The organism is Gardnerella sp. C0026F2 (assembly GCF_056590715.1).
Genome location: NZ_JBWPWR010000003.1, coordinates 1 through 57671, shown reverse-complemented (window position 1 = coordinate 57671; position 57671 = coordinate 1). Strand labels below are relative to the sequence as shown.

Here is a 57671-nt window from a genome sequence, read left to right as displayed (position 1 = left end):
ACTTCATCGGTGTGAACTACACGACCATCAGCGTCAGCAAGTGGAATACGCCAGTTTGGATACTCTGTACTAGTTCCAGGCTGATTCTGCGAACGCTTCTCGCCGACAGCGTCAACCAAAGCAACCTGTAAAAGCAAAGATGGGGAAGTGAGCATAATTGCATGCATAGCTTCCACAATCTCTTGTACATGACCTTCAACATCCTCAGCAGCGTCTTTGCTAATCCAGCCGTTCTCAAGAAGCATCTTCATCATTGCATCGCGTTCAGCTTGAGCAGCCTCCTGGAACGTTTCTACGGAGTCTGTAAGCAAGTGAAGCTGTTCGCGAAGCTTTACATGCTCAAACGCAAGATAACCAGCTGTAGGTGGCATATCGTGCGTAGTAACGGAAGCAAGCGCATACTCTCGATATGTAGACGGATTAGCGAAAATAATTTGCTTCTTTCCAGCCTTCTTAGTAGCGGCTTCAGCTTCGTCGTCGTGGATGAACCACTCAACAACAGTGCCAAGCACGCCATGAGATGCAAGAACCTTAGAAACATACTTCGGCACAGTGCCCAAATCTTCGCCAATAACAACGCCGCCTGCGCGAGTTGCTTCAATAGTGAGAACTGCGAGCATTGCATCTACGTTGTAGTACACATAGGCGCCGTTTCTAGCGCTTTGTCCTTGTGGAATCCACCACAAGCGGAACAATCCAAGAACATGATCAATACGAGCAGCTCCTGCATGCAAGAACACGTTATGAACCATGTCTCGGTAAGCAATATAGCCAGTTTCATCCAAATAATTTGGATCGAATGGAGGTTGACCCCAATCCTGACCTTGCTGGTTGTAGAAATCAGGAGGAGCGCCAACGCTTACGCCATTAGCAAATCGTTCCGGACTCCACCAAACGTCAGCACCGTAGCCGTGTACGCCAACTGCCATGTCTTGCATAAGACCAATTGCCATACCAGCAGCTTTAGCTTCAGCATGAGCTGCAGCAACTTGCTCATCAGCAATCCACTGAAGCCAACGATGGAACTCAAATAAGTCAGCATGTTCACGCTTAAGTCGTTCAATTTGCGGAGTGCCTTTACCAGTAGTATCAAACCACAAATTCTCACCCCAAGGAGCACCCCAAACCTCAAACGCAACACACCAAGTTGCAAAAGCATCAAGATCTTCACCAGAACGATGCTTAAATTCACTAAACTCGCGTTCGCGCTCGGCAGAACGAGGCTGCTTGAAAATAATACGCAACGCAGGAAGCTTGGCATCCCATGCAGCGTTGATATCTATAGGATTTGGATTGTTGTTTTGAGGTGCAATAGACTCATACAATTGCTCTACTTTAGCGAGATCCTCTCCGCTTAATTCAGCATATTCCGGAATATCTTGCGGACGAATATAAGTAACATTCAAGAACCTACGAGACTCAGGCAAGTATGGTGAAGGCTCAAGAGGTGTTACTGGAGCGCACGCATGAATTGGATTAATCAGCATAAAATCAGCCTTGCCGATTTCTCCAGCATCCTTAAGTAGTCGACGCAAATCGCCATAATCGCCAATTCCCCAAGAATCTTTTGAACGCACAGAATACATTTGCGTCATGAATCCCCAACGGTGCTTTTGCTTAACGCTTTCAGGCAATGGAATACGCGCAGGTGCGGCAATCAATGTGACATCGGCGTGTTGAGCCGTCTCGCCATTCGCTCTGATTACTTTAGCATGCAAAGTGTGATAGCCCATTGGCAAATCATCCGGAAGCTCAATGAACAAATCTCCATTGTTTTCGGATTGAATATCGCCTAACGAGCCTTCATAATCTGTTCCATCTTCGAGTGTAAGAGAAATATGAATTTGCTCTTTTTGGGCATCTCCTGCGTGAATTGGTACGCAAGTTTTTGCACCATTAAACGAAACAACAGTTGGTGGCAATAATTCGCCAGAGCGTTTGCGTTGAACCTTCTCGTATGAAATTGCAATATTGTCTTGAGTATCGGCAGGCATGCCTAATGCATCAAGTACTCCAACTAATGCTTCATCTGTAATTTCTGTGTAGCTTCCTTGCTGATCAATATAAAAAGTTGCAACGCCGCACGCCTTAGCAAGCTTAATAAGTGGGCGTGCAAGACGTTCCGCGCTTTCTTCCATAGGCTTATCAGCATCAGCTTTGCTAGTAGCTGTTGTTGTCATGGTTCTCCTTCTACTTTGTAATTTGGCACATTTCTAACATCGTCGTAAGCGTGCCAAATGTGCAACTATGGCGATAGTGCGTAAATCAATACATCTCTGGATTGAAATACACCCTGCCTGTCAATTATATAAATACCTGACATCGTTTGCAAATTAGCGTTGCGACATATTTGCTAGTTTTTATAAGTAATTGCAACTAAACGCAAGTGTTGTTATTACTCACGTTTAGTTGCAATCGTCTGATAGTCTGTTATTTTTTTTACTTACTAAAACGCAATTACTTGTTGCTAAGCACAACAAAAGTTCTGGTAGGTAAGTGTAGGGTAGCAGCACTTTTTTCGGTTGTAATATTTACCTCGGTGTCAGACTGTTCTCCAGTCCACTTAGCAAAATAATCACTTGAATTAAGTACGCAATGCCACTCTTGAGCCTTTGCACTATGAATAGCAGGTAGCTGAATAGTTGCATCTTCATGATACATAGGATTTGCGCAAACAATTAAATTATTGCCAATGCGCGTAGCCAAAACAGTATGGTTAGACGTTTCAAGTTGTTTGCGTTTGCCGTCATACAATGAGCTATATTCAGCACGAAGCTTTATAAGTGCACGATACCATTGAACAAGCGGATTGAAACGTTCAGCGCGCGCCCAGTCGAGCTGGTTCATTAGTACACCGCGATTATAAGAATTATCGCAACCGTGCTTAGTTCGCCCAAACTCTTCTCCGCTTAGCATAAATGGCGTGCCTGCAGAGCACAAAACAATTCCAGCTGCAAACATATTAGCGTTCAAAATATCCGCAACTTGTTTCGTATCTTGAGCGTCAAACTCAAAATCGCTAACATTCTCGTGCATAGAAATGCAAAGCTTATCCCACAAAGTCAAATCGTCGTGAGCAGAAGTATATTGAACAATTTGTCCAACTTCTTTGCCTGCAGAAGGAGTATCACGCCATGCATCAAGAGTTTGACGAGCCGCATCCGAGCACCAGAACTCATTGCCATTTACATACCCGCGGTCGAGATGGTTCATGACGTTTCCTTTGAGAGAATCGCGAGACTCGTCACTAAACCAGCCTATGCGCTCATTAAGAGTACCTCTGCCGTCTTTATCTCCCATCGGAACTTTCTCATCAACAGCAGGATGTGATGCTCCCCACGGTTCTCCATACATAACAATATCTTTACCGCCAGGAAGCTCATCTAATGCAGCTCGTGCCTGATTTAAGGTTTCAGTATCAGTCAATCCCATAAGATCAAAACGGAAGCCATCAATGTGATAGCAGCGTGCCCAATGCAGCAAAGATTCAATAATAAACCTGCGGAACATAGGATGTTCAGAAGCCATTTCATTTCCACATCCAGAACCGTTAGCAAAAGATCCGTCAGAGCCTCGCCTGCAGAAATATCCAGGAGCCATGCATTCGAAAGCGTTTTCTGCGGACTTGTACATGTGGTTATAAACAACATCCATAATTACGCGTTGGCCATTAGCATGTAATGCCGCAATCATTGCCTTGCATTCGCGAATTCGCGCAGTGCCGTCGTAAGGATTGCTAGAATAAGCGCCTTCAGGAACGTTGTAAGCGTGAGGATCATAACCCCAGTTGTATAGAGAATCTAATTCTTCTGCAGAAGCACCGTTTTTGCGCGCATTGTCGATTGCGGATTCGTCAACTGTTGCAAAATCGTAAATAGGTTCGAGCTGTACGTGAGTGATACCAAGCTGCTTTAAATAATCTAAGCCAGTAGGGAAGTTGCATTCAGAAGAATCTGGATTTTGCAAAGATGTATGTTCATCAGTAAAAGCGAGATACTGTCCTCTATGTTCTGGCTTAAAGCCTCCATTAGGATTGCTGCTGAAATCTGCAACATGTGTTTCCCACACAACCATTGCATGGCGCACAAACTTAGGAGACTTATCTTTATGCCAATTGGCAGGAGATACTCGCTCATCGTCTATTACAAGGCTGCGCTCGCCATTTACGCCGCTTGCTACGCCCCAAGGGTCGCTTGTACGATTTACTGTGCCATCTTGGAAAGTAACAAGATAATCGTAGTACATGCCGTCTAAACGCTTGCGGAAATTAATTCGCCAAGCTCCATCATGTAGTGGTTTCAACTCATGCGTTTGAGTTGGCTCACTGTTATTTCCAGTTTCAAAAAGTCTTAGCGTTACGTTCTGTGCAGTTGGTGCCCATACAGTAAATGTTGTAGATTTAGCGTTCAAAGTAAATCCAAGAGGTCCTTCGTATACAGGCCATGTTGCCGAAGATGGAGTCGTCATATATGGTATCCTTCTTCTTTCGCTATTTTGCGAATCGTCTAAATTTTCTAAATTATTTAATCGTATTAGTAATTATACAGTTTTTAAATTTTATTATTCACTTATTGTTCTGTTATCAAGTTTTTTACGTTTTGCGGCACTATTTGGCTAAACACGGTAGGGTTTATGCGATAGCCATTATCGTATTAAGTCAAACGGCGAGTGTGTTAAGTTATTTTTTATTTTTATGTGTTCGTGTTGTCTAGTGAAAAAGAAGGCTGAAACGCTCGAAAGCGTATCAGCCTTCAGTAGATTTATATCCTGTAACTTATCAGCCTTTAACGGAGCCAGACATGGACTCTTCGTAGAAGCGCTGCATAACGATAAACAGGATTGAGATTGGTATGGAAACGCACACAGCGCCAGCGGAGAATCGTGCGAACCAGTGATTAATATACTCTTTCTGAAGCATTTGCCATAAGCCTACAGCAACAGTGTAATTATCTGCAGTTCGCGCAATAGTCTTGACTAAAACGAAGTCAACCCATGGACCTAAGAAGCTTGTAATAGCTTGGAAGACAATCATAGGCTTGCAGATTGGAAGAATAATCTTATAGAACACCTGCCAAGTTGTGCAGCCGTCCAAGTATGCAGCTTCATCCAAAGACTTTGGAATAGTATCCATGTAGCCCTTCATAACGTAGAAGCCCATACCACTACCGGCGGAGTACACGATAATTAAGGAGATGAGTATTACGCTACCGTTTGTTAAGCCAAATGCTTTCAAGATGAAGTAAATAGCGATAACAGCCATGATGGATGGGAACATACCCAAAATCAAAGCAATATTCATGAATGTCTTACGACCGCGGAAGCGCAGACGAGACATGCAGAATGCCACTACGAGTACGAAGAACAGTGAGATAATGCACACGAAAATTGACACAATCAAAGTGTTGAGGAACATTCGTGGGAAATCAAATGTTTCGCGCTGAGTGAACAGTTGAATATAGTTATTAAATGAGTACTCGGTAGGGAAGAATGTCTTCTGATATGGGGCTGTGTTCTTGTTGAAACTTTCCAAGAATATCCAAACGATTGGCATAAGCCAAACAATAGACATGAGAATCAGGAACAAGTGCGCTGCAAAATCTCCGACGCGACGACGAACTCGTTGATCGCGCCACATTGGAACGCTACGCGTGCTATGCACTGACTGATCTTTTTGTTCAGGTGCAGATTGCGTAACTTTATCTTTATTACTCACCGGAATCCCTCCTCATTCTTGTAAGATCCAGAGTTGCGATACGTAATCAGTGCTACGACAGCAAGAACAATGAATGTCATAATGCCAATCACAGCACCCATGCTGTAGTCGCTCTTGTCTACAGTCAGCTTGTAGAGCCATGTAATAAGCAAATCAGTCTTACCTGCTGAAGATGTGAGTGATGACGGATCGCCTCCTGACAAGAGGTAAATAACGTTGAAGTTGTTTACGTTGCCCGTGAAAGTTGTAATTAAGTAAGGTGTCATTACGAAGAAGATATATGGCATTGTGACGTTCATGAAACGCTGCCACCAACTTGCTCCATCGAGCTCTGCGGCTTCGTAAAGTTCTGCAGGAACGTTTTGCAAAATACCTGTAATCTGCATGATGGTATACGGGATACCAACCCAAAGATTGATGAGAATCACCGTTACTCGTGCCCATGTTGCGTCTTGGAAGAACGGTAATGGAGAATGGATCCATCCCGAAGCTAAGAGTAAACGATTAATAGCACCTTCACGTTGAAGCATACTATGCATAACGAGTAATGAAACAAACTGTGGAACTGCAACAGTTAGCGAGAAGCAAGTGCGCCATAAGCCCTTGAAGCGGGTAGTGCGTCTATTGATAATCATAGCCATGAACATTCCGAAGAAGAAGTTCAAGAATGTTGCGAAGAAAGCCCACACTAAAGTCCAAACTAACACGTCTATGAAAACTTTAGCATTAATTAAGCTATTCGAATTACCAATATCGAAGAAATTCTGTAATCCTACCCAGTTAAACAGTGGAACATGCTTGCTATCATAGTTGGTGAAGGCCATAGAGATCATGAAGATTAATGGCAAAATCGTAAAGAGCACAATTCCAATGGTTGGTATAGTCATAAAACCAACATGAGCATTCTGATCAAGTAAAGACTTTAAATCTTCGTAGAAATTAGCGGGCTTCTTACCTTTTGCAACAGTATCTTGCGCTTTATAAGCACTGCGTAAAGACAGAGTAGCTAAGAAAATTAGTAAGCAAATAGCAGCAAGAGACATAACGCAGTAAAGGAGAATCTCCACAGAGCTGTCACCCTCTGTATAATGCCAAAAACCTCTGATTTTAATCTTTGTTGCCTTAAGAGTGCCTAAAGTCGTAATCTTTGGTAAATATTCGACACCAGTAGTAGCTAAGAAGTAGATTACAGCTATTTCAGTTACTAAGAAAATAACACCTTTAGTGAACTGTCGGCGTGCTAAATTACCGAAGCCGAAAATGATGATAGAGAGCCAAGAGTAAATGTCAGCACTTTTTGCTGCTTTTTGCAATGAGTATGGTGACGGTGCAAAGCGTTCAGAATTCGGTGTATTCCGACGCTTCAATCGTTTCATGGATGCTGTGCCAAACATGACATGCCTTTCCTATAAACAATGAGTGCATTTCGAGAAGAAATAAAACGCCCCGCCCCTATTCACAATAGTGTGGGGAGCGGGGCGTTTTATTTTTACGTAAGTTGTGTAGCACTACTTACGCTTTTCAGATAATTGATACTATGAGGAAGCTTACTTCTTAAGAGCTTCATCGAAGCTCTTCTGGAAGTCTGCAGTCTTTGCTGCAGCATTGCTTTCATTAATTTCCTTGTTTGCAAGAGCGGAACCGAAGTTCTTAGACGGATCCCAGTATGCACTCATTTCAGGAATATTTGGCTGTACGACGGAAGTCTTAGCAATGGTTTCCATCTGAGCAGTAGCACCTGCATCATCTTTAACGGTATCTGCAAGAGTCTTGTCGGAAGGAATTACGCTCTGAAGCTCATAAGCTTTCTTCTGGGATTCCTTAGATCCAAGGAAGGCAGCAAACTTAGCAGCCATTTCTGGAGCCTTGGAATTCGGGTTATAGCCAACGGCCTTAGAACCAACGAAGGACTTCATTTGCAATTCGCCAGCTTCAGTCTTGAACTTAGGAAGAGCTGCGGCAGCGTAATTATCGCCTAATGCCTTCTTTACGTCTGCTTCATCCCAAGAACCGGAGAAGTAAGCATCGACAGTGCCATCCTTGATGCCAGCTAAGCCTGCACCATTGCCATCCATGACAAAGTTCTTATTCTGAATGAACTTTGCAATGTACTTGGTAACAGCAGCTGCCTTATCGCCGAGCTTAATACCAGCCTTTGCATCGCGACCATTATCACCGAAGAACTTCAGGTTGCCATCGAGGTAGAAACCGGCGAGGTACCAGCCGCCGCCAATATCGAATGCAACCTTGCCCTTCTCAAGCATCTTGTCGAGGGACTTAACGTCATCAGCAGAGAACTTGGACTTGTTGTAGTACATGAACCAAGTGTTGCTGGTATAAGGAACGCCATACATCTTGCCGTCCTGAGCAGTGACGGACTTAACCAAAGCGTCCTCATTCTGCTCCTTAACCTGCTTTACAGCGTCATCGCCTAATTCGCCAATAGCACCAGCTTTTACTAACTCACCAATCTGATCGTTAGGGAAGAGATAAACATCAGCAGCTGCTTTAGGATCCTGCTTTACAGTTGTTGCAGCATCTGGAGGAGCAACTACAGAATTCTTGAAGCTAACTTCTGGGTGATCCTTCTTGAATTCCTTCTCCATGGTGTCAATCCAGCCGCCGGCTTTCTGATCTTCAGAAGCAGACCATACAGTAAGCTTTACTGGAGCTGCCTTGCCATCAGAACTATTGTTAGTGCTAGAACCGCAAGCTGCAAATCCAAACAAAGTAGCAACTGCAAGACCTGCACCCAGCATCTTCTTAATATTCGTCATCCTTGACCTCCTATATCATGCCAAAAACTGGCATATCATTTGGTGGCGTAGTAACGGACTCCGTTGTGACGCAACATCGCGATTGCTGCGTAGAGCAGCGTCACAAGTCTCACAAATCCGTTCGTAAGCACTGTGTAGTATACACGGATATCATGTCGTTTGCAAATGAGTGGCGGGTTAGTCTGTATATTTTGCCCTATAAATTTTTTCAAGTGGTTGCGTGTAAACTAAGTAGCACAACGCGAGAAGGGTGAAATAATGGCATTATACGATCATGCTCAGTGGCTTAAAGACGCGGTTTTTTACGAAATTTATCCGCAAAGTTTTTGCGATTCCAATTGTGATGGCATAGGCGATATTCAGGGAATTATTGAAAAATTAGATTATGTAAAATCGCTTGGCTGCAACGCAATCTGGCTTAATCCTTGTTATGATTCGCCTTTTAAAGATGCGGGCTATGACGTGCGCGACTACAAAAAAGTAGCTGCGCGTTACGGAACTAACGAAGATTTAAAGCAACTTTTTAGTGAAGCTCACAATCGAGGTATCCGCATATTACTTGACTTAGTGCCGGGGCACACGAGTGAAGAGCACGAGTGGTTTAAGAAAAGCTCGAAAGTTGAAGAAAATGAGTTCAGCAAGCGATATATTTGGACAGACAGTGCGTTTAGTGGCTATTCTATGCCGTTTATTGGGGGTGAAACTGAGCGTGATGCCACCTATATTCTGAACTTCTTTAAATGCCAGCCTGCATTAAATTACGGTTTTGCGCATAGGGATCGAGCTTGGCAATCTTCTCCTGATTCTAAAGAGGCTGCTGAAACTCGCGCTGCAATGGTTGATGTTATGCGTTTTTGGCTTTCGCTCGGCGCTGACGGCTTCCGTGTTGATATGGCTGATTCGCTTGTAAAAAACGATGACAATAATGGCGAAGGAAGTCTTGGAAAAGACAATACGATTCGCGCATGGCAAGAAATGCTTGGAACTGTAAAAGAAGAGTATCCGCATGCTGCTTTTGTTTCCGAATGGGGTAGGCCACGTCAGGCTCTTGCTGCCGGATTCGACATGGACTTCTATTTGAATTGGCGCTGGGATGGAAATCCTAACGGCTACGCACGTTTAGCTCGTGATGTTGATAACGCTTTAGATAACAATCCTGAGCATGATCACAGCTACTTTAATTCGCACGGCGGAGGCAGTATTTGCCCATTTTTAGACGATTATTGCCCACAATATGAGTCAACTTGCAATCAAGGTTACTTTAGTTTCATCACGTGCAATCACGATACGCCGCGTTTAGCTCCGCGTCTTGACGATCGTGAGCGTCGTGTGGCTTTCGGCATGATACTCACTATGCCAGGCGTGCCATTTGTATATTACGGCGACGAAATTGGCATGAAATATCGCGATATTCCAACAAAAGAAGGCGGTTACGCTCGTACTGGTACTCGTACGCCAATGCAATGGGATGATGCAAAGAATTTTGGCTTCTCGACGGCTGCAAAATCTAAATTATACTTGCCTGTTGAAGCTCGAGTAGACGGAAGAACTTGCGCAAATTCTCGAAAACAAGCAGTGGAAAGTGGTGAAATTCCAACTGTTTCTGCGCAAATTAATTGCGAAGATTCCTTCCTTTCGTGGGTGCGCTCGCTTATTGCGCTTCGCCATAGTCGCAAATCTTTGCAAGCTGACGCGTCTTGGAGAGTTTTGTATGCTCCGGTTGACGGCCGCGGCTTTGCTTACGAACGTTGCGCAAAAGATGACGCAGGAGAATCAGCTGCAGAACGAAGCATTGTTATTATGAACCCAGGTGTAAATAGTGAAACAGTTTCATTAGAAGCATTAGCGAATCTTACGCAAGAATCTGCTTACAATCCATTACTTAAAATCGGAGAAATATCAGTTAATGGTGATTGCTTAACGCTTGGCACTCAAAGTTTTGCAGTGTTTGGAATGTAAATTGTAGTGTACAAGTCAAGTAGATACGCAACTGCGGATAAAGTTTATATAAACTAGGTATGCGCAAATAAACAAGGACGTGTAATGAGTATTAATAGCGGTAAAGCAATAATGCGTGATAGTGATAACACAAATAAGGAAATGCTTGACGCAAACGGCAAACCAATTCGTGCTGACCGTAACATAAAAACTGGAATCACGCTCAATAAGCTCAAAATGCTCGGTGCTTTTATGCTTATGCTAGGCGCATTTAGCAACACAGTAATTGCGCGAATGTTTGGCGGAGCAGTAACCAATAATATGTTTGCATTGACAATCATATTAGTTTGCGAATTTATAAGCTGGACTGCAGTGCCATGGTATGCGTGGATACTAGTGCGCGGATACCATAACACTCATAATTTGAATCTTTACATGTTAAGATTGCTGATTTTGGCAGTAATTTGCGAAGTTCCATACGATTTGGTGAATTCAAAATGTTTGTTCGACATGCGTTCGCAAAATCCTGTATTTGCAATGGTTATCGCACTATTCGTACTTTCGGGTATAGATACAATTAGGGAGCGTTTAAGCGGATTTAGTAAAGGTTTTGCTATTACCGTGCTTATCATTGCGGGTCTTCTTTGGAATTTGATCGGAAAAGTTTTTGTGCAGCATGGAATTTTCTTCGGCGGTGTAACTTTGCTTATTTTCGTACTTCTTTTTGAATTATTAAAAAAGCGCGAAATTACTATGGAGATGACTGCAGGAATGTTCGGTGCTATGTCGATGCTTGCACCTGGTATTGGTGTGGCTGTGTTGCATTATCGTAGCGCTTATGGTGATGGTCCTAAAAACTCGACGACATTCCGTTGTGTTATGTATGCGTGGTATCCGCTAATGTTGATCATTGCGTCAGCGTTTGCAGTATACATTCATTAAAGTTATAAGTTGTAAGCAAACAAAATAATACATAAAATAATACGTAAAATTGTTAATAAGCAAAGTCGCAGGTAACAACAGAGGTGTGCAATAGTATGGACTCTTCCAAGTTGGGAATTTTTTATAAGTACGCAACTGATTCAAATGCAAAGGCGCAGGATAGTCAGGTAATTAAAGGCGAAAAGTGGCGAATTACAGTTATTACAGATTCGCTGTTGCGCCTTGAGTGGAGTGACGATGGAGAGTTTGTTGACAATCCTACGCAAACTGTGATTTGTCGCAATTTTGCTCAGAATAGCGCGGATGCTCAGCCGCAATTTAGTGCGCATAAAAATGCAAACGGATGGCTGGAAGTAGAAACTGAAAAGCTCCACCTTACTTATAATTGCGAAGCTTTTAGCAAAGAAGGCTTAAGTATTGTTGTGCGCGGAGTGCCATGTACTCAATTTAATACGTGGCATTATGGTGACGACTGCCCGGGAAATCTTCTTGGAACTTTTAGAACTTTGGATCAGGCGAACGGACCTGTAAAACTTGGTAAAGGAATACTTTCGCGCGACGGATGGTCTATTTTAGACGATTCTGTAACTTGCGAAATTGCGCCGGATGAGGAAATAAATGGAAAACCAAACCCGTATGGGGCTTGGGTTAAGTCGCGTGCGCAAAAAGTTAGCGAACAAAATGGCAGATATAAAGACTTGTATTTCTTCGGCTATGGACACCACTACATTCAAGCAATTCAAGACTTTTATAAGCTCACAGGTGCTCAGCCGCTGCTTCCACGTTTTGCGCTAAGCAATTGGTGGAGCAGATACTACAGTTACAATCAAGACGAATATTTGCAATTGCATAATCGTTTTAAGCGCGAAGGCATACCTTTCAGTGCAGCTGTTATTGACATGGATTGGCATGTTACGGATGTTGATGCAAAATATGGTTCCGGTTGGACTGGTTACACGTGGAATGAGGAACTTTTCCCGGATCATCGCGCTTTTTTGCGTAAACTTAACGCTGCTGGATTGGCTCCAACTTTGAACTTGCATCCGCGCGACGGCGTGCGTGCGTTTGAAAAAGATTATCCGCAAGTTGCGCGAGATATGGGAATTGATCCTGCAAGCGGTAAAGCTGTGGAATTTGATTTAACAAATCCGCAATTTGTTGAAGCTTACTTCAATATGCACCATCGCATGGAAGATGAAGGCGTGCGATTTTGGTGGATTGACTGGCAGCAGGGAGGTGTGACGCGCGAGCCTGGCTTGGATCCGCTTTGGATGCTGAACCACATGCATTATGAGGATGCTGCGCGCGACGGCCGCTGGCCGCTTACATTCTCTCGTTATGCTGGCCCTGGTTCGCATCGCTACCCAGTTGGATTCTCGGGAGATACCGTCACTACTTGGGATTCGCTTGCGTTCCAAACTTACTTCACTTCTACGGCTTCCAATATTGGTTACGGATGGTGGAGTCATGATATTGGCGGACACATGCTTGGCGTTCGCAATAACGAGTTGGAAGCGCGATGGTATGCTTTCGGTGCGTTTAGTCCTATTAATCGTCTTCACTCGACTTGCTCGCCATTTGCTGGAAAAGAGCCGTGGAATTTCCCTAAGGAAACTCGTGAAGCAATGGTGAAAATGCTTCGTTTGCGTGCAGAACTTTTGCCATACGTTTATACGATGAATTATCGAGCGGCTTTTGATGGCAGACCGATTATTGAGCCAATGTACTGGCAGTCGCCGGAAGTTGGCATGGCTTACGAAATTCCTAACGAATACCGTTTTGGAAGTGAGCTTATAATAGCGCCGATTGTTTCGCCTAACGATGCTGCTACTTTGCGCGGATGTGCTGGAGTTTGGTTGCCGGAAGGTGATTGGTACGATTTGTTTGACGGGCGCAGGTACGTGTCTCGCGGATGGAATGGTCGCAGATTTGAAGCGTGGCGCTCGCTTGACCGCGTGCCTGCTTTTGCGCGTGCTGGAGCAATTGTGCCTCTGCAAGTTTTGCCGGAAGTTGCAGATTGCGAGCGTAGTGCTGAGGCTGCGGAATCTGTTAATAGCATTGAAAATCCTCGTAGTTTGCGCGTGCTCGCCTTCCCTGGAGCTGACGGCGAGTTCGTAATGCGAGAAGATAACGGTGACTTTGCTGCAGCGTCTGCTGGAAACACTGCCGACATACGTATGAATTTTGTGTGGCGAGACGGAAATGGCTCTTCGCAATTTATTATTTCTGGTGTAGAAGGTGCGGAAACTGCCGTAGAATCTGTGCCGCAAAAACGCAACTGGAACGTTGTATTTAGAGGAGTTGCTTGCGCAGATTTTGCGAAAGTGCGCGTATTTGTAGGAAGCCGAGAGCTTAATGCAAGCGATTTTGCAATTTCTTACGAAGGTGAAGAGTCGACTTTGAGCTTAACTGTTTCTGTAAAAGACGTGCCAGCTCGTTCGGAAGTTCGCGTAATTGTTGACGGCGGATTGCAAATCGCTGTCGACCCTAAAGTCGGCGACGCTTACAGATTCCTGCTTCAAGCGCAAGTGCCGTACCGAGGTAAGGAAATGGCTTTTGACGCAGTGCGTGAGGCTGGTGGAAGTGCAAGCGCTATTGCTGCAATCTCAACTCTTGAATACGAAAACGAATCGGAAGCAGAAAAGTATCGCAACAATGTTGATATGCTTAACGCTTACGCAACTGATCAGCTATCTGTAGTTAAGTGGGCGCAATGGCGTTGCACACTGCCTGTTTCTGTAAAGCATGCGCTTGAGGAGATTTTGCTGCGCTCGGTTGAGTGATTTCATCTGCGTTTGCAATATCCTCGAAACTTGCGTTAGTGTCTCAAAATCGCAATCAAGAGACACTAACGCAGTATGAAATCTGCACTAGTGTCTCAAAACAAACAGAATGAGACACTAACGCAGAACGCGTACTGCGTCAGTAGCAAAATTGCTTAGTTTTACAGCTTGACATATCGGATAAATTAACAGATTTTCTGTAGAAGTGTTAAAATGCTGCACGGTAGTGTGACGAAAATCACATAATTTCGTTACGTCTATCTGTAGCGTTTGTAATATCGCTAAAGTTGGCAATATTACAGTGCTTTACAATCGCAGTTTTGAAAGTCAAAGCTACGAAACGCGGGAGCTTGTTCTATACAGGCTGAGAGGGCGAAAGCCGACCGTAAACCTGATGCGGGTAATGCCGCCGTAGGGAAGGAGTATTATGCGAAATATTCGTATTATTGGTGCAGGTATTATTGGTTTAGCAACAGCTTGGAGACTTACGGAAGCTGGCGTAAAAGTTAGCATAATTGATCCAGATCCAGTCTCTGGCGCTTCTCACCATGCTGCCGGCATGCTAGCTCCTACCGCAGAAATGCAATATCAGCAAGAAGCGTTGTATCCTCTTATGTTTGAGTCTGCAACTATGTATAAGGAATTGGTTGATTCGGTTGCAAAGTACACCGATAAGCCAACCGGCTACTTAGAGTGCGGCTCTTATGTAATCGGTGGTGACGCTGCAGACAACGAGCACGTGAACGAGTTGCTAAACTTGCAGCACCGTTATGGTCGTAGAGCTGAGCATATTTCTGTGAGTAAGCTTCGTGAAATTGAGCCTGCGCTTTCGCCAACTATTGCTGGCGCTGTAAGCGTGCCGGACGACCATCAAATAAACCCTCGTCTTTTCACTGCAGCAATGATTGATGCACTTGAAAAGCGCGGTGTTGTTGTTGAGCGTCGTGCAAGCACTCCAGACGATTTGGGTCCAGACACAGTTTTGGCATCCGGTTTGGGTGCTAAGGACATGCTTCCTCAGCTTAAGCTTCGTGCTGTGTGGGGTGACATGATTCGTATGACTATTCCGGAGCCTTTGCGTCCAATTTTGAGCTCTGTGGTTCGTGGATTTGTGCACGACCGTCCAGTTTATTTGGTGCCTCGTGCTAAGGAAACAGGCGAGCTTGTGCTCGGCGCTACTTCTCGCGAAGACGACCGCGATATTCCAAAGGTCGGTGGCGTGCTTGACTTGCTTCGCGATGCCGCAAGCGTGCTTCCTGGCATTCAGGAATGCTCGATTACTGAGGTTACAGCTGGTGGCCGTCCTGGAACTCCAGATGATTTGCCATTCATCGGCATTGATCCTAAGACACACACCACGATTTCCACCGGTTACTTCCGTCACGGTATTTTGCTCACAGCTTTGGGCTCTTCTTTGACTGCAAAGCTTGTGCTTGAGCAAGAGTTAACTGAGAAGGAAAAGGGCTTCTTGGAAAGCTGCGATCCTGCTCGCTTCTAATCGCTAATTTCAGTGAATTTGCTATATTTCGCTGCGAATTGTGTGAAGCGTTCAAATATAGACGTAAGTGTGATGCAGAAAGTACTTTTAGTAATTCAGCTTTTAGTTAGTAAAGGTTAGATTATGCAAATCGTAGTCAATGGTGAAACTATTGAAGTGCAAGACGGATTAACTGTTGCTCAGCTTATTGCGCAACGTTATGGTTCGGATGCAGGACCTGGTATAGCGGTCGCAATTGGCGACGATGTGCTTTCTCGCGCGCAATGGGAATCAGCCGTCATATGTGATGGGAATCAAGTCGAGATTCTTAGCGCAGTTCAAGGCGGCTGATACTTACAAAATATTAAATATTAAATAAAAGGCTTAAAATGACAGAAAATAATACAGAAGAAAGTGCCGATACTTGGCAGCTTTGCGGTAAGACTTTACATTCAAGGCTTTTGCTTGGCACAGGCGGCATGACGAGCATTGACATTATGGAAAAGTCACTTGTGGCTTCAGGTGCGGAAGTGGCAACAGTTGCAATGCGCCGTCACGCAAAAACTGGTGTGGATATTTACGGCATGTTGCAGCGCCACAATATTAACGTTTTGCCAAATACTGCTGGTTGCAAAACTGCGCATGATGCTGTTCTTACAGCAAAGATGGCTCGTGAATCACTTGGAACTGACTGGATTAAGCTCGAAGTGATTGCAGACGACGATACTTTGCTCCCAGATACCCGCGAAGTTTTGCTTGCTGCTGAAAAACTTATTGAAGAAGGATTTAGCGTGCTTTGCTACACGAATGACGACCCGATTGTGGCTCGTCGTCTTGTGTCGCTTGGTGTGAAGGCTGTTATGCCTGGTGGTGCTCCAATTGGCACTGGTCTTGGCATTTTGAATCCTCGAAATATTGAGCTGATTGTTCAAGAATGCAAGGAAGCTGGCGTTCCTGTGATTTTGGATGCTGGTGTTGGCACTGCTTCCGATGTTGTTAAAGCTTTCGAAATTGGCTGCTCCGGTGTGCTTCTTGCAAGTGCTGTAACTCGCTGCCCAGACCCAGTGAAAATGGGTCGCGCAATGGCTGCTGCTGTAACTGCTGGAAAGCTTGCTCACGATGCTGGCCGTATTCCTAAGCGTGAACATGCGCTCGCGTCTTCGCCTGTTGAAGGTCGCGCTTGGGCGGATTCTGTACTGTAAATTTCGGTACTGTAATTTAGTACTGTAATTTTTCGGCATAATTATTTAAGCATGACGATTAATAAAATTTACGACAACCTGCAGGAGCTTGAGGCGGAACGCACTAGCCGTCACTTGCTCCTGCCGGGCTTTACGCATGAACATCAGCAGTTACTTCGCGATGCGAAAATCTGCATGGTAGGTGCAGGTGGACTTGGTTCTCCGTGCTTGCTTTCGCTTGCTGCGGCAGGAGTTGGCGAAATCACGATTTGTGACGACGACGTTGTTGAGCTTTCTAATTTGCAAAGACAGACTTTATATACTGTCGATCAGTGCGGTAAATCTAAAGCGCAACTTGCAGCTAAGCGTCTGCAAGCGTTATCTCCAGGTTTAAAAATCAACCTTGTAGATAGATTTAATGAAGACAACGCAAAGCAGCTTGTAGAAAGTCACGATATTGTTATCGACGGTTGCGATAATTTTGCTACTCGCTTTTTGATTGCGGATGCTGCTTGGAGTGCTGGTACGCCAGAAGTTTACGGCTCGGTGCTTTATTATGAAGGCCAAGTAAGCGTTTTCGTGCCAGGAAAAGGTCCTGGTTTGCGTGACTTGTATGCTTGCCCGCCTCCTAAAGAAAAAGTACCGAAATCGGCTGTGTTGGGTGCGACTGCAGCTATTGTTGGCGCAATGATGGCGACTGAAGCAATCAAACTTATAACCGGTATTGGCACGCCGCTTATTGGCGTTTTAGCGCGCTACAACGCATTAGATAATTCTTTGCGCCGCTTTAAGTTCAGCATGTGAATTTTTCCTTATATTTTGCGCATCTTGCAAAACTTGAGTCTGGTTATATAAAGTTTTTTGTAATTTTTGGGAATAAAAGTTGACTTTTACAAGTTGAGTGTAGTAGGCTCAAGTTTTGGAAAGTAAAAAAGCTGATGATTTACCTAGTTTCCAAAAAAGGAATCTAAATAGAGCTCAGCTTACGTAACTACAAAACTTGAAGGAAAGCGTAATTGCACAAAAGGTGCAATACCTAGTTAAGGAGAAATTATGGGACGCGCAGTAGGTATTGATTTGGGAACAACCAACTCTTGCATTGCTACTCTTGAAGGTGGCAGCCCAACAGTTATTGTAAACGCTGAAGGCGCACGTACCACGCCATCTGTTGTGGCATTCAGCAAGTCTGGCGAAATCTTGGTTGGTGAAGTTGCTAAGCGTCAGGCTGTAACAAACGTTGATCGCACGATTAGCTCAGTAAAGCGCCACATGGGCACTGATTGGACTGTTGATATCGACGGCAAGAAGTGGACTCCACAAGAGATTTCTGCACAGGTTTTGATGAAGTTGAAGCGCGATGCTGAAGCTTACTTGGGCGAGCCGGTAACCGATGCCGTTATTACATGCCCAGCTTACTTCAACGATGCTCAGCGTCAGGCAACTAAGGATGCAGGTAAGATTGCAGGCTTGAACGTGCTTCGTATTATCAACGAACCAACTGCTGCAGCTTTGGCTTACGGTCTTGAAAAAGGCAAGGAAGACGAGCGCATTTTGGTATTCGACTTGGGTGGCGGTACTTTCGATGTGTCCTTGCTTGAAATTGGTAAGGATGACGACGGATTCTCCACAATTCAGGTGCAGGCCACTAACGGCGATAACCACTTGGGTGGCGACGACTGGGATCAGAAGATTATTGACTGGCTCGTTGGCGAAGTTAAGAACAAGTATGGCGTTGATTTGAGCAAGGATAAGATTGCTTTGCAGCGCTTGAAGGAAGCTGCTGAGCAGGCAAAGAAGGAACTTAGCTCTTCTACTTCCACCTCAATTTCTATGCAGTACTTGGCAATGACTCCTGACGGCACTCCAGTGCATTTGGATGAGACTTTGACTCGTGCTCACTTTGAGGAAATGACTTCCGACTTGCTCGGTCGCTGCCGTACTCCATTTAACAACGTTCTTTCTGACGCTGGTATTTCAGTAAGCCAGATCGATCACGTGGTTCTTGTTGGTGGTTCTACTCGTATGCCAGCCGTGAAGGATTTGGTAAAGGAACTTACCGGAGGTAAGGAAGCTAACCAGTCCGTGAACCCAGATGAGGTTGTTGCAGTTGGTGCAGCTGTGCAGTCGGGCGTTATTAAGGGAGATCGCAAAGACGTTCTGCTTATTGATGTAACTCCACTTTCCTTGGGTATTGAAACCAAGGGTGGAATTATGACAAAGCTTATCGATCGCAATACTGCAATTCCAACGAAGCGCTCGGAAGTATTCTCTACTGCCGAAGATAATCAGCCATCCGTGTTGATTCAGGTTTACCAGGGTGAACGTGAGTTTGCTCGCGATAACAAGCCTCTTGGCACTTTTGAATTGACTGGTATTGCTCCAGCTCCTCGTGGCGTTCCGCAGATTGAAGTCACTTTCGATATTGATGCTAACGGCATTGTGCACGTTTCCGCTAAGGATAAGGGCACTGGTAAGGAACAGTCCATGACTATTACCGGTGGTTCTGGTTTGCCAAAGGACGAAATTGACCGCATGGTGAAGGAAGCTGAAGCTCACGAAGCTGAAGATAAGAAGCGTAAGGAAGAAGCTGAAGTTCGCAACCAAGCAGAAGCCTTTGCTTACCAGACTGAAAAGCTCGTGAACGACAATAAAGACAAGCTTTCCGACGAAATCTCTAAGGAAGTTACCGACAAGGTTAATGCTTTGAAGGAAGCTTTGAAGGGTGACGACGTTGAGAAGATTAAGTCTGCTCAAAGCGAGTTGATGACTTCTGCTCAGAAGATCGGTCAGCAGCTTTACGCTCAGCAGGGTGATGCTGGAACTCAGGGTGCTGCTGGTGCCGAAGCTGGCGCTCAGTCTGCTGCTGGCGCTCAGGCTGGTTCTGCAGCTAAGGATGATGATGTAGTTGACGCCGAAGTGGTGGACGACGACAAGGACGATAAGGACAACAAGTAATGTCCGACTTTAACGCCAACGAATATTTGCAAGATATGGAAGATGCTGACTCGCTGGATGTAAAAGCTACAGGTGATTCTGCGAAATCGTCTGCGCAATCTTCATCGAAAGCTGCTGAAGATGCAAATCCTGCAGAAACGAAAGTTGACGCGAAAGCTGATGCTAACGTTTCTGCGGATTCCGCAAATTCTGAGGATACAGCGAATTCCACTGAATCTTCAGAATCGAAAGACAGCCAAGACGCAGATAGTGGCAGTTTAACTCCCTTAGGTAAAGCTAAGAAAGAAGCTGCAGAGTACTTGGAAGCGTTACAGCGAGAGCGTGCTGAGTTTATAAACTTCAGAAATCGTTCTGCCAAAGAGCAGGATCGTTTCAGACAACATGGAATTATTGACGTGCTGACAGCATTGCTGCCAGCATTGGATGACATTGACCGCATTCGCGAGCATAGCGAAATGGATGATTCGTTCAAGGCTGTAGCAACTAAGATAGATAAGGCTTTTGAAAAGTTTGGTGTGGAAAAGTTTGGTGAAAAGGGCGAAGATTTTGACCCAACCAAGCATGATGCAATTTTGCACAGACCAGATCCAGACGCTACAAAAGAAACTGTTGATGCTGTAGTTGAAGCAGGATATCGAATAGGAGATCGCGTTATTCGCGCCGCTCGTGTGGTCGTTTCTTCACCACAGCAATGACTAACGAAACTCTTTCGTGATTTTGTTGCATAACTTGCTCGTGCTGACTCATAAGAGTTGGCACGAGCAGCCTATATTGGGTCAAAAGCGAAATAGCCAATGTGCTTGTGAAGAAAGGAGGCACAAATGGCTGAAAATGAATGGTTAGCTAAGGATTTTTATAAGGTTCTCGGTGTCTCCAAAGACGCAGATGAGGCGACGATTACCAAAGCGTATCGCAAACTTGCTCGTAAATATCACCCTGATTTAAACAAAACAAAAGAAGCTGAAGAAAAATTTAAGGATGTTTCTGAAGCTTATGACGTATTAAAAGATAGTCAAACTCGCCAACGTTACGATGCTATCCGTCAATTTGGTGCTGGTGGTGCTCGTTTCGCTGGAGGAGCAGGTGGTGCTGGCGGTTTCGATGCGTCGAGCTTCTCGGACATTTTCTCCATGTTCAACGGCGGCTATGGCATGGGCGGAAACGGTTCGCGCATTCGCTTTACATCCAACGGTGCTGGACCAAATATGAGCGACATTTTCTCCATGTTTGGTGGAGGTCATCGCTCTCAAGATTCAGCAGGATTCCAAGGTACGAGTGGCTTTGGTGGTGGGAGGTATTCTCAATCGCAGGAAGCTGACGTGCCTGAAGTTGGCGAAGATATAACAACCGATATAAAGCTCACATTTAAGCAAGCTTTTAAAGGCGCTACAGTATCGTTGCGTGCGGCTGGTGAAACTTTTAAAACGCATATTCCAGCTGGTGTAAAAACCGGACAGAAAATTCGTTTGAAAGGAAAAGGCAAGCCAGGCAAGTTCGGTGGTGCTGCAGGTGACTTGTACTTGCATGTTCAAGTAGAAGCATCAGATAAATTTACTTTGCGAGGCGACGATTTGATTTCTACATTGCCGCTAACGTTAAGTGAAGCAGTGCATGGTGCAAAAGTTAGCATAAACGACGTAGACGGCAATCCTGTTACTTTCAAAGTTCCAGCTTGTGTTTCAAGCGGTGATGAAGTTCGTATAGAAGGTGCTGGAGTGCCTGGAAAGAATGGCAATTTTGTTGGTGTTGTGCAGATTCGTTTGCCAAAGCGTTCGAGCATGTCTCTCAGACGCGTTGCAAAAGAATTTGATAAAACTGCTGGCGAAACTTATGCTGAAGAAATTAAAAAATTAAGACAAAACTAAGTTAACAATAATTTAGTAGGTTAAACACTGTTGAATTGCTTGTAACAGTGCTTTAAACATACTAAAAGGGCAAAGGAAGGCGTGCTATGACACCAATAACGCGTGAAACTAAAGCACTGTATGAAATGTGTGCAGTTGCTTTAGTGCGTGGTACTGCAACGCTTGACGGGGCAGATGAAGTAGGATTTGTTCTTGATTTGCCAATATTTACCGTAAGCCATGTGGCACGCCTAACCAATACGCATCCGCAAACTTTACGACAGTATGATCGGCTTCATTTAATAATGCCGCATAGAACTGAAGGTGGCGCTCGCCGCTATTCTTTGCGAGATATAGACAGGATTGTGCAAACTCAGCATTTAAGCCAAAATGAAGGCATTAATCTTGCTGGCATCATGCAAATACTTGATTTGCAAGAAGAAAATCGACAGCTTAAAAGGCAAGTGAGGCATTTGCTAGATTCTGCAGAGTCTTCAGAGCGTAACATTTTTGCTGCAAATGCAGATGGTGACATTGTGGAAATGCAGCGTTCTCGCAATGCGCGTCGCTGGAGGCGGGATATTCTTACAGAGAGACGAGCGTTACCTTCGTCGTATTCTTCGGAAAGCTATAACAGCAATTATAAAAATCGAAAGTCTTCAGATGAAAAATCTGTGGTGTTGTGGAGAGCGTGGAGCATATAGTAACGTAGGCATGGCTACTTATTGTGCTTTTAGAAATTAGTGAGAACTAGCGAGAAGAATTAGTTAGCGAGAATTAGCGAGAAGAATTAATAGTGCGAAAAGTAATGCAGAATTAGTGCGAAAAAATATGCACTATAAAAGCTAAAGCAAATATATGCAATATGAAGGATTGTGAATGGCTGAACAGACGACGAATGTGTGTGCAAATACTCTTAACTCTAGTGAAGAAAAACATGTGTTGCGTGCAGTTTTTTGGGATATGGATGGCACTCTTATAGATTCAGAGCCGTATTGGCATGAGTCGGAATTTTATTTAGTAAAAAAATACGGTGGATATTGGGATGAAGATTTAGCTTGGGAATGCTCTGGCGGATCTCTTGACACTGTTGCCAATAAGATGATTCCAAGTGGCACAAAACTTACAGTAGAAGAAATTGGCAAAGGCATGGTTGATTACGTTGCTGCTCGTGAAGCTGAATCCGTGCCTTGGGTCCCAGGAGTTTTAGACGTGCTTAAAAGTCTTACGGATGCTGGCATTCCTTCAATTTTGGTTAGCAATTCGCCGCGTTGTTTGGTTGAAAATATTGTGAATCATGCTCCAGAAGGTGCTTTCGCTGGGTACGTGTGTGGAGATGATGGATTTAAGCCGAAGCCTAGTGCTGAGCCTTATCTTGCTGCAGGGAAAATGGTTGGCATTGAGGGCACGGATGAGGAAGTTGCAAAGCAGATGGCTAATTGCATTGCCATAGAAGATTCTCTATCTGGTCTTACTGCTGCAATTAATTCCGGAGCAACTGTAATTGCGCAAACAGGTTTTTCGCGCGCAAACATATCTGAAAGCAAGCATCATGCAGAACTTAACGGTTATGAAAATATTACTGCTAAAATGCTTGAGAACATTGTTTTGAGCCGAAACTAATTAATAAGCTATCAAAACTAATTAACAAACTATTTAGCTATTTACTTAGCTAGCTATTCACATATCTGTTTGTAAATTAGCTACAGTTTTGTTTATAAATAGCTACAGTTAATTTACTAGTTTCCTCCAGTTGTGTCATAGTTATTGTCGTAACTATGACCGCCAGAATTATTGTCGTAGCTGCCAACGCCGCCCGATGATGAATCGTCATGACCATACAGCTGGCTATCAAGGTCTAAAGTTTTATCTTTGTCTTTGTCTTTGTCCTTATCCTTGTTTTTATCTTTATCTTCATCCTCGGTTTTTGCGTGCGTGATTGCGCGTTGTTCGCCTAATCCCCATTTTCCATCAGGCCCGCCAATTTTGCCTGTGTCTTTTGCTTCAGGGAATTTAGTATTCGGTGTTCCTATCACCGCTTGACGCATGTATCTTGTAAACAAGTGCACAGGGTAGTCGCTTCCTCCAAGATATCCGTGGAACGGTTTAATTACTTGTGGACTACCTTTTGCATCTGGATTCCATATAGCAAATGCGGTAACAATATTTGGCGTAAATCCTACAAAGCTACCAGCAGTTTCGTCGTTTGCTGTTCCAGTCTTTCCTGCAATTTCTCTACCTACAGAGCGAGCTTCGGTTGCTGTACCATGTTGCACTACGCCAATCATTGCTTTTGTAGCTAAAGCGGCATCAGCTGGTGAGAATACTTGCTTTCCAGCCGTTGGTGCGCGGTAGAACTCTTTACCGTCAGGATTTTTTACGCTGGCAACAATATGCAGATCTGGGCGTCTTCCTTGGTTTGCAAATGTTGCATATGCGCGCGCGATTTCGCTTACATGTACAGAATCATTTCCAAGAACAGTAAACGGATTATTACCATTGACGCGGTCAGGGTTTAAACCTGCCATAACTGCAGTATTAGCAATTTTCTTAGCACCAAGTTTACTTTGCAAATCCATATATACTGTGTTCACAGAATTTGCAGTTGCGCTATATAAGTTAATTGTGCCGTAGCTCATGTTTGCAAAGTTTCCAACAGGCTTATCAATACCATCAAACTTGCGTGGAGAATTGCCATTGAACATTGTATCCAAGCTAGTGCCAGCCTGAATTGCTCCCATAAGCGCAAAAGGCTTCATAGTAGAGCCTGGCTCGTAAAGCGCTTGTGTAGCGTTATTAAGCTGTTTCTTTAGATAATCGTCTCCTGCGTAAACGGAAATGATTGAACCATCTTTTGCGTTTATTGAAATTCCGCCAACTTGCAGTCCTTCTGGCACAATTCCTCGTCCATCTTGAGAAGGACTTGCAACTTTGAACATTAAATCTTGCTTAGCTTTATCGATAGTAGTAATAATGCGATATCCGCCGCTGTCAAGATCTTCCTGCGTAAAAGCACCATTCCTAGTTAACTCATCGCGAACCATATGCAATAAGTAACCTTGTTGACCTGCGTAAATGTTTTGAGTCGTCTGAGTAATAGTTTTAGGCATTTTTGCTTGCGCTGCTTGAGAAGCTGTAATGTAGCCATCTTCTTTCATAATGCGTAACACGCGCTTAAAACGAATGCCTGCTTCTTTTGGACCAATTGCAGGATCCCAGCTACTTGGTGCTGGAATAATACCTGCTAAAAGTGCAGCTTGCGAAAGTGACAAATCTTTTGCTTCTATACCGAAATATGCTTTAGCTGCAGCTTGAATTCCGTATGCTCCTCTACCCAAGTAAATAGTATTCATATAATTGCAAAGTACTGTATCTTTATCTTGAGTTTGCGCAATTTTCAAAGCTAAAATAGCTTCTTTTAGCTTTCCAAAATAAGTTTTTGTTTCACCGAGATAATATCTTTCCGCATATTGTTGCGTAATAGTTGAGCCGCCCCAACGCCCGTGCTTTGTGACGTTATGAAGTAATGCGCGTCCAATTCCTTTAAAATCTATTCCGCCATCGTGGTAGAAGGAACGATTTTCTGAAGCAACTATTGCTTTACCAACATATTTAGGAAGTACTGAACAATTGATAATTTCGCGATTTTGCTCAGCAAAAGAACCTAATTCAGTTTTGCCATCTGAATAATATACTTTCGTCTTATCTGCCATAGCAACTTTGTCTGGTGCCGGTATGTCTGTAGTTGCATACAGATAAGCAAAAGCAATTGCTCCTAACAAAATTGGCACAAAAATAACGATAAGTGCCCAAAAAATAATAGGATGTCTGCCTCGCCAAGTTCTACGACGCCTTCTGCGTGTTGCTGCGCGAGAACGTTCGAATCTCGAATTGCGGCTGCTTTTGTTTGATTCAAAAGAATACGAATTTGTACGATATGATTCTTGTCCTCGTGGTGGGACAGGTGAAGGCATATTCGTATTTTTTTGTGATTGTGACGATATGCTTCGAGTAGCTTTCTCATGCGAAGTAGACGCTCGTCTTCCATCTTTACGTGCAACCATACATTCCACCGTAGCGTCCGGTGTTGAATTTTTCTACAAAACAGCATGTTTTTTGTTTAGAAAAGATTAAAAATATTTAATATTAGTACATATTTGTTAAAGCAATAGTATTATGAAATGTGTATGGTGCGGCATAATGTAATGTCGCTTATTTTGCAGGGCAAGGAGTCTATATGAGCATCCGCGTTGCCATTGCCGGTGTCGGCAATTGTGCTTCGTCGCTGGTTCAGGGCGTTGAATATTACAAAAACGCTGATGACGGTGAGAAAATTCCAGGGTTGATGCACGCTGTATTTGGTCAGTATCGTGTGCGCGATATTGAGTTTGTTGCGGCGTTTGATGTTGATTCTCTAAAGGTTGGGCATGATTTAAGTGAAGCAATTGGCGCTTCACAAAACAATACAATTCGTTTTGCTGATGTACCAAATTTGGGTGTAGAAGTATTGCGTGGTCCAACTTATGACGGTCTCGGTGATTATTACCGTGAAATGATTGATGAGTCCGAAGCTGAACCTGTTGACGTTGCTCAAGTTTTGCGAGATAAGCATGTGGATGTGCTTGTTTCTTATCTCCCAGTAGGATCTGAGCAAGCTGATAAAGCCTATGCAACTGCTGCAATGGAAGCTGGATGTGCATTTGTAAACTGTCTGCCAGTCTTCATTGCTTCTGATCCTGAGTGGGCGCAAAAATTCCGTGATGCTGGAGTTCCTATTATTGGCGATGACATTAAAAGTCAGGTAGGTGCAACTATTACTCACCGCGTTATGGCTCGACTTTTTGAGGATCGCGGTGTGCGTTTGGATCGCACGTATCAGCTGAATGTTGGCGGAAACATGGACTTTATGAACATGCTTCAGCGTTCAAGACTTGAGTCTAAAAAGATTTCTAAGACTCGTGCCGTAACTTCAATCGTGCCTCATGAAATGGATGAGCATAATGTTCATATTGGCCCTTCGGATTACGTAGCTTGGTTGGATGATCGCAAGTTTGCTTTCGTACGTTTGGAAGGTACTACTTTTGGTGATGTTCCTTTGAATTTGGAGTACAAGCTTGAGGTTTGGGATTCTCCAAATTCTGCCGGAATTGTTATTGATGCTGTTCGAGCCGCAAAAATTGCTTTGGATCGCAAGCTTTCTGGTCCAATTTTGGCTCCAAGTTCGTACTTTATGAAGTCTCCTGCAGTTCAGCATGAAGATAGTGAAGCTCGCCAATTAGTTGAACGCTATATTGCTGGTGATGTTGAAGCTAACGAGTCTCAGCTTGATGAAGATACTGAATTTGCAAAAGAGCATGGCAAGAGCGTGTGGCGCGCATAATTTATTACTACTCGACATGTAGCGAAAATCGTGTAATATAGATAAAGCCTCCGTGTGGCACTAAGTCACCCAATCCCCCCAGGGCAGAAATGCAGCAAGGGTAAGTGGCCTCTGGTGGGTGCGCGGAGGTTTTATTATATGTAAAACTAGCGCGGTTGCAAATACTGTCGTAAAGTCTAAAGTATGAGTGAAGAATTTGCAGGAATTCAATCCAATAGCATTGACAATCAGCATGATGATTCTGCTGAGAAAAATGATGCGCTGTCAGTAGGCGAAACTTCGCAAGATATTAATCGCAACAATGAAGGTAATGCCTATTCGCATCCTTTGGATTCGATTAATACTATTACGCCATTTTCTCCAATCTCATCTGAGGATAATGACGAAAAAATATCGCCTTTATTCCCAGAAAATACTGAAGAGAAATCTTCTAAACAGTCTGCGAAACAGTCTGTGAAACAAACTAAACGTCAATCTGATTTGTCTGATTTGTCTGATCTTTCTGGTTCGTCTGATTTGTTTAATCTGTCTGGTTTGCAAGGCTCGTCCGATTTGTCGTATTCGACTAATCAGTTATCTTCTAAAGATTCTCAATCAGATGCAGATGATATTGATCAGCTTGATCCGCTTGTAAAGCGTCCTCGAATATCTACCATATTGTGGTGTGTTGCTATTGCAATTGTTTTCTTGGCTTCTGCTGCGTTCATATGGTTTATTAGTGTGCAAACAGTACTTGGTCAAAGCTATGAAGAAATGGTAATTGATGGATTTGGTTCTCATGGTATGCCATCTTGGCTTGCATTTTGCTTGCGACCTATAAGCGTTTCTATGGTTGTTATAGTTGCTGGCATAATAATTGCTCTTGTTTCACTCATAGTAGTTTGTATTCGTAAGCGTTGGTGGCTTCTTGGTCAATGCGCTGGAATTATTATTCTTTCGGCTGCTGCTGAACCATTGAAAAAAATTCTTCCTCGCCCAATGCTTATAAGTATTGAATATTTAGCTGCAAATTCAGCACCTTCAGGTCATACACTACTTATTACTGCATCATGTGCGTTGCTTATTTGTGCAGTTTCGCGTGTTTGGCGCGCATGGGCGTCAGTAGTTGCAGCTTTTATAAGCGTTCTTGTGGAACTTTCTTTGGTTGCAGCACATTGGCATAGAGTTTCTGACGTTCTTATATCATTGCTTATCGTTGGTGCTGTAACGCTTATTATGCTCGCATGTACTCGCAGTAGTGGAATGGATATGCCAGCTTATCGACGTTCCTCAATTAGCGTTCAAATTGTAGGAAGCTCTATGATTACGATTGGTGTGTTGGCGTGTTTGTATGCAATTTATTTAATATGGCAAATTCTTCCTGGTGTTGATATTTTTGCTCAATGGGCTGCAAGCACATCTTATGTAGCAACTTATTGGCTGATTATAGGTGTGTCTTTGCTTGTTTTTGGCGTAATTATGGTAATGCGTCACTCTACAGCTTCGCCGTTGAGTAGGCTTGGATTAGTAGGCGCTCCGCCGACGCCTCCATCTGCTTCTAAGTAATATTGTCTACTCTATCTGCTTTTATCCACCGAGGTGGAATGTAATAGACGTATAACTTAAGTTGCGATACAGTTAGCGTGAAACATATAGTTCGGAATTATATGTTCGATTGTGTTAGGAAAGGAGCGAATATGGCAGCACAGAATAAGCTAGTCATTGTGGAGTCTCCCACGAAAGCGCGAAAAATTGGCGGGTATTTAGGCAATGGATATACCGTCATGGCTTCAGTTGGGCATATTCGCGATCTCGCTCAGCCAAGCCAAGTTCCAGCCTCACGCAAAGCGGCGTTTGGCAAGTTTGGTGTAGATGTCGATCATGGTTTTGCACCATATTACGTAGTTGGCTCAGATAAAAAGAAAACTGTTTCCGATTTAAAGTCTGCGCTCGCAAAAGCTGACGAATTATATCTGGCAACTGATGAGGATCGCGAAGGTGAAGCTATTGCGTGGCATTTGGTAGAAGCATTGAAGCCAACTGTGCCAGTAAAGCGCATGGTGTTTCATGAGATTACTAAGGATGCAATTCAAGCCTCGCTTAGTAATACTCGAAATGTTGACGACAATATGGTTGACGCGCAAGAAACTCGTCGTGTGTTAGACCGTTTGTATGGTTATGAGCTTTCTCCTGTTTTGTGGAGAAAAGTTGGTCCTGGTCTTTCTGCTGGACGCGTGCAGTCCGTTGCTACTAGGTTGATTGTTGAGCGCGAGCGCGAGCGTATGGCGTTTACTAAGGCATCTTACTGGGATATTAGCGCGATTTTAAGTTCTAAAGGCTCAGATGGTGAAAGTGTTGATTTTGAAGCGCGCATGAGTGAGCTTTCTGGTCGCCGTCTGGCTGGTTCTAAAGATTTCAATTCAAAAGGTGAGTTGGTTTCTACAAAAGATGAATCACAAAAAGCTTTGCATGTTGACGCTGATTTTGCATCTAAGCTTTCTAAAGCTCTTGAAAATTCAGATTTTGTAGTTGACTCTATGGAAACGAAGCCGTATCGTCGTCGTCCTTTGCCACCTTTTACTACATCAACTTTGCAGCAAACTGCTGGAAACCGACTTTCAATGAGCTCTCGCCAAACTATGCGAGCTGCGCAATCTTTATACGAAAACGGCTATATCACTTACATGCGTACGGATTCCGTAACGCTTTCCAAAGAAGCTATCGAAGCTGCGCGTAGTGCCGCTCGTGCAGCGTTTGGCGACGAGTATGTTTCGCAATCTCCTAAGCAGTACGCAACTACGTCTGCAGGAGCGCAGGAAGCTCACGAATGTATACGCCCTGCTGGAGCGCGTTTCTTAAGCCCGGACGAGCTTGCAGATAAATTACCTGCGGATCAGCTGAAATTGTATACGCTTATTTGGCAACGAACCCTTGCGTCACAAATGGCTGATGCTACAGGTTTTACAGCAACAGTTAAGTTAAATGCTTCTGCTGGAGAATATGGAGAAGCTTTGTTCCAAGCTTCTGGAACAGTAATTACTTTTGCTGGTTTTATGAAGGTTTTTGGCACTGCGCATGCGTCTGAAGGTGAAAGCGATAAGGCGCTTCCTCAAATGCAAGCTGGGGATGTTCTTGAAGCTAAAAGTGTTAGTGCGGATTCTCACGAAACTCAGCCTCCTGCAAGATATACTGAAGCTTCTTTAGTTAAAACTTTGGAAGCTAAGGAAATCGGACGCCCTTCTACTTACGCAACGATTATTTCCACAATTATTGATCGCGGATACGTCTATGAGCGTGGACGTGCATTAATTCCTTCGTGGCTTGCTTTTGCTGTAATTAAGCTTTTGGAAGCGAATTTCCCGAAGTATGTTGATTACGCGTTTACTGCTGATATGGAAAATGGTTTGGACAGAATTGCGCACGGTGAAGAAACCGGTCGCGATTGGTTAACTAGGTTCTATTTTGGTTCTGGTGAAGGTGCCGCTAATTCTGCTGATGAAGCTCATATTGGTTTGCAACAGCAGGTTGCAGAGCTTGGTGAAATTGATGCGCGTGAAATAAATACCATAGACATTGGCGATGGTTTGCATGTGCGTATTGGACGCTATGGTCCTTACTTGGAAGACATTAAGAATCTTGATGCTGAAGGCAACCCTCGTCACGCTTCTTTGCCAGAAACTTTAGCTCCAGATGAGTTAACTGTTGATGTTGCTCGAGAATTGCTTGAGAATAATGCTGAAGGTCCACGTGTGCTTGGAGTAGATCCAGAAACGGGTGGGAACGTAGAAGTGCGCAATGGTCGTTTTGGGCCGTACGTGGCACTGGTAGAAGAGCAGGATAGTGCGGAAGATTCTAAATCTTCTAAGGCTTCTAAGTCTTCTAAGTCTTCTAAGGCTCGTCCAAAAATGGCTTCTTTGTTTAAAACCATGGATCCAGCGACTTTGACTTTGCAAGAAGCGTTGCAACTTTTGAATTTGCCACGTTTGGTTGGTGAATATGAAGAAGTTGATGCCGAAGGCGTTGTGAAACTAGCTCGTATAGAAGCAAATAATGGTCGTTACGGTCCATATTTAACTAAAACATATTCTGCTGTAGATACTTCTGCTGGAGAAACTGTGGAATCTAAGCCGGATACGCGATCTCTTTCTAGTGAAGATGCTATTTTTACTGTTACTTTGCAAGAAGCGAAAGATTTATTTGCGCAACCAAAGTACGGTAAGCGTACTCGTGGTGCCGCCAAGCCGCCTCTTCGTGAGCTTGGTGCAGATCCTGAAACTGGAAAGCCAGTAGTGATTAAGGATGGTTTCTACGGAGCTTATATTACTGATGGCGAAACGAATCGCACTTTGCCAAAGCAGTATACGCCTGAATCGATTGATCCGCAGGATGCATTTGCACTTTTGGCGCAAAAGCGTGCCGCAGGTCCCGTAAAACGCAAAAAGCGCGCGACTAAGAGCACTGCAAAATCTTCTGAAAAGAAGTCTACTGCGAAAAAATCTACCGCAAAGAAAACTTCTACAAAGAAGACTACTTCAAAGAAATCTACCGCTAAAAAAGCATAGGAATGAAATCTAAAGATTAAATAGACCTTGCATATGGAGTCAAAATATGGCATCTAAAAATGACGATTTCTCTGGTGGCTGCGCTTGCGGAGGGAACTGCGGCTGCAGAAGTGAGCAATCTTATGCAAATAAAGGCTTATTTATTTCTTTCGAGGGCATTGATGGCGTTGGTAAAACTACGCAAGTTGAGGCTCTTAAGGATTATTTGCAATCTTTGGGGCGAGAAGTTGTAGTGACGCGTGAGCCTGGCGGTACGCAGTTGGGTAAAGCTTTGCGCGAAATACTCTTGCATGGCACGAGTGTATCTGCCAGAACGGAAGCTTTGCTTTTTGCTGCGGATCGTGCACAGCATGTTGCGCAAGTAATTCGCCCTGCACTTAGCCGCGGTGCAGTAGTAATAACGGATCGTTATATTGATTCTTCGCTTGCTTACCAAGCAGGCGGTCGCGAATTGACTATGGATGATGTGCGAACTTTAAGTGAGTGGGCAACGGATTCTCTGTGGCCTAATCGCACTTATTTGCTAGATATGCAGCCGGAAGATGCTTTTAAGCGTTTGCATCGTGAACAAGATCGCATGGAATCAGCTGGAATAGATTTCGCACGTCGCACTAGAGAAGCATTTTTAGATTTAGCGCAGGAGTTTGCAGATCGTTATCGCGTATTAGACGCAACGTTCTCAGCGAAATCATTATCTGAACTTATTGTGCAAGACGTACATAACTTAATTGAAGAAATTGAAACTAAATAAAGTGGCGAACTTTATAAAGTGAAGAAGTAAAGAAGCTATGCAGGGGGTGAAGCGATGAGTGTGTGGGATAGCGTTATTGGGCAAGAACAGGTAGTTTCGCGATTGCGAAAAATTGCTTGTGCGGATGCTAGCAAAATAGCGCAATCTTGGCTGATTTGCGGAGCTGCTGGCTTCGGTAGTGCGCAAGTTGCGCGCGCTTTCGCTGCAGCTCTCGAAAGTCCGGATCATGGAGAAGGCAGTGATGGAATTAGCGGCGAAAATGAGCTTAGTAAAACTGCCAAAGAAGTTTTAGCAGGATCGCATCCTGATGTGCATACGCTTGCAACAAAAGGCGTAACTCTTAGTATTGACGATGTACGCGAGGCAATTGGGATTTCTGAGCAGATGCCTAGCACTGCTCCTTGGCGAATCATAATTATTGAAGATGTTGACAGAATGTTGGAACGTAGCACAAACGTTCTTCTTAAAGAGATTGAAGAGCCAAGCGAGCACACGATTTGGCTTTTATGCGCCTCAAGTGTTATGGATGTTCTTCCAACAATTCGTTCGCGTACACAACTTGTGCAATTAGCTACTCCAAACGAGCAGTCTATAGCAGAATATCTTACTAAAAAAACGGATGCGGATAATAAGCTAGCAAATCGTGCAGCCAGGCTTTCTCAAGGAAATATAGCAACTGCTTTTATCTACGCAAGCGATGAGCGTGCTTTAAGTAGGCGAGATGAGCTTGTTGCAGGATTGCTTCGTATGCATGATGCTGCCGACGCAATTATGCTTGCTGCAATGCTTATTGACGATGCAAAAGCACAAGCAGAAGATGAGGTTCAGCGAAATGTTGAGGCTCAACAAAAAGAATTTCGCAGAATTAACGGATTAGGCGATGAGGATCGCATTCCGCCCAAATTGCGCGCAAGCTACAATGCAATTGGGAAAAAGGATGATGTAAAACGTAAAGTAACTCGTGTAAGCCGCGACGTGTTATGCCGTTCTCTTGACGCAATCGATAGCGTGTATAGAGACGTTTTAGTTGTTATTAACGAAGCGCAAAAGTCTTCGCCGATTATAAATCAGGAATACAAGTCTAGAATTGTCCAGTTGGCACAAAGCATGACAGCAAGTAGTGCATTGGATTGTGTTGACAGCATTGCTACTGCTCGTCGTCGGCTTTCGAGAAATGGTAACGCAACTCTTGTTTTTGAAGCACTATTTTGCTCACTTTTGCAAAGTCAATAAAATACAAAAGTATCATATCCTCCACGGAAGTGACATATCGCTTGTGCCTATTCTTGGTGAATTTGTTGATTCGCGTCGCATGATTTCCGGTCTAAACTCCATATGTGCAGGTAACCAATGTTGCTCTGATTTGTTAACAGCGGTTAGGCGGATTGCTTCGCGCGCAATTTGCTGGTACGGAGGACGGATTGAAGAAAGCTTTGGCTCAGATATTTCTGCCTGTCTGCTATCTCCGTAACCTATTACGAGAACGTCCTGCGGAACTTGCAAAGAAAGCTCATCTAAAGCTAGAAGTGCTCCAAGTGCGACAGCGTCATTTGCGCAAATAACAGCGTCTGGTTTGCGAGATTGTTTAGTGGTAGAATCAGAAAAAAGCCGCATTGTATCCTTGAATCCACGTTGATAAGTAAGTTCTCCAAAAGTTGTCCAATCTGGCTCAGAAAGTAAACTTAATCGGCTTGCAGCAGTCTGAAAATTGGCAAATAAGTTTGCACTTTGTGTGGAGTCAACATTTCCACTTAAATAAGCAATATTATGGGCATCGTGATGCGAAAGATGTATTAAAGCGGCTTCCATCATTGATTCTTGATCCATGCCAACCCAATTAACGTGGAATGAAGTAGTAGTGCCACCAATTTGCACAATGGGAAGATTGTCAACGTAGTTTTCAAGTGTTTTTGTTAAATCACTATTGTTAGATGGCATAACAATAAGACTGTCAACATTATGACCAATAAGCTCTTCTATGCGTTCTTCTTGAGCTTCTGTGTCTTTTCCAGTTCCAACAAGAAGTATTTTATCTATTTCATGAGCTGCTTCATCCAATGCAGAAAGCATATTTACGCTGAATGAATCATCTACGTTGCGTGTGCCCATTACTACGCCGATTGTATTAGTTGTGTCACTTCTTAATGCGCTTGCTGCATAATTTACTGAATAATTAAGCTGCTCTGCGGCTTTCCTTACGCGTTTTGCGATATCGTCATCTTTGGCTCGTCTACCAGAAAGTACACGAGATACTGTTGCAATTGAAACTTTTGCAAGAGCTGCTACATGAGTTATGGAGGCGTTTTGATTAGTTTGATTTGTCATATCTGCCCCCGAATAAGTGCGGTGCTGTAATTATTGGTAAACAGCACCGCAAATTGAATATTATTTATTTGTCAGTTTATGTACACTTATTTATTTATATTATTCGCCTTTCGTGACTACGTCGACAAGATTGTTAGCTACATTTTCAGCGTCTTCACCATCAACGGTAATTGTGATTGAATCTCCTTTAGTAATGCCCAATCCCATAATTGAAAGAATGCTATTCGCGCTTACAGGGGCACCTTCGCCTTTCGCAATCGTTACAATGCAATTTGAGGACATTGCGGCTTGAGAAAATTCTGACGCTGGGCGAGCATGTATTCCAACTGGGTCTTCAATAGTAACAGTACGAGTTGCAATTGCCATTTTTTCTCCTTTGAATAATAATTAACAAATTCTGCTTTTATTTTTTTATTTTTCATATAAAAGCAAACCATATTTTTTCTTAAGGTTTTTTGTTTGCTATTTTCAACATTAAGTGTAGCATAATTAATTGAAAAATACAGAAAACGTTTTCACTTGTTGTAACAACATTTTTAATGGTGTATAGTTTCATTAGTAAGAAACGTTTACCTACAAGAAATGCTTATGCGGCGTTGCGGCCGTAATAAAGTTTCTAAACCTAAAGGAGGGTTTTAAGTATGGTAATCACTGGTGTTGGCATTGGGCGCTCGATGGCATATGGTGAAGTATTGTGTATGGCACCTGCTTTGCATGAGCCAGAGGATTCTCCTCGTGCTGTTAGTGTGTTGGCTGAGGATGCAAAAAAGGCTGTTAAAAATGCTTTAAATGAAGTAAATAAAGACCTAAACCATCGTGCAAGTGAGGCTCTTGAAGCAAAGGATGAGGGGACTCGAAAGGCAGCACCAATTATGCAAGCTCTTGCACAGATGGCCATCGATCCAGCATTAATAAGTGCAATTGAATCTGGTATTGATAAGGGGAAAACAGCTGAACGTGCCACTTGGGAAGGGTTCGCACAATTTGAAGACATGTTGCGTAATCTTGGTGGTTACATGGCTGAGCGTGCAGGAGATTTGCATGATGTTGGCCAGCGTGTTATTGCATCTTTGATTGGTGTTGAAGCTCCTGGAGTGCCGGAAAGTGATTCGCCTTTTGTACTGGTTGCTAAGGATCTTTCACCTGCTGATACAGCTTCACTTGATTTAAGCAAGGTTCAGGCAATTGTCACTCTTGATGGTGGTCCTACAAGTCACACTGCTATTCTTGCTCGTGCTCGTGGAATTGTTGCTGTTGTTGGAGCACACGATGCCTCTCAGCTGAAGAATCATCAAATTGTTGTAGTAGATGCCGTTAATGGTCATGTTATAAGCAGTCCTAGTGAAGAAGAAATCGCGCATGTTAAAGAGTCTCGTGAGCGTTTAGGCCGCGCTCGTGAATTGCGTGGATTGCCTGGAAGTACAAAAGATGGTCATTTGATTCCTCTTTTGGCAAATGTAGGAAAGCCCTCAGATGCCGTAACTGCTCATGAGTATGGAGCAGAAGGAGTAGGTCTATTCCGAACGGAATTTCTGTTTATTGGTAACGAGCAACCGCCTAGTATAGAAGAACAAACAGAATCTTATACAGAGTTACTATCTCAGTTTGAAGGCAAGAAAGTTGTTATTCGATTGCTTGATGCTGGAGCAGATAAGCCGTTACCATTCTTGACTCCTGAAGATGAACCAAATCCTGCCCTCGGACTTCGAGGTTTGCGTACTCTAAGACAGCATATGGATGTTCTAGATGGTCAGCTGGAGGCATTATCTCGTGCTGATGCTGTGACGAATGCTGACTTATGGGTGATGGCTCCAATGGTTTCAGACGAACATGAAGCAGCATATTTTGTAAAACTTGGTAAATCTAAAGGTCTTAAAAAGGTTGGCATTATGGCCGAGGTGCCTTCTATCGCTCTTGTTGCCGAGGAGGTTGCTCAAGTCGCTGATTTTGTATCTATCGGAACGAATGATTTGACGCAATACACTCTTGCAGCAGATAGAACCCTTGGGTCTGTTTCTAATTATCAAACTGCTTGGCACCCTGCAGTGTTGCGCGCGATCAAAATGATTGCAGACGCTGGTAACGCACATGGTATGCCAGTCGGAGTGTGTGGAGAAGCTGCAGCAGACCCAGACTTAGCGGTTGTTCTTACAGGTCTCGGTATTAACTCGCTTTCTATGACGCCGGTTGCTTTGGACGATGTTCGAGCAGAACTTGCTCAAACTACATTTGATGAAGCTAAGGCTAAAGCTCATGATGCTTTAGCTGGAAAGTTCTACCACTCAATCATGCAAGAATAAGCTAAGGGAGTAATTCAAAATATGATCGTTACGAAAAACATTAAAAATTCGATTACCAATCAGAAATAATCAAGAATAATTAACATGCTTAGAAAAGAGAAAATATGAGTACTGATATTGATGAGCTTCTCCCGGATTCTGCAGTAAACCTTGATATTGCAGCGAAAGATTGGCGTGATGCTATTTGTCTTGCAGGCAATGCTTTGAAGGAGTCTGGCTTTACTACTGATGAATATACGAATCAGATGATTGAAACAGTTGAGAAAATGGGCCCGTATATTGTTATTGCCCCAGGCTTGGCTTTGGCACATTCGCGCCCGTCGGAAGCAGTGTTAAAAAGTGGTTTGAGCTGGATTCGTTTAAGTACGCCTGTTAAATTTGGTAACACTGCCAACGATCCGGTCTCTTTAGTAATTGGTCTTGCAGGTCACGATGAAAATGAGCATATTGGCGTTATGTCCGCGGTTGCTGCAGCTTTGTCTAATCCTGTGAAGACTAGAGAACTTGCGCAAGCAAAAAACGCTAAAGAAATTCGCGCAATTCTTAAAAGTTAAATACTAAAGAATTAATTAATTTTGCAAAATTAAAAAAATACAACTCAACGAAAGAGGTTATTTATGAATATTCTATGTGTATGCGGAAACGGCATTGGCACGTCTGTACTTTTAAAAATCAATGTTGAGGCTGCGGCAGCAGACTTAGGTCTTGATGTTACAGTTACTACTTCCGATGCGGGAAGTGCAAAAGGTACTGCGAATATGAATGATCTTGTGCTCACTTCTCCTCAGCTTGCTCCAGAGCTTGAGGGCACTACCACTCCTGTAGAAACAATTGAAAATTTCATGGATGTTGAAGAGGTGAAGGGTGTGCTTGAGCGTTACGCATAAATTATGTGTAACAAATAAACGTTTGATTATGCTGATTACGTGCTTACTGCTTTGGCATAGTCGTACTGTTATTTCATGCGCTATTCGCTTTTTCTAAATAAAAAGAAGGAAATAAGATGAACATTGTAGTTCAGGTTTTAAATTTCATAAGTCAGCAGATTTTGAATGTGCCGGCTTATTTGATTGGTATTATTGCGGCAATCGGTCTTATCGCGCTCAAACGTAGTGCAGGACAAGTGATTGCAGGCGGCTTAAAAGCTGCTATGGGTTACCTCATTTTGGGTGCAGGTGCTGGCGTTGTTGTTGGTGCACTTGCTCCATTTGGTGACTTGGTTTTGAAGTCTACTGGTGCTCATGGTGTTGTACCTACGAATGAGGTTATTACTGCTCAGGCTGCAGGTCAGTACGGTGCTACTTCTGCATACATTATTGTGCTCAGCTTCGTTCTTATGCTTCTTGCTGCACGCTTTACTCCTTTGAAGTACATATTCTTGACTGGTCACCACATGGTGTTTATGTCTATGCTTTTGGCTCTAGTTCTTTCCGTTGGTTTTGGTGCAGGCAACCAGTTGCTTATTGTTATTGTCGGCTCTGTCATTATGGCAACGGTTATGGTTGTTCTGCCAGCTTTTGCGCAGCCTTTTATGAACCGTATTACTGGTAGCGATAAGCTCTCGATTGGTCACTTTAACTCTTTAAGCTACATTGTTTCTGGTGCTGTTGGTGCTGCTGTTGGTAAGAAGTCTAAGTCTACTGAAGATATTAACTTCCCTAAGGGTTTGAGCTTCTTGCGTGATTCAATGGTCTCCACGACTTTGTTGATGGTTGTGCTGTATTTGGTATTCGCGGTGTGGGCTTCGGTTGTGTTGCCAGTAAAGGAACTCTTCAAGATTTTCGCGTCTCACCCTACGGACTATAGTGCCTTCTACATGGCGGCTTTTGCTCAGGCTTTGCAATTTGGAATTGGTGTTAGTGTCATCCTTTATGGTGTTCGTATCATTTTAGGTGAATTGGTTCCTGCATTCCAGGGCATTGCTAACAAGGTCGTTCCAGGCGCTCGTCCAGCATTGGATATTCCAATCGTATTCCCATACGGTGCTAATGCTTCTCTTATTGGCTTCTTGTCTTCCTTCGTTGGAGGTCTTGTAGCTCTCGGACTTATTGCAATTTGGATGGGTCCAGCTTGGGGATTGGCATTGATTCTCCCAGGAATGGTGCCTCACTTCTTCGATGGTGGTGGTGCAGGCGTGTTTGGTAATGCAACCGGTGGTCGCCGTGGTGCTATTCTCGGTGGTTTTATTAACGGTTTAATTATTACATTCCTTCCAGCAGTATTGCTTACTGTTATGGGTTCCTTCGGCTTGGCAAATTCCACCTTCGGCGATGCTGACTTTGGTTGGGTTGGCACTGTTGTTGGTAACTTCGCTCACCTCGGTGCTGGCGTTGGTGCTATAAGCTTGATTATTGTTGCTGTTATTCTGTTTGCCTTGGCTTGGGTATGGCAGGTTAAGGTTGTTAACACTGGCTGGCTTCCTGCAGTAAAGCATGCTGAGTTCATTGAAGGAATTAAGAAGCAAGAGCGTGCTGCTAAGAAAGCAGCTGTGGCAGCTAAGGCTGCTGAAACTCATGAGGAGGCTGCTACAAAATAAATAGAGTACAGTAAAAAAATCACATTTTAGTTAATGCGCCCAGTTTAGATTTCTCTGGGCGCACGTTTTATATTGACCGTCAAATTATGCAGTTAGCGTTGTTTCTTAGTGTTGTTTTTGCTTGAGTGCCACGATCTGCTTGAACAATTAGATTGCGCTAACGTTTGCGTTTATTTGTTACTCGTGCAGTTGATTAGTGTTGTGTAATGGTAGATACTTAAATTATGAATATTTCTACAGATTTCACTACCATTCCGGATAATTATTCTAAAGCTGCGCCGGAGCAGAATAAGATCAGCGGAGTGCCGGTAGTTTCTTTCCCGTTTTACGTTGATAATATGCCGTCTTTTGTGCATTATTTGCATTGGCGTTTTGTTGACGACGATGCAATACCGGTATGCGGTTTTGAGTGGATTCATTGGACTGCTGCAAACGTGCCTGTTGAAGCGTTAATGTTTGATTTTAACGATTCTCACGTTTTACAAATACCGGAAGATTTTTCTCGCACAATGACTTCTATGATTCCGGAAGCTCTTCAAGGACGCAACTCGCAAGCAAGCAGATTTATTGGCTGCAATGATCCAGCAATTACTATGCGTTACAACGGTCCTCAGCCTCCTGATAAAGATCATGAATACATGTTTGAAGTTTTTGGCACAGAAAAGCCTTTGCCAAATCTTAAGCCGGGATTCTACATGAATGAATTGTTACGTGAAGTAAGAAATGTAACTTCAGGTGTAGATGCTGGCGGAATTTTCCTTACTGGTAAAGCCTAAACGCAAGCACAAGAGCAACCAATTAGGTTAGCAGTTAACGCCTAAGCGTTAGAATCAAACAGTAACAAATCTAAAAATAAAATATAAAATCTAAAACAGAGGATGCAAATATGGCATGCACAACAATTCTTGTTGGTAGAAAAGCAAGTTACGACGGATCCACGCTTATTGCGCGTAACGAAGACTCGGCAAATGGCGAGTTCAATCCGAAGCGTTTAGTGGTAGTAAAGCCGGAAGATCAGCCTCGCGTTTATAAGTCTGTTCTTAGCCACGTAACAGTCGAGTTGCCGGATAATCCGATGCAATACACAAGCGTGCCAAATGCAGACTTGCGCGAAGGAATTTGGGGAGAAGCTGGCGTTAACGAAGCAAACGTGGCAATGAGCGCAACTGAAACGCTTACGTCCAACGAGCGCGTGTTAGGCGCAGATCCAATGGTGGAGCTTCAAAAAGCGCAAGGTAAGGAAGGCGACGCTGACTACAAGCCGGAAGTGCCGGGTGGAATTGGCGAAGAAGACTTCTTAACGCTTGTTTTGCCTTATATTCGTAGCGCTCGCGAAGGTGTTGAGCGTTTGGGTGCATTGCTTGAAAAGTACGGCACTTACGAGATGAATGGCGTTGCATTTTCGGATGTGAACGAGATTTGGTGGTTTGAAACTGTCGGCGGTCATCATTGGATTGCTAAGCGCGTACCAGATGAAGCTTATGTTGTTATGCCAAACCAGCTTGGAATTGACGAGTTCGATTTGGATGATGCTTTTGATGCTCAAGAAGAGCATATGTGCTCTGCTGATTTGCTTGAGTTTATTGAAGAAAACCACTTGGATTTGTCGGTGGAAAACGCTTCGCCGTTTAACCCTCGCGACGCTTTCGGCTCTCACTCGGATGCCGATCACGTTTACAACACTCCTCGCGCATGGTTTATGGAGCGTTTCTTGAATCCTTATGACGAAGTGTGGGATGGTAAGGATGCTGATCACAAGCCAGATAGCAACGATATTCCTTGGGCTCGCCAGCCTGAGCGCAAAGTTACAGTTGAGGATATTAAGTACGTTTTAAGCTCTCACTATCAGGGCACTGAGTATGATCCTTACGGCAAACTTGGTGATGAGCATACTCGTCATCTTTTCCGTCCAATCGGCATCAATCGTCAAAGTCAATTGGCTGTAATGCAAATCCGCCCTTACGCGCCGGAAGCGTTCCGCGCGATTCAGTGGATGGCATACGGCTCTAACCCGTTTAATGCGCTTGTGCCGTTCTATCCGAACGTAAATCGCACTCCAAAGTATTTGGAAGATACGACTACTCGCGTAACAAGCGAAAACTTCTATTGGGAGAATCGTATTATTGCAGCTCTTGCGGATGCCGCATTTAACGACACTGCAAACGCGATTGAGCGCTACCAGGAAGTTGTCGGTTCTCTTGGTCACGCAATGGTCAAGTCTACGGATGCTGCCGTGGCAGATATTCTTGGCGTTGATTTGGCCGATTACGAGCCAGAGCGTGAAGGTGATGAAGGCGAAGATTACGATGATTTAGTTCGCGATCCTGAAGCTATTATCGCCGAGCTTCGTAACGACAAAGTGCGCGAAGCTTTGGCTGAAGCAAATGACGATATGGCAGCAAAGTTGAAGAAAGAAACCGATTCTTTGCTTGACACGGTGCTGTACATCACTAGCATGCGTATGAAGAATGGTTTTAATCGTTCCGATCACTAGATTTAAATTTTATTAAAAATTAAGTGCCTTCCTAAGAAATGAACTTTTTATTTCATATGGAAGGCATTTTTGTTATCTTTTGTTATTTTGCTATAGAGGTTGCTAATAGCTCGTATAGATATTGCGTGTGGTGGCTATGCTACGAACAAACAATCGTATAGTATGAATCATGTAATTAACATTATCCGCATGCATAGTTGTGCCAATATGCCTATGAAAGAGGGGTACATGAGCATTCTTGATTCATACACTACAACATTCGGTTTGGTTAAAAAAATTGATGCCTTTGGGTACCTGGATTATTTAAAGCAACATCCAGAGGAGCCTAGGAAGAGCGGTAAGGTTCTGCTTGTTACTGCTGATACTCCTTTAAAAGCTTCTCGCGGAGAAGGTAAAACAACTACAACTATCGCGTTAGTTAATGCATTGCGTGAGCGCGGTGTGGACGCAGCTGCGGTTCTTCGTCAGCCAAGCATGGGCATTACAGCTGCTGGTTCTAAAGGTGGTGCAAGTGGTGGCGGTAAGTCTTCGCTTTCTCACCCGGAGCTAATTGACTGGGGCTTGTGTGGTGAAATGGCTGCTATTGCTTGCGCGCAGAATTTGCTTGTGTCGTTTGCGGAAAAAGCAGTCGACGAGGGTGTTCTTGATACTATTTTAGTTCCTCGAGTTAGCGAGGTTCCTTCGCGATCTTTGCGAAGCATTGCTGTTGATTTTGGCAAGGGGACTGTTCCTGAGCGCGTTGTTTTGACGCCAACTTGCGAGCTTATGCAAATCGTAGTGTTGTCGCGCAGTATGGACGAGATTTCTCATCGTGTTTCTTCAATGATTGCTGGCACAAAAGATGGTAAGCCTGTTAAGTTTGGTGAGTTTGTGGATTTGTGGCGAATCACCAATATTCTTGCCGATGCTGTAAAGCCTGCTAAAACTGAGACGATTAATGGTTCTCCAATCTACGTCCATTGTGGTCCGTTTGCGAACGTTTCGCTTGGTATTCCAAGCCTTGTAAGCGTTGAAATGGCTTGCGCTGAGCATGATGTTGTAGTGGTGGAAGCAGGTTATGGTACGGATGCTGGTGCTCAAAAGTGGTTAGATATTGCTGCTCGCGAGTTTGGTGCAAAGTGGCCTGCTGCTGCAGTTGTAGTTACTCGCGCAACTACTTGGCGAGATGACGAAACTTTGGCTTGGCGTTACCCATTCCATGTTTCTCGTTTGGAATCTCTTAATATCCCTACGTTCCCATTGATTAATTTGTGGGAAGGCGAGGATGATCAAGTGCCTGAATTGTTGGAACAAGCCAAGTCTTTAGGATTCAGAAAGCCTATTGTTGGCAATTTATTCCGCGATGGTGGCGATGGTTTGGCAAATCAGCTGGACGATTTTGTGTCTGCAATAACTGATGATGTTGAAACGAAAGTTCCAGAAAGTAGGCGTGGAAAGACGCTTAGGGAGCGAATTAACTTGCTGTGTGCAGAAGCTTACGGTGTTCCTGTTGAGCGTGTAATCGACAAAGCAGGTTTTGCTGATTCATTGAAAGAAGCGCAGGATTTGTGTGCAAATTCTGGAGTTGTTTTCGATGACCTTGCGCTTGTTGCTGTGAAGTCGCCAGCAACTATGACTGACGATGATCATGCGCCTGAAGATTCTCGCACTGTGACATTGAAGAAAGTGGAAGTTCACGCTGGAGCTGGAGTTGTGCAAGTAAATCTCACATCTTCACTAACAACTCCAATGCCAAAAATTGTGTGATTGCTTTCTGCTGATTTTTTCTTCACGCACGCGCTAGAGCGTGAGCTGAAATGCTAGCTAGAGAGTGAGCTGAAACGCAAGTTAACGCACACTACAAACGCATATTAAAAACGGCGCTAACACACAACTTATGATGTGTTAGCGCCGAAATTATATAAATTACATTAATGTTTGTTTTGTAACGTGTTGAAAACGCAAAGCATCTTTACATCACGCAAAAGTGCGATGCAACCAATCGCATGCAAGCTTAACCCACTGCTGAACTTCTGGCTGCACAAATTCAGTAAGCACATTTCCATTTTCGTCGCGTTTTGCTGTTTCTTTAACTGCCAAAGCTAAGCCGTGCGGTCCTTTAGGGAACAGGTGAGCTTCAACACTTACTCCAGCTTCAACGCAAGCGTTCACAAACATTATTGAATTTTCTACTGGAACCGTCTGGTCTGTAATCGTTTGCCATACAAATACAGGTGGAGTTTTGCGATCCACGTGATTTTCCAGCGAAAGTTCGTTGACGAGTTCAGTTCGCTTTTCGTCGCTAACTTCTCCAAATAGACGATCGAAAGTTGGCTTATGCGCATATTTTCCAGCAGAAATAACAGGATATGCTAGCATAAGCGCATTTGGACGCACATCATCAGCCGCATATCCGTTTGCTTCCTCAACTTCGTCGCTAACGCTAGTTGCAAGGTTTGCAGCCACATGCCCTCCAGCGGAGAATCCAATAATTGCAACTTTTTGCGCATCTACGTGCCATTCTTTTGCGTTCTTGCGAATTAAGCTCATCGCTTCTGCGGCTTCTAAAAGCTGAGTTGGGTATGTGCTTGGAGTAAGCGAGTATCGCAACACAAAAGTGTGGAATCCTTCTGCAGCAAACTTCATGGCAACAGGCTCTGCTTCACGATTCGAGACGCGCAAGAAACCTCCGCCTGGCAAAATTAAAATTGCAGGACGGTTTTGCAAACCTTCGCTATCTAAATTATCGTCTAAAATATATCCAATAAGCTGCGCATCGCTTCCATCTATACTTTTTATTTTCTGATTTATAATCTTCATAGTGTCTCTTTTCGTTTCGCTTATATTGCAATTACACTAAGCATAATTCTAATCAAATACCTCGCTTTGTAAGTGCGTTCTTTTATAAATTCGTGTAGAGTTTTAAGAAGTTTTATAAGGAGATTCAAGATGTGTGACGAAGAAGATAATTTAGGTAAGGTTGTTTTAGCTGCTACGCCTATTGGGAATATGGCAGACGCTTCTGCACGATTAATTAATCTTCTTGAAACTGCTGATATTGTTGCTGCTGAGGACACGCGTAGGCTTTATGATTTAGCGAATCGCCTTGGCGTGCATGTTTCTGGTAGCGTAATCGCATATCACGATCATAATGAGCGCAATAAGGCAGATGGTTTGCTAGACAAAGTTGAGCAGGGCAGCACTGTTCTTGTTGTTTCAGACGCCGGTATGCCTACAATTAACGACCCGGGTCTTGCTGTTGTTCGACGTGCAATAGAGCGCGATTTGCCTGTTACTTGCGCGCCTGGTCCTAGTGCAGTTTTAGATGCGCTTGCTCTTTCTGGATTGCCAACTGATCGATTCTGTTATGAAGGCTTTTTGCCTCGTAAATCTGGTGAGCGTCAACAGCATTTGCGCTCGCTTAAAGCCGAGCGACGAACAATAGTATTTTATGAAGCTCCACATCGTATTGCAGAAGCCATGGAAGACATATTGGCAGTACTTGGCTCTAATCGTCCAATGGCGTTATGCCGTGAACTTACAAAAGATTTTGAGGAAATTCGTCGTGGAACTGTGCAAAGTATTCACGATGGTGTTTTAGCGGATCCTCCTCGAGGTGAAATAGTTTTAGTTATCGGTGGTGCAAGTGACGAAGAAGTACAGTCTGAAAGCACAGATTTAAGCATTGATGCTCTTGCAAAGCTTTCGCTTGAATGTGCAGAATCCGAAGGCTTGCGCATAAAAGAAGCTATTACGAAAGTAGTAAAAGAGCATCCGTTTGCTGACGGATCTTTTGCTAATCGTAAGCAAGTTTACGCGTCTTGTCTTGAGCATAAACCTGATCAAAAGTAAGATTTCTGCTTTTGCTACTTTTTGCTTTCTATTAATTGCTGTCATACGCAGAAAATAGCACTTCAAAACTGTAACGAACGTCAGGACCACCTTGTTGAGAGATATATTCTAAAATTTGCGCGTCTGCTGAAGGGTTTGCAATAATCCATTTTCGAAGTTCCGGTATTTTTTGCGCGATATACCATAGTACTTCCGTTTTTGTTGCAGGGTCGATAGCAACAGATGGCGTGAGTATTATAGGTGGTTTTGGAGGGCTACTTGTTTTAGTTGCATAAGAGTGTTTCATTTCCATGGTTTGTTTGCTTCTTTCGCAATGTTTCGTATCCAATTTCTTGCATGTATTGAGCCTGGGAAATATGGGTTTCTGTCAATAGTGCGTTTGCATTTTCGCAAGTCAATGCTGTATTTAGATATCAATAAGTGAGCAATATTTTTTCTATAAGGTTCGTACTCTTCGTTTTCGCTTGGAGTGTACGCTAAATCGCAAATTGTTCGTTCTGGCGTTGTTATTCTAATTTTTCCAAGTATTACGTATTCTTCATTGTTTAAGTGTCTTCGAAATGCTCGTATTGCATGGCCGTGCGGCTTTTTTCTTCTATGCCCATAATCAATAACATCTATATTTTCAGGAAAATTGCCTCCTATCCAAACCCATGCTGCAGTAAATAAGCAGGCTATGCTTTCTGTAGGCATAAGACTGCTTACAATATTGCTTCTTCCTTGAGTGGAAATAGCTGTTTTATTTGAATATCCTGCATTTAAATCAAGCCTATTGAATACGCCAATTTGAGAAAGTTTTTTCATGCACATTGGGCCTGGTAAATGGTTGTCGTCAAGTAATTCCGGGAATTGCGTTTGTGCTTCTTCGCAAATATCCAATAAATCTCGTATGTTTTGTTGTTTTTTCAATTTTCCTCAATCCTTTCTTTCTGCATGTTTATTTTTTAGCGCGACTATTTACAATCCGTATCGCGCATATTGTTGTTTTTCTAACGCATATTTTCTAGCGAATGTTTTGTAATGCATGCTTTGTAGTGAATAAATTTCGTAGTGCATAAGTTGAGGTTATGCTCATATTTGCTTCAATTCCAGGATGGTTTTATAACTTGTGGATATGTGGATGAACTCGCGTGAGGCTTGTTATTCAGCGTGTTTTTCTCGTATATTTGGGATTCTTTTTGCAATGTTCTTATGTACTGTCCGCGTTGAACAAGATAATAATTGTCTATGAGTCATATTTTGGTGAATGTTGCTTGGCCGTATGCTAACGGCCCTCGTCATATTGGTCACGTTGCAGGTTTCGGGGTTCCGTCGGACGTGTATGCGCGTTACGAGCGCATGAAAGGCAATGACGTATTAATGGTGTCTGGCACGGATGAGCACGGCACACCTATTTTGGTTGAAGCAGATAAGGAAGGCGTTTCTGCGCAAGAGCTTGCTAATCGTTATAATCGCGTGATTACTAAGGATTTGTGCGATTTAGGTTTGAGCTACGATTTGTTCACGCGTACTACTACTGCAAATCACGAGCATGTTGTGCAAGAAATGTTCCGTCAGTGCTTAAACAACGGCTATATTTACAAGGGCACTCAGAAGGTTGCAATTTCGCCTTCTACCGGCCGTACTTTGCCAGATCGTTATATTGAAGGCACATGCCCATTGTGTGGCGCAGATGGTGCTCGTGGTGATCAATGTGATGCTTGTGGAAACGAGCTTGATCCGGATGAGCTTATTAATCCAGTTTCTAAAATTAATGGCGAAACTCCGCGCTTTGAAGAAACTGAGCATTATTTCCTAGACCTGCCTGCTTTGGCTGAGGCGAATGTTAACTGGCTTCATTCTCGCGAAGGTTGGCGCACGAATGTTATTAATTTCTCGCTTGGATTATTTAATGAAGTAAAGCCGCGAGCTATTACGCGCGATATTGATTGGGGTATTCCTGTTCCTGTTGAAGGATGGATTGATAATCCGAATAAGCGTTTATATGTTTGGTTTGATGCTGTTATTGGCTACTTGTCTGCATCTATTGAATGGGCTCGCCGTCAAGGTAAGCCGGACGCATGGCGCGATTGGTGGTGCGATCCTAAGTCTCCTGGCTACTACTTTATGGGCAAAGATAACATCACTTTCCATTCTCAGATTTGGCCTTCGGAAATGCTTGCTTACAATGGTGCCGGTTCTAAAGGTGGCGAAGCCGGTGTTTATGGCCCGTTGAATATGCCTGAACAAGTTGTTGCTTCTGAGTTCATGACTATGGAAGGCAAGAAGTTCAGCTCTTCGCGCGGAATTGTGATTTATGTGAAGGATATTTTGGCGCGTTACCCTGTGGATGCTGTGCGTTACTACATTTCTATTGCGGGTCCAGAAAATTCTGATGCCGATTTTACTTGGGCTGAGTTTGTGCGTCACAATAACGAAGAGCTTGCTGCAAGTTGGGGTAATCTTGTCAACCGTGTGGCAAATCTTATCAATAAGAATTTTGGTGCAATTCCTCCTCTTGATGAAGATTCTATGACTGCAATGGATCGCGCTCTTCTCGATCAAACTTCTGATGCTTTTGCTTTGGTTGGTAGTTTGATTGAGCGTCATCGTCAGAAGAATGCTCTTACTGAAGCAATGCGAGTAGTTGCGGATATTAATAAATATATTTCTGCAACTGAGCCTTGGAAAATTAAAGATGATGAGGCTCGCCTTGGTACTGTGTTGCATGTTGCAGCTCAGGCTGTTTCAGATGCTAATCATTTGCTTGCGCCGTTCTTGCCTCATGCGGCTCAAAGAGTTTGGGAAGCACTTGGTGGCACTGGTGTATTCTCGCCTCTGCCTCATATTGAAGAAGTTGAAGATTTGGATAATCCAGACTTCAAGTATCCGATTATTACGGGTGATTATCGCTTGGGAGAAACTGTTCATCCTTGGGAGAGTGAGGAGCTGGTAGCAGGTACGCCTGTGCCTAAACCAAGTCCTATTTTTGCCAAGATTCCAAAGGAAGCAGTTGAGGAGGAGCTTGAGCGTTTTGCATCTGCTTTATCGGAGCGTCAGCGTGTCGAGGCTGAAAGACTTGCTGCGGCAAAAAAATCTTTGGAAAATAGTGAGAAATAGGTTGAAATTTTTAATAAATAAATTGTAATATTACAAAATATGGCAAATGATTCACCAAAGGAAAATATTTTAAGGAAATTTTAAGGAAAAACTCTTTTCTTTGGACGAATGTTTAGCTATACTAACAAATGTTAATGGTTCACCATTAGCGAGGTTCGTTCGCGAACCCCATAATTGAAACCTTCTTCTCTCTTTCTCTCTGCCCCGGCGGGTTTCTCTTCTCGCCGGGCTTCTTTTTATCTTTTGACCTTTAATACATGTTTTTGTTTTTTGTATGTAAAATTATTTATTGATTTATTTTTTTTTATTTGTGTGAGCAAAGGGGAAAACAGCGCATGTATGTGAATCCAACTAAATGTAAAGATGCGAGTAACGTGCGCTGGGTATTGCAATACTGTAAGCCGGATATGTGGAAAGTTTGGCTTTCTATTTTTCTATTTATTATCAACGACACAATGGCAATGACAATGCCGTTGCTTTCGGGCTTTATTGTAGACAAAATCATTATTGGCAAACAGCATAATTTGCTTATAAGCGTATGCGTTTTGATGGTAGCAATGATGATTGTTCGCGTTGGATCAAGGTATATTTACCAGCTTTTAATGGAAAAGTTTGGTCAAAATGCCGTGTATCGCCTTGTGAGCGACGAGTATGAAAAGCTTCATTCTCTCGATTTTACGTACTTTAATCACACGCGCACAGGTGACATTATGAGCCGCATGACATCGGATACTGACGCGATTCGCCATATTTTAAGTTGGGTTTCATATATGGCGTTAGATTGTGTAGTAATGTTCGTGCTTGCGCTAGTAATAATGTTTTCAATCCAATGGCAGCTAGCTTTAGCACTTATGTCAATTACGCCATTTTTGTTCCTGCTCGCAAAAATTATGGGCAAAAAAGCTAGACCGAAGTTCCTTGCAATTCGTGAATCCTTCGCGCGCATGAATTCAATGGTGGAAGAAAATATCGAGGGTAATCGCGTAGTAAAAGCTTTCGTGCGCGAAGATTACGAAACTAAAAAATTTGACGAGTGTAACGAAGACTACTTTAATCGCAATATTACGCTTGCAAAAAATACTCAAAAATACATGCCTTGGCTTGATGGCATGGGTTTTGTGCTCGAGCTTATAACAGTTGGTTTCGGCGGATGGCTTGTTTTAAACGGCAGCATGACTTTAGGCACATTCGTCATTTTTAACAGCTTCCTTTGGATGCTACACATGCCTGTACGAATGGCGGGATGGCTTATTAACGATTGGCAGCGTTTTAACGCAGGATGCGTGAATATCCGCAAGCTTCTTACGCAAGAATCGCATATTAAACATCCAAAAGAAGCTGACGAAACCGTTAAAATCAAAGGCAAAATTACTTTTGAGCATGTTGATTTTGCATTCCCGGACGATCAAGACTCTCCAATCTTAAAAGATATTGATTTAGACGTTCCTGCTGGAAGCAAACTGGGTATTCTTGGTGAAACTGGTTCCGGCAAGTCAACTCTTGTAAGTCTTATTGCAAGATTCTACGATCCGACGCGTGGTCGCGTTTTAATTGACGGAAAAGACGTGCGCGAATGGCCGCTAGAAACTGTTCGCAACCAAGTTAGCATAGTTGCGCAGGAAACATTCCTATTTTCGGACACTATTGCAGGAAATATTAGTTTTGGATTAACTCAAACTAAAGAAAATTGTAAGGAATTAGATAATACTATTCGCACTATGGCAACAATTGCTGCAGCGGACGATTTCATTATGAATATGCCAGAAGGCTATGAAACAGTAGTAGGCGAGCGTGGCGTAGGTCTTTCTGGTGGGCAAAAGCAGCGTTTGAGCTTAGCTAGAGCGTTGGCAAATAATCCTGCAATCTTGATTATGGACGATACAACTTCTGCTGTAGATATGGAAACTGAAGAGCATATTCAACAGGAGTTAAAAAAGCTTGATGGCACGCGCACAATAATCACTATTGCGCACAGAATTTCATCCGTTAAAGATGCAGACATGATTGTTGTGCTAGATCACGGGAAAATTGTTGAACGCGGCACGCATGCTCAGCTTGTTGCATCGCACGGAAGATATTGGGAGATTTACAGAAAGCAACTTGGCTTTAAAACAGGCAGGTCTGCAGGATTCGAAACGAAGGGGGAGTAGAAATGGCACAACGTAATACTTACCGCGAAGACGAAAGTCAAGAAGAACACATAAACGTGCATGAACTTATGCGCGTTAAAAAATACATGAAGCCGTACACTGCTAAACTTCTACTCGTAATTATGGTAGTTATTAGCGGCAGCATAATTATGACAGCAATGCCAATGATTACAAAAACGCTAATCGACGTTGTATTGCCGCAAAAAAATGTAAATTATTTATATGCAATTATTGCAGTATTTGCAGTGCTCATCATATTGTATGAACTCGGTTTAGCGTACAGAACTTTAGCGATTACACGCATCGGCCAGATGATAATCAAAGACATGCGCCGCGATATTTTTACGCATGTGCAATCATTGTCTTTTGACTATTTTGATTCGCGTCCGCATGGGAAAATTCTGATTCGCATTGTAAACTACATCAATACGCTTTCTGACACGCTTTCATCCGGTTTAATTAACGTATTTTCCGACGTTTTTGTGCTTATTATTACATTGATAACAATGTTTGTTATAGATTGGCGAATGGCTTTGTGGAGCTTGGCACTATTCCCAATATTTATAATTTGGACACGCACTTTACAAATTTTGCAAAGAAAAGCGTCTAAAAAGTTATCGAATAAACAAAGTAATTTAAATGCGTATTTGCACGAATCAATCGCAGGAGTAAAAACAACGCAAACTTTTGCGCGAGAAGCTACAGCATACGCTACTTTCCAAGAGCAACAAGCAGAAGTAAGAACTGCTTGGATGCGAAACGTTAGAGTGCAAATGTTACTTTGGCCTGGCGCTTCAATTATTGAAACCGCTGCAATAGCACTTTTGTATTACGCTGGCATAGCAAACTTGGGTGCATTGAACGTGAGCACGGGCACGCTTATAGCATTTGTTTGGTATTCGACTACTTTTTGGGATCCTGTAGTAAATATTGGAAACTTCTACACGCAACTTGTAACGTGTTCAGTTTATTTGGAACGAATTTTTGAAACTTTAAGAATTAAGCCAAATATTGTAGATAAGCCAGATGCTATTCAATTGCCTCAAATAGAAGGAAAAGTAGACGTAAACGATGTTGTTTTCCGTTACGAAGAAGATGGAAGGCCAATATTAAACTTGGTTGATTTGCATGTTAATCCTGGCACTACTGTAGCTCTTGTGGGACCTACTGGCGCAGGAAAAACAACTCTTGTAAGTCTTCTTTCTAGATTCTACGATGTTTCAGAAGGATCAATTACTATAGACGGATACGACGTGCGCTCAGTAACGCTCGCATCTCTTAGAAAACAAATGGGCGTAATGTTGCAAGATAGCTTTATTTTCAGCGGAACCGTGCGCGAGAACATTCGTTATGGAAAGCTCGATGCCACTGATGAAGAAATTGAGAATGCAGCACGCGCAGTTCATGCTCACGAATTTATTGAAGAATTACCGAACGGATACGATACTGAAATTGAAGAGCGCGGAGCTACTCTTTCTGCAGGTCAGCGTCAGCTTATATCGTTTGCGCGAGTATTACTCGCAAATCCGCGAATTCTTATTCTAGACGAGGCAACAAGCAATATTGATACTCGTACAGAAGAAGCATTACAAGCAGGATTAGCTCAATTACTTAAAAATCGCACATCTTTTGTAATAGCGCATAGGCTTTCGACAATTGAGAATGCGGATTTGATTTGCGTAATCAATCATGGAGAAATTGTTGAGAAAGGCACTCATAACGAGCTTATGGATGCAAGAGGAGCATATTATCGTCTTGTAAAATCGCAATATGATGCAATTCGCAAAACAGTTTTATAAATACTTATAATTGCAATAAAAATTGACAGTTGAGTTTGTGAGTAGACTTAAAAATATGAGTAAACATCATCGCGAACATAATTGGGCTCCGGCTTTAGCAGCGCAATCTGCAGTATGGGAAAATCTGCTACAAGAAGGAATAACAATTGCAGACGATCATACGCACATGCTTAGCGTTGTGGATTTTGCGCATAATCTAAATCAAGAATTAGCAGAAAAAGGCCGCGAGTTAATAGCGGAACCTTCTGCAGACGATTTAGTTGCTCAAGCAAAATCATCAGGCGTTTCGCACATGCTAGAAGTCGGATGTGAATATCCAGATTGGGAGCCGACGATTAAGTTTGCTCAAACGCATGAAAATTCAGTTCGCGCAGCAATCGCAATACACCCGAACGAAGCAGTATTGCATGGGCATAAAGGTGCTCAAGGGCCTGACGGACTGCCGATAGTCTACAAGCCGTATCACGATATTCCATTTGACGAAGCTATGCAACATTTGCGTTCGCTAGTAATTGCGCATCCAAAAGAAGTAGTGGCAATAGGTGAAACCGGTTTAGACTACTTTCGTACGGGAGAGTCTGCGCGACTTACGCAAATAGAAGCTTTCCGCGACCACATTGCGCTCGCAAAAGAGCTGAATTTACCTTTACAAATTCACGATCGTGACGCTCACGAAGACGTAGTAAAGGTTTTATTACAAGATGGCGCTCCTGAGCGAACAGTATTTCACAGTTATGCTGGTGGTGTGGATTTAGCAGAAATATTGAAAGAGCACGGTTGGTACGCAAGTTTTTCTGGAACTATAAGTTACAAAGGCAATGATGAGTTACGCGAATCTGTGCGAATTATTGGCAAAGATCATATAACTGTTGAAACGGATGCGCCTTATTTAACGCCAATGCCGTATCGTGGACGCCCAAACGCGCCTTATATGGTTCCTTATACGCTAGAAACACTTTCTGAAGTTCTAAATATATCGTTATTGCAAGCAGCGAAAGTTACACGCGAAAATACGCGAAAAATTTACGAATTTTAGGAATATAAAATCCTTAATTTTCAAGGATTTTTTAATATTTTTTGCGCGATGCACTATTGTTGTATACAATATCCAAGTACGGAAATAAAACTGTGAGGTGTGAGGTTTATGCGACTTCTTGTTGGCATCAAGAAGAAGCCTCATATATGGAGGAACAATTAAGCATGACTAAGTCACGCACTGCTGTACCATCAAACGATAGTACAAAGGACCCTCGCAACGGCGCGAAAGATTCCGAGAAAAGCACTAAATCCTTAAAAAGCACTAAGGACGCTATATTGCGAGCTGCCTCGTTTACTAAGGCTCCTCAGGTGTCAAAAAAAACGACAACACGTGAAGAGCGCAAAGTAATAGCTCAACAGCAAGCGCAAGAGGTAAAAGAAGCAGAAAAGCTTGTTGCTAGTGCAGTACGAGGTCCGTTAGGTAGATGGTGGGCAAAATTGCAAACCAGTTCCGATCGTTTTACATTGGGAATGGCAATTGTTGCTCTTGGCGTTGTTTATGGCGATATTGGTACTTCTCCGCTTTATACTGCGCAAACATTTTTGGCAGGTCAAGGCGGTTTACAAAACATAAATCGCGCGACTATATACGGCATGCTTTCGCTGTTATTCTGGTCAATCACATTAATTACAACCGTAAAATACGTATTTGTTGCAATGAGAACAGACAACAAAGGCGAGGGTGGCATTTTTGCTTTATATTCGCTTCTACGTAAAAAAGGTGCGTGGCTTGCAATACCAGCAATGATTGGTGGAGCTGCGTTTTTGGCAGATTCTGTGCTGACTCCTGCAGTTTCCATCTCTTCAGCAGTTGAAGGTTTGCGTACGATTGCAGTGTTTAAGCCAATATTCTTAGAAAATGAGAATTTGTCGATGATGATTACGGTTGTTATAATCGTCATACTTTTCTCTGTACAGCAGCGTGGAACTGAGCGAATTGGCAAAGTATTTGGCATTGTTGTGATGCTTTGGTTCGCTTTCCTTGCGCTTGTTGGCGTTATGAATATTGACCAAGATTGGGCTATTTTTGAAGCACTTAACCCAATTTATGGCGTGAAATTCCTGTTTAGCACGCACAATGTGCAGGGATTAGCTGTTATGGGCGTGATCTTCCTTTCTACTACTGGTGCTGAAGCGTTATATTCCGATATGGGGCATGTTGGTAGAGGTAATGTTTACGCAACCTGGCCGTTTATTAAAGTTGCTTTGCTGCTGAATTACTTTGGGCAAGGCGCTTGGATGTTGAAAAATCAAAACGATAAAGCGTTATGGTCAATAGAAGGCTTGAACCCATTCTTCCAAATGCTTGAACCGAATGTACGATATGTTGCCGTTATTCTTTCGGTTACTGCAGGCATTATTGCTTCTCAAGCGCTGATTACAGGCGCATACACGATGGTTTCTGAGGCAACAAGCCTAAATTGGATGCCTCATTTGCAAGTGCGATATCCTGCTAGAACTCGCGGACAGCTGTATATTCCAGTTGTGAACGTTGTGCTGTGTGTTGCAACTATTACAGTTCTTGCAGTGTTCCGCGACTCTGAGCATATTTCTGGCGCATACGGTTTAGCTTTAACTCTGACTATGCTTGCTACGACTATTTTGCTCACAGTGCACATGTGGTATCAAAAGAAGCGATTTGGTGCTTTCGTGTTTGCAATTGTATTCCTCATGATTGAGATGATGTTCTTTGTGGCTTCTATGGCGAAATTCATGCACGGCGGCTGGTTTACTATGCTGCTTGGTGCTTCAATTTTGATCATTATGGTCACTTGGAAAGATGGAACTAAAATCGAGCGTTCGCAACGTTTGCACATGAAGCCTAAAGATTTCTTACCTGTGCTAGATAAGTTGCACGGAGATTTTAGAATTCCGTATTTTGCCGACAATATTGTTTACTTGACTTCCGATCGTGAAATGAAGCGTCTCGATACTGGAATCTTCTTCTCCATTTTTGCTGACCACCCTAAGCGAGCTAGAGCTTGGTGGGCTGTTTCTGTAGAAACTGACGATGCTCCGTTTACTCGTGAGTATTGTGTAGAGAATTTCGGTACTGACTACTTATTCCGCGTAAAAATTAAACTCGGATTTAAAGTATCGCCTTCTATACCAGCGTATCTTCACCAAATTATGCACGATTTGTCGCGCACGGGCGAGCTTCCTCAGCAAAAATCCGTGTACCCGAAGGTTGATGCAGATCCAGATATTGGACCAATTCGCTACGTGCTGTTACACAAAGCGTTGATGCCGGAATCTAATATTTCTGTGCGTGGAGCGTTATCTCTAAAGATGAAATATGCAATTAGACATGTTGCTGGTACGCCTGTTAAATGGTTTGGTTTGGCTCCGTATAATCCGGTTGTTGAAGTGCAGCCGTTGTTTGTTTCTACTCGCAGACCTCCGCGTTTGAAGCGTGAAGACTGCTCTCAGCGAGCAGTTCAATCTTTGCAAGGTGCTTCAGCAGTTGAAACTAATATTCACGTTGCGAAAGATATCAGACCTACTGATGCTGAGCAAACTGCTGTTATGAACGCACGAGATATTGCGGCTGCTAATGTGATGTTTGCTGACGAAAAACTTGCCAATACTGGGAAAATTAGCCAACTTCCAATTAAAGAGATAAAAAAAGTTAGCGAAGAAAAGTCTAAGAAAGACGGAGCAAATATCGATGCAGCGAATGTAACGCATGCTGTTGTGCAGGCTGTGGAGGATGCTGCACGCGTAGATGATGCGAACAGTGTGGAATCCGAAAAGAGCGCTGCAAACGAAAAGAGCGCAAAAAATAATCTTAAGGAAGAATCTTAAGGAAGAGTTTTAAAAATGGAAAATGGTGCAGAAAGCATACTTAATTGCAACTCGATAAAACTCGCTAATTTACCTGATTTTAGTGAAGTAGAGAAATTGCATAAAGCAACTGCACCATCTTCTGCTGCTTATGAGCTTATTCACGGTCATTGTGTTGTAATATCAACAATTTCTTGGCAAATTGCTCATCATAGCAATATGCTTTTGTCAGCTGAAAATCGTGCTGCTCAAATGAGTGACGCTTTGCGTAAGCGTGCTGAATTAGCAAAAAATTGCCTTCAGGAGCTTGTCGGAGATAGTTATGCAATGTTGCCTGCGGTTAGTGGTGGATTAGCTCCAAAACAGTATATTGATGAATACGCCGCTTTAATAGGTGGATTGTTGCACGATATTGGCACGTATTTTGTTCTTGAAAGTGATGGCAGTAGCAACGCTGGTGGCATATTGCGTTTTGATGGTCCGAATTATATTTTGCATGGTTTTCGTGGATATAAATATTTAATTGATAATGGTTTTAGCGAGGACGCTGCGCAATTTGCGCGCAATCATACTGGAGTTGGCTTGACTCGAGAGCAAGTTGTTGTGCAAAATTTGCCTCTTCCTGCTGAAGACTATATTCCGCAAACAGTTGAGCAAGAGATTGTTATGGTTGCGGATAAATATAACAGTAAATCAATTCCTCCTCGTTTTTTGACAGTTGACTCTTATCGTCGCAAGGCTGCACGATTTGGTGAAGACAATGCTAATCGTTGGATGCAATTGGTTGCGAAATATGGTGAGCCAGATATTGCAGGCCTGGCAGAAATCTTTAATATGTGTGTCGATGCGTGAGCATTATTGATTTTTTGCGTATTTTTATCCTATTTTTGTGTACTTTTTAAGAAATTTATTATTTTTTAAAAGGTTTTTATAAATTCAATATTAGATAGCGTGCTTTTTTGGGTGCTTTTTCGCGATTTTCGACACGCCGGTGTTTTGGCTTGTTTTCAATGGTTTTGGGGTGTTTGTTTTT

Annotated in this window: 42 protein-coding genes and 1 other RNA gene (1 of these 43 running past the window's edge); 32 read left to right on the top strand and 11 right to left on the bottom strand. The window is 43.2% G+C overall.

Annotation, left to right across the window (positions count from 1 at the left end):
* The 5 genes from malQ to AC1EK3_RS05570 form a co-directional block, all read right to left on the bottom strand.
* Positions 1-2180, bottom strand: partial view of a 4-alpha-glucanotransferase gene (malQ, locus tag AC1EK3_RS05590; protein ID WP_480033671.1) — the 5' portion only. The gene continues 70 nt to the left of window position 1, outside the view; only the first 2180 of its 2250 coding nucleotides appear in the window; it begins with the start codon at positions 2178-2180; its stop codon lies off the left edge, out of view.
* A 277-nt stretch (positions 2181-2457) separates the two neighbouring features.
* Positions 2458-4467, bottom strand: a complete 2010-nt coding sequence (gene pulA / locus AC1EK3_RS05585; RefSeq protein ID WP_480033672.1) for a type I pullulanase — start codon at positions 4465-4467, stop codon at positions 2458-2460.
* A 310-nt stretch (positions 4468-4777) separates the two neighbouring features.
* Positions 4778-5713: a sugar ABC transporter permease gene (locus AC1EK3_RS05580; protein WP_480033673.1), complete on the bottom strand. Its 936-nt coding sequence runs from the start codon at positions 5711-5713 to the stop codon at positions 4778-4780.
* Positions 5710-7107, bottom strand: a complete 1398-nt coding sequence (locus AC1EK3_RS05575) for a carbohydrate ABC transporter permease (protein WP_480033674.1) — start codon at positions 7105-7107, stop codon at positions 5710-5712. The genes AC1EK3_RS05580 and AC1EK3_RS05575 overlap by 4 nt, the downstream gene beginning before the upstream one ends.
* Positions 7108-7260: 153 nt before the next feature.
* A complete protein-coding gene (locus AC1EK3_RS05570) occupies positions 7261-8490 on the bottom strand; it encodes an extracellular solute-binding protein (protein WP_480033675.1) in 1230 nt (409 codons plus the stop codon).
* 258 nt (positions 8491-8748) lie between these two features.
* Here AC1EK3_RS05570 and AC1EK3_RS05565 point away from each other — a divergent pair, with 258 nt between their 5' ends.
* The 12 genes from AC1EK3_RS05565 (at position 8749) to AC1EK3_RS05510 (ending at position 23233) form a co-directional block, all read left to right on the top strand.
* A complete protein-coding gene (locus AC1EK3_RS05565; protein WP_480033676.1) occupies positions 8749-10449 on the top strand; it encodes an alpha-amylase family glycosyl hydrolase in 1701 nt (566 codons plus the stop codon).
* An 84-nt stretch (positions 10450-10533) separates the two neighbouring features.
* Positions 10534-11370, top strand: a complete 837-nt coding sequence (locus tag AC1EK3_RS05560; RefSeq protein WP_415683067.1) for a TraX family protein — start codon at positions 10534-10536, stop codon at positions 11368-11370.
* Between the two features lie 95 nt (positions 11371-11465).
* The gene (locus AC1EK3_RS05555; protein WP_480033677.1) at positions 11466-14153 is read left to right on the top strand and encodes a glycoside hydrolase family 31 protein; all 2688 of its coding nucleotides are present in this window, start codon (positions 11466-11468) and stop codon (positions 14151-14153) included.
* 427 nt (positions 14154-14580) lie between these two features.
* A complete protein-coding gene (gene thiO / locus AC1EK3_RS05550) occupies positions 14581-15651 on the top strand; it encodes a glycine oxidase ThiO (protein WP_480033678.1) in 1071 nt (356 codons plus the stop codon).
* A 123-nt stretch (positions 15652-15774) separates the two neighbouring features.
* Positions 15775-15981 (top strand): sulfur carrier protein ThiS, encoded by a 207-nt coding sequence (gene thiS / locus AC1EK3_RS05545; RefSeq protein ID WP_480033679.1) that lies wholly within the window; start codon positions 15775-15777, stop codon positions 15979-15981.
* A 38-nt stretch (positions 15982-16019) separates the two neighbouring features.
* The gene (locus AC1EK3_RS05540) at positions 16020-16832 is read left to right on the top strand and encodes a thiazole synthase (RefSeq protein WP_004104776.1); all 813 of its coding nucleotides are present in this window, start codon (positions 16020-16022) and stop codon (positions 16830-16832) included.
* A gap of 51 nt (positions 16833-16883) precedes the next feature.
* Entirely contained in the window at positions 16884-17615 is a 732-nt protein-coding gene (locus tag AC1EK3_RS05535) for a HesA/MoeB/ThiF family protein (RefSeq protein WP_480033680.1), read from the top strand.
* Between the two features lie 249 nt (positions 17616-17864).
* Positions 17865-19766, top strand: a complete 1902-nt coding sequence (dnaK, locus tag AC1EK3_RS05530) for a molecular chaperone DnaK (RefSeq protein WP_480033681.1) — start codon at positions 17865-17867, stop codon at positions 19764-19766.
* Positions 19766-20461 (top strand): nucleotide exchange factor GrpE, encoded by a 696-nt coding sequence (grpE, locus tag AC1EK3_RS05525; RefSeq protein WP_415689938.1) that lies wholly within the window; start codon positions 19766-19768, stop codon positions 20459-20461. The genes dnaK and grpE overlap by 1 nt, the downstream gene beginning before the upstream one ends.
* 126 nt (positions 20462-20587) lie before the next feature.
* Entirely contained in the window at positions 20588-21631 is a 1044-nt protein-coding gene (locus AC1EK3_RS05520; protein ID WP_480033682.1) for a DnaJ C-terminal domain-containing protein, read from the top strand.
* Positions 21632-21717: 86 nt separating this feature from the next.
* On the top strand, positions 21718-22314 hold the full coding sequence (locus AC1EK3_RS05515; RefSeq protein WP_116971482.1) for a heat shock protein transcriptional repressor HspR: 597 nt from the start codon (positions 21718-21720) through the stop codon (positions 22312-22314).
* 175 nt (positions 22315-22489) lie between these two features.
* Entirely contained in the window at positions 22490-23233 is a 744-nt protein-coding gene (locus AC1EK3_RS05510; RefSeq protein WP_391496052.1) for an HAD family hydrolase, read from the top strand.
* A gap of 116 nt (positions 23234-23349) precedes the next feature.
* On the opposite strand, the gene AC1EK3_RS05505 is transcribed toward AC1EK3_RS05510, so the two are convergent.
* Positions 23350-25674, bottom strand: a complete 2325-nt coding sequence (locus AC1EK3_RS05505) for a transglycosylase domain-containing protein (protein ID WP_419399360.1) — start codon at positions 25672-25674, stop codon at positions 23350-23352.
* 173 nt (positions 25675-25847) lie between these two features.
* Here AC1EK3_RS05505 and AC1EK3_RS05500 point away from each other — a divergent pair, with 173 nt between their 5' ends.
* From AC1EK3_RS05500 to AC1EK3_RS05475, 6 genes are all read left to right on the top strand, one after another.
* Positions 25848-26990 carry an inositol-3-phosphate synthase gene (locus AC1EK3_RS05500; RefSeq protein WP_119527554.1) on the top strand — a complete coding sequence of 381 codons (1143 nt, stop codon included), beginning with the start codon at positions 25848-25850 and terminating at the stop codon, positions 26988-26990.
* 41 nt (positions 26991-27031) lie between these two features.
* Positions 27032-27128, top strand: an RNA gene (ffs, locus tag AC1EK3_RS05495) — signal recognition particle sRNA small type.
* A 45-nt stretch (positions 27129-27173) separates the two neighbouring features.
* A complete protein-coding gene (locus tag AC1EK3_RS05490; protein WP_480033683.1) occupies positions 27174-28535 on the top strand; it encodes a phosphatase PAP2 family protein in 1362 nt (453 codons plus the stop codon).
* A 131-nt stretch (positions 28536-28666) separates the two neighbouring features.
* Positions 28667-31531, top strand: a complete 2865-nt coding sequence (gene topA / locus AC1EK3_RS05485; protein WP_480033684.1) for a type I DNA topoisomerase — start codon at positions 28667-28669, stop codon at positions 31529-31531.
* A 46-nt stretch (positions 31532-31577) separates the two neighbouring features.
* Positions 31578-32282 carry a dTMP kinase gene (tmk, locus tag AC1EK3_RS05480; protein ID WP_480033685.1) on the top strand — a complete coding sequence of 235 codons (705 nt, stop codon included), beginning with the start codon at positions 31578-31580 and terminating at the stop codon, positions 32280-32282.
* Between the two features lie 54 nt (positions 32283-32336).
* Positions 32337-33515: a DNA polymerase III subunit delta' gene (locus AC1EK3_RS05475; protein WP_480033686.1), complete on the top strand. Its 1179-nt coding sequence runs from the start codon at positions 32337-32339 to the stop codon at positions 33513-33515.
* Between the two features lie 12 nt (positions 33516-33527).
* Here the strand turns inward: AC1EK3_RS05475 and AC1EK3_RS05470 are convergent, their stop codons facing one another.
* Positions 33528-34607, bottom strand: a complete 1080-nt coding sequence (locus tag AC1EK3_RS05470) for a LacI family DNA-binding transcriptional regulator (protein WP_480033687.1) — start codon at positions 34605-34607, stop codon at positions 33528-33530.
* Positions 34608-34706: 99 nt separating this feature from the next.
* Positions 34707-34973 carry an HPr family phosphocarrier protein gene (locus tag AC1EK3_RS05465; protein ID WP_004104751.1) on the bottom strand — a complete coding sequence of 89 codons (267 nt, stop codon included), beginning with the start codon at positions 34971-34973 and terminating at the stop codon, positions 34707-34709.
* A gap of 275 nt (positions 34974-35248) precedes the next feature.
* Here AC1EK3_RS05465 and ptsP point away from each other — a divergent pair, with 275 nt between their 5' ends.
* From ptsP to AC1EK3_RS05430, 7 genes are all read left to right on the top strand, one after another.
* A complete protein-coding gene (gene ptsP / locus AC1EK3_RS05460; protein WP_480033688.1) occupies positions 35249-36907 on the top strand; it encodes a phosphoenolpyruvate--protein phosphotransferase in 1659 nt (552 codons plus the stop codon).
* Positions 36908-37011: 104 nt separating this feature from the next.
* Complete coding sequence (locus tag AC1EK3_RS05455; RefSeq protein WP_004104748.1) at positions 37012-37461, top strand: PTS sugar transporter subunit IIA; 450 nt, start codon at positions 37012-37014, stop codon at positions 37459-37461.
* Positions 37462-37524: 63 nt separating this feature from the next.
* Positions 37525-37794, top strand: a complete 270-nt coding sequence (locus tag AC1EK3_RS05450; protein WP_004104746.1) for a PTS sugar transporter subunit IIB — start codon at positions 37525-37527, stop codon at positions 37792-37794.
* Positions 37795-37910: 116 nt separating this feature from the next.
* Positions 37911-39443 (top strand): PTS ascorbate transporter subunit IIC, encoded by a 1533-nt coding sequence (locus tag AC1EK3_RS05445; protein ID WP_004104741.1) that lies wholly within the window; start codon positions 37911-37913, stop codon positions 39441-39443.
* A 224-nt stretch (positions 39444-39667) separates the two neighbouring features.
* Complete coding sequence (locus AC1EK3_RS05440; RefSeq protein ID WP_480033689.1) at positions 39668-40219, top strand: YbhB/YbcL family Raf kinase inhibitor-like protein; 552 nt, start codon at positions 39668-39670, stop codon at positions 40217-40219.
* A 110-nt stretch (positions 40220-40329) separates the two neighbouring features.
* Positions 40330-41937 carry a C69 family dipeptidase gene (locus tag AC1EK3_RS05435; protein ID WP_480033690.1) on the top strand — a complete coding sequence of 536 codons (1608 nt, stop codon included), beginning with the start codon at positions 40330-40332 and terminating at the stop codon, positions 41935-41937.
* Positions 41938-42165: 228 nt separating this feature from the next.
* The gene (locus AC1EK3_RS05430; RefSeq protein ID WP_480033701.1) at positions 42166-43683 is read left to right on the top strand and encodes a formate--tetrahydrofolate ligase; all 1518 of its coding nucleotides are present in this window, start codon (positions 42166-42168) and stop codon (positions 43681-43683) included.
* 210 nt (positions 43684-43893) lie between these two features.
* Here the strand turns inward: AC1EK3_RS05430 and AC1EK3_RS05425 are convergent, their stop codons facing one another.
* Positions 43894-44736 (bottom strand): alpha/beta hydrolase, encoded by an 843-nt coding sequence (locus AC1EK3_RS05425; protein ID WP_480033691.1) that lies wholly within the window; start codon positions 44734-44736, stop codon positions 43894-43896.
* A gap of 129 nt (positions 44737-44865) precedes the next feature.
* Here AC1EK3_RS05425 and rsmI point away from each other — a divergent pair, with 129 nt between their 5' ends.
* Positions 44866-45768, top strand: a complete 903-nt coding sequence (gene rsmI / locus AC1EK3_RS05420; protein WP_004104736.1) for a 16S rRNA (cytidine(1402)-2'-O)-methyltransferase — start codon at positions 44866-44868, stop codon at positions 45766-45768.
* Positions 45769-45799: 31 nt separating this feature from the next.
* On the opposite strand, the gene AC1EK3_RS05415 is transcribed toward rsmI, so the two are convergent.
* Both AC1EK3_RS05415 and AC1EK3_RS05410 read right to left on the bottom strand, forming a co-directional pair.
* Positions 45800-46060, bottom strand: coding sequence for a variant leucine-rich repeat-containing protein (locus AC1EK3_RS05415; protein ID WP_480033692.1), 261 nt, complete (start codon positions 46058-46060; stop codon positions 45800-45802).
* On the bottom strand, positions 46051-46677 hold the full coding sequence (locus AC1EK3_RS05410; protein ID WP_480033693.1) for a hypothetical protein: 627 nt from the start codon (positions 46675-46677) through the stop codon (positions 46051-46053). Before AC1EK3_RS05410 ends, AC1EK3_RS05415 begins: the two co-directional genes overlap by 10 nt.
* A 318-nt stretch (positions 46678-46995) precedes the next feature.
* On the opposite strand from AC1EK3_RS05410, the gene metG reads away from it, so the two are divergent.
* The 6 genes from metG (at position 46996) to AC1EK3_RS05380 (ending at position 57490) form a co-directional block, all read left to right on the top strand.
* Complete coding sequence (gene metG, locus AC1EK3_RS05405) at positions 46996-48867, top strand: methionine--tRNA ligase (RefSeq protein ID WP_480033694.1); 1872 nt, start codon at positions 46996-46998, stop codon at positions 48865-48867.
* A gap of 335 nt (positions 48868-49202) precedes the next feature.
* Complete coding sequence (locus AC1EK3_RS05400; RefSeq protein WP_480033695.1) at positions 49203-51017, top strand: ABC transporter ATP-binding protein; 1815 nt, start codon at positions 49203-49205, stop codon at positions 51015-51017.
* A 2-nt stretch (positions 51018-51019) separates the two neighbouring features.
* Positions 51020-52816, top strand: a complete 1797-nt coding sequence (locus AC1EK3_RS05395) for an ABC transporter ATP-binding protein (protein ID WP_480033696.1) — start codon at positions 51020-51022, stop codon at positions 52814-52816.
* 55 nt (positions 52817-52871) lie between these two features.
* Positions 52872-53852: a TatD family hydrolase gene (locus tag AC1EK3_RS05390; RefSeq protein ID WP_480033697.1), complete on the top strand. Its 981-nt coding sequence runs from the start codon at positions 52872-52874 to the stop codon at positions 53850-53852.
* A gap of 164 nt (positions 53853-54016) precedes the next feature.
* Positions 54017-56659: a KUP/HAK/KT family potassium transporter gene (locus AC1EK3_RS05385; protein WP_480033702.1), complete on the top strand. Its 2643-nt coding sequence runs from the start codon at positions 54017-54019 to the stop codon at positions 56657-56659.
* 15 nt (positions 56660-56674) lie between these two features.
* Positions 56675-57490: an HD domain-containing protein gene (locus AC1EK3_RS05380; RefSeq protein WP_480033698.1), complete on the top strand. Its 816-nt coding sequence runs from the start codon at positions 56675-56677 to the stop codon at positions 57488-57490.
* Positions 57491-57671 lie beyond the last annotated feature (181 nt).

What these genes read in the sequence shown, in the direction of transcription:
- pulA (WP_480033672.1), bottom strand. Translation starts at nt 4,467, where the DNA reads ATGACGACTCCATCTTCGGCAACATGGCCTGTATACGAAGGACCTCTT.
- AC1EK3_RS05575 (WP_480033674.1), bottom strand. Translation starts at nt 7,107, where the DNA reads ATGTTTGGCACAGCATCCATGAAACGATTGAAGCGTCGGAATACACCG.
- AC1EK3_RS05570 (WP_480033675.1), bottom strand. Translation starts at nt 8,490, where the DNA reads ATGACGAATATTAAGAAGATGCTGGGTGCAGGTCTTGCAGTTGCTACT.
- AC1EK3_RS05565 (WP_480033676.1), top strand. Translation starts at nt 8,749, where the DNA reads ATGGCATTATACGATCATGCTCAGTGGCTTAAAGACGCGGTTTTTTAC.
- AC1EK3_RS05560 (WP_415683067.1), top strand. Translation starts at nt 10,534, where the DNA reads ATGAGTATTAATAGCGGTAAAGCAATAATGCGTGATAGTGATAACACA.
- AC1EK3_RS05555 (WP_480033677.1), top strand. Translation starts at nt 11,466, where the DNA reads ATGGACTCTTCCAAGTTGGGAATTTTTTATAAGTACGCAACTGATTCA.
- thiO (WP_480033678.1), top strand. Translation starts at nt 14,581, where the DNA reads ATGCGAAATATTCGTATTATTGGTGCAGGTATTATTGGTTTAGCAACA.
- thiS (WP_480033679.1), top strand. Translation starts at nt 15,775, where the DNA reads ATGCAAATCGTAGTCAATGGTGAAACTATTGAAGTGCAAGACGGATTA.
- AC1EK3_RS05540 (WP_004104776.1), top strand. Translation starts at nt 16,020, where the DNA reads ATGACAGAAAATAATACAGAAGAAAGTGCCGATACTTGGCAGCTTTGC.
- AC1EK3_RS05535 (WP_480033680.1), top strand. Translation starts at nt 16,884, where the DNA reads ATGACGATTAATAAAATTTACGACAACCTGCAGGAGCTTGAGGCGGAA.
- dnaK (WP_480033681.1), top strand. Translation starts at nt 17,865, where the DNA reads ATGGGACGCGCAGTAGGTATTGATTTGGGAACAACCAACTCTTGCATT.
- grpE (WP_415689938.1), top strand. Translation starts at nt 19,766, where the DNA reads ATGTCCGACTTTAACGCCAACGAATATTTGCAAGATATGGAAGATGCT.
- AC1EK3_RS05520 (WP_480033682.1), top strand. Translation starts at nt 20,588, where the DNA reads ATGGCTGAAAATGAATGGTTAGCTAAGGATTTTTATAAGGTTCTCGGT.
- AC1EK3_RS05515 (WP_116971482.1), top strand. Translation starts at nt 21,718, where the DNA reads ATGACACCAATAACGCGTGAAACTAAAGCACTGTATGAAATGTGTGCA.
- AC1EK3_RS05510 (WP_391496052.1), top strand. Translation starts at nt 22,490, where the DNA reads ATGGCTGAACAGACGACGAATGTGTGTGCAAATACTCTTAACTCTAGT.
- AC1EK3_RS05505 (WP_419399360.1), bottom strand. Translation starts at nt 25,674, where the DNA reads ATGGTTGCACGTAAAGATGGAAGACGAGCGTCTACTTCGCATGAGAAA.
- AC1EK3_RS05500 (WP_119527554.1), top strand. Translation starts at nt 25,848, where the DNA reads ATGAGCATCCGCGTTGCCATTGCCGGTGTCGGCAATTGTGCTTCGTCG.
- AC1EK3_RS05490 (WP_480033683.1), top strand. Translation starts at nt 27,174, where the DNA reads ATGAGTGAAGAATTTGCAGGAATTCAATCCAATAGCATTGACAATCAG.
- topA (WP_480033684.1), top strand. Translation starts at nt 28,667, where the DNA reads ATGGCAGCACAGAATAAGCTAGTCATTGTGGAGTCTCCCACGAAAGCG.
- tmk (WP_480033685.1), top strand. Translation starts at nt 31,578, where the DNA reads ATGGCATCTAAAAATGACGATTTCTCTGGTGGCTGCGCTTGCGGAGGG.
- AC1EK3_RS05475 (WP_480033686.1), top strand. Translation starts at nt 32,337, where the DNA reads ATGAGTGTGTGGGATAGCGTTATTGGGCAAGAACAGGTAGTTTCGCGA.
- AC1EK3_RS05470 (WP_480033687.1), bottom strand. Translation starts at nt 34,607, where the DNA reads ATGACAAATCAAACTAATCAAAACGCCTCCATAACTCATGTAGCAGCT.
- AC1EK3_RS05465 (WP_004104751.1), bottom strand. Translation starts at nt 34,973, where the DNA reads ATGGCAATTGCAACTCGTACTGTTACTATTGAAGACCCAGTTGGAATA.
- ptsP (WP_480033688.1), top strand. Translation starts at nt 35,249, where the DNA reads ATGGTAATCACTGGTGTTGGCATTGGGCGCTCGATGGCATATGGTGAA.
- AC1EK3_RS05455 (WP_004104748.1), top strand. Translation starts at nt 37,012, where the DNA reads ATGAGTACTGATATTGATGAGCTTCTCCCGGATTCTGCAGTAAACCTT.
- AC1EK3_RS05450 (WP_004104746.1), top strand. Translation starts at nt 37,525, where the DNA reads ATGAATATTCTATGTGTATGCGGAAACGGCATTGGCACGTCTGTACTT.
- AC1EK3_RS05445 (WP_004104741.1), top strand. Translation starts at nt 37,911, where the DNA reads ATGAACATTGTAGTTCAGGTTTTAAATTTCATAAGTCAGCAGATTTTG.
- AC1EK3_RS05440 (WP_480033689.1), top strand. Translation starts at nt 39,668, where the DNA reads ATGAATATTTCTACAGATTTCACTACCATTCCGGATAATTATTCTAAA.
- AC1EK3_RS05435 (WP_480033690.1), top strand. Translation starts at nt 40,330, where the DNA reads ATGGCATGCACAACAATTCTTGTTGGTAGAAAAGCAAGTTACGACGGA.
- AC1EK3_RS05430 (WP_480033701.1), top strand. Translation starts at nt 42,166, where the DNA reads ATGAGCATTCTTGATTCATACACTACAACATTCGGTTTGGTTAAAAAA.
- AC1EK3_RS05425 (WP_480033691.1), bottom strand. Translation starts at nt 44,736, where the DNA reads ATGAAGATTATAAATCAGAAAATAAAAAGTATAGATGGAAGCGATGCG.
- rsmI (WP_004104736.1), top strand. Translation starts at nt 44,866, where the DNA reads ATGTGTGACGAAGAAGATAATTTAGGTAAGGTTGTTTTAGCTGCTACG.
- AC1EK3_RS05415 (WP_480033692.1), bottom strand. Translation starts at nt 46,060, where the DNA reads ATGGAAATGAAACACTCTTATGCAACTAAAACAAGTAGCCCTCCAAAA.
- metG (WP_480033694.1), top strand. Translation starts at nt 46,996, where the DNA reads ATGAGTCATATTTTGGTGAATGTTGCTTGGCCGTATGCTAACGGCCCT.
- AC1EK3_RS05400 (WP_480033695.1), top strand. Translation starts at nt 49,203, where the DNA reads ATGTATGTGAATCCAACTAAATGTAAAGATGCGAGTAACGTGCGCTGG.
- AC1EK3_RS05395 (WP_480033696.1), top strand. Translation starts at nt 51,020, where the DNA reads ATGGCACAACGTAATACTTACCGCGAAGACGAAAGTCAAGAAGAACAC.
- AC1EK3_RS05390 (WP_480033697.1), top strand. Translation starts at nt 52,872, where the DNA reads ATGAGTAAACATCATCGCGAACATAATTGGGCTCCGGCTTTAGCAGCG.
- AC1EK3_RS05385 (WP_480033702.1), top strand. Translation starts at nt 54,017, where the DNA reads ATGACTAAGTCACGCACTGCTGTACCATCAAACGATAGTACAAAGGAC.
- AC1EK3_RS05380 (WP_480033698.1), top strand. Translation starts at nt 56,675, where the DNA reads ATGGAAAATGGTGCAGAAAGCATACTTAATTGCAACTCGATAAAACTC.